Here is a 57,671-nt window from a genome sequence, read left to right as displayed (position 1 = left end):
GCGGGTGACCTGGAGATCGAGGTGGCGCGCCGTAGCGGGTACCTGATCCGGGTGCACGACCCCAAGGCCGAGGCGGTGCGGGCGTTCAGCGGGGTGCCGTCCTACGACCCGAACCCCGACTGGGTCCTGCGTGGCACGTACGAAGCCTTCGACGAGCCTCGGCCGACCACGGTCGGGGCGGTCGTGGCCGGGTTGACGCACGTGTACACCGCTCCGGGTCGGGTGCGGTTCAACCACGGCGGGGTCGAGCACACGCTGACCGCCTTCAACGGGAAGAAGTCCGGGTTCAGCGTCCTGTTCACCGACGAGACCAGCGGTGTGACGACGTACGCGGCGAACCGGTCGCTGGCCGTCGGTGAACCCGACGCCGACGGCAGCGTTGTCCTGGACTTCAACCGGGCGACCAACTTGCCGTGCGCGTTCACGGTTTACGCGACGTGCCCGCTGCCCCCCGAGGGAAACCACCTGCCCTTCGCCGTCGAGGCGGGCGAGCAGACTCCCTAAGGGGGCAGCGGAGGCCCGTCTAGACCGAGGTCAGTTCGCGCACCTCGACCGCTGCCACCTCCTGGTAGCGGTCGGGGCGCGAGCGGCGCACCCACAGCGCGAAGACGAGGCCGAACGCCGCGGTGAGGACCAGCAGCCACGGGAGTGCGGTCACGGCCACGGCGTCGGTGCCGGTCAGGATGGCGAAGTTGTCGACCAGCAGGACGGTGGCCGCGCCCAGCCCCACGGCGCCGAGCAGCGGCGCCACCCCGGTGCGCCACCAGTGCCGGTCGGGCCTGCCGCGGAAGAACGCGATGGTGGCGACCGCCGTGCCCGCCTGCAGGACGATGATCCCGAGGGTGCCCAGGGCGAGCATGCTGGTGGCCAGGTTCAGGTACGGGTCCAGTCCCGCCACCGCGAACGCGCCCACCACGACCACCGCGATCACCGTCTGCACCAGGCTCGCGCGGCTCGGGGACCCGTGGCGCGGGTGCACCCGGCCGAGCCCGTGCGGCAGGACGCGTTCGCGGCCGAGGGCGAAGACGTAGCGGTTGGCGGCGTTGTGCAGGGCGACCATCGCGGCGAACATGCTGGTGCACAACATGACCTGCATGGTGACGGTCAGCGCCTCGCCGACGTGGGCGGTGCTCAGGCCGAAGAACAGGTTGCCCAGCTCCTTGCCCGCGACGTCGCGGACCTGGTCCGGGCCGACCGCGCCGACCGCGGTCCACGCGGTGAAGGCGTAGAACACGGTGATCACCGCGACCGACAGGTAGGTCGCCAGCGGGACGCTGCGGCGCGGGTCGCGGGTCTCCTCGCCGTAGAGGGCGGCGGACTCGAAACCGATGTAGGAGATGAAGGCGAACATCAGCGACACCCCGACACCGCTGCCGAACACCACGCCCGGGTCGAACGAGGCCGCGGGCAGAGCGTCGGCGCCGCGGTCGGCGAGGATGCCGATGTCGAGCACCAGCAGCACGCCGATCTCGCCGATCATCAGCACCGAGAGCACCTTGGCGCTGAGGTCGACCTGCCGGTAGCCCAGCAGCGCGACACCGCCGATGCCGATCGCCGACCACACCGGCCACGGCAGGTCGAGCCCGAGACCCTGGCCGACCAGACCGGCGAAGTACCCGAAGGCACCCGCCATGCCGACCGCCACCGCGCTGTAGGCCACCGTCGCCACCAGGCCGCCCGCGACCGCGACCGGCTTGCCGAGCCCGGCGGAGAGGTAGGCGTAGAAGCCGCCCGCGTTGACGATGCGCCTGCTCATCGCGGCGTAGCCGACCGAGAAGCAGCCCAGCGTCAGGCCGGCGAGGACGAACATGGCCGGGAACCCGGCGCCGTCGCCGATGGCGAACGCGAGCGGCACGGTGCCGACCATCGCCCCCAGCGGCGCGGCGGCCGCGATCACCAGGAACACGATCCTCGGAGTGGTCAGGGTCTTGCGCAACCCGACTTGGGCACTGTCCATTTCATACTCCCGCCACCTGCCGACACACTGGTGGCGCAAGCGTGAGCGGGCGGGCTGACAACCCGTTGACCCGGGCCTGACCTGCGGGAATACCCGACAAAGGGGTCGAATCAGGGCGTGACGCCCTGGCGTTGGGCGGCCGCCTGCGCGGTACACGGCACGGTGGCGGCGGGTCGCCAGGTGCGGATGTCGGTGCGCAGCCGGGAACCCAGCAAGCACGTGCCGTCCGCGCCGTGGAAGGACACGCCGACCTCGTCCGGGGTAGCTACGACGTCCACCGCCGGGTCGCGCGGCACCGGGTTGTCGGTGTCGGCCTGCGGTTCGATGAGGTCGGCCCGGCTCAGCATCGCGATCACGGCCCGCTGGTCGGCGGGGACGGGAAGGGTGCGCAGCACGGTGTCGAGCGCGCGGTCGAAGACCTCCGGCCTCGACCACGCGGGGTACTCCGGCGGGATGATCGGGACGGCGTTCTCCGGGCAGTCGACCCGCTTCGGCTCGCCGATGGCGCCGTAGTAGTTGAAGTCCGCCGCGTAGCAGGCCGTGACCGGGTCGGTCTTGCTCCAACCGGACTCGACGCCGTCGTGGTGGATCCGGAACACCAGGTGCGCCAACGGGTCCTGCGGTGCCCGGGCGTCCAGCTCGCGCATCTCCAGGATCGCGCGCTCCGACGACGGCGCGGGCGGGGACCCGAGCACCGCCCGGGCGAACCCCGCCGCCGAGGACTGGCGCGGGTAGCTGACGGCGAGGGCGATGGTGTCGGCCTCGCGGTCGGTCTGGCTGGTGCCCTCGGCGCAGCCCGCGAGCGCCAACGCCAGCACCAAGGCCCCCACCAGCGGTGATCGGTTCACCCGGTCAGCCTAGCCGGCCGCCGGTGCGTCCCGCATGAGTAATTCCACCTACTCCGCAGGCGTTTACCACGGTGTCGTGGCCGACGTGGGCGATTCAGTATTCTGCGTCGAAAACTCGGGAAAATAGGTGTGCGATTCAGTAGTGATCGATTCTCCGGACGGTCGGGATTCACCGACTGGTACCGTGGATTGCGTGGCGGGGAACAACAGTGCCGTCTTGGAACGGCCGACTGACAAGAAAACCATTGTTCGAGATTCACTGGGGGTTGGGCTGGCGGTAGGCGCCCTGGGGCTTTCCTTCGGGGCGTTGGCGGTGGTCGCGGGCTTCTCCGTGGCGCAGGCCTGCGCATTGTCGCTGCTGATGTTCTCGGGGGCGTCGCAGTTCGCGATCATCGGTGTGGCGGGCGCGGGCGCGTCGCCGCTGGCGGGCGCGGCCACGGCGACGATGTTGGGCGCGCGCAACGGTTTGTACGGGCTGCACCTGTCGCCGTTGCTGGAGGTCAAGGGGCTGCGCAAGCTGCTGGCGGCGCACCTTGTGCTCGACGAGAGCGCCGCGATGTCCATGGGCCGCAAGTCGACCGGCGAGGCGCGGCTGGGCTTCTACGCGACCGGGATCTCGGTGTTCGTGCTGTGGAACATCGCGACGCTGATCGGCGCGCTGGCCACGAAGTCGCTGCCGGACCCGGCGGTGCTCGGGCTGGACGTGGCCGCGCCCGCGGCGTTCCTGGCGCTGCTCGCGCCGCGGATGAACTCGCGGGAACCGTGGATCGCCGCCCTGGCGGCCGTGGGCGTCGCACTGGCGGCGGTGCCGCTGCTGCCAGCGGGGGTGCCGGTGCTGGTCGCCGCGATCCCCGCGCTGCTGCTGGGGTTGTTACTGCGGGAACCCGTTGAGCGCCAAGAGGTGTCGGCCTGATGTGGACCGCGATCCTGCTCGGCTCACTCGGCTGCTACGCGCTCAAGCTGGCGGGGCTGTCGGTGCCGAAGACCTGGCTGGAGAACCCGAAGGTGCGGCGGATGTCGGCGCTGCTGCCGGTGGCGCTGCTCGCGGCGCTGGTGGCGATCCAGACCTTCGGGGACAAGGATAGTTTGACGGTGGACACTCGGACGGTGGGGCTCGCTGTGGCCTTGGGTGCGATCCTGCTGCGACTGCCGTTCTTGGCGGTGGTGGCACTGGCTGCCGCCGTCACCGCGGGGCTGCGGCTGATGATGGGCTGAGCCCGGACCGGCGGACCGCGGTCCGGATGCCGCCACCGAACCGGTGGGCGAAGGTGCCACCGGCGACCGCGGTGCCGGTCGTGGCCGCCGCCAGGGCCTTTGCGGAGCCGGTTCGGGCAGACTGGGCTGTGACGGTGTGGGGTGTGTCGGTGGCTGAGATGGGTGAGGTCTCCGGTGGTTGGTTCGTCGACCAAGCTGCATCCGGGGTGTGAGCAGGGGCAGAGGCCGTTGTCGCTCGTGCTGACCGCCGGGAGGCGCGGCGACAGCCCGCGGTCCGCTCCGGTCCTGACGGCCGCGCACTCGTCCTGATCGGGTGCGCACCGCAAGGCCAAAGGGGTCGAAGGACGGGCGGCCACCGGCCTCCGACCCCTGGGTCTACAAGCGGCGTCCTGCGGTGGAGTGCGGCGCCAACCGGTTCCAACGCCACCGCGCTGTGGCTGCGCGAGATGACAGGCTCGCCGTCCGCCACGAGACCACCGTCCACATCACCGCGATCGACGAATGGCTCTGGCCGACTTCGACACGGGCCCTAGTTGATCGCGATGCGACCGAGGTTGACGTCGACGTCGAGGTAGATGTCGTTGTCACCGGTGCCCACGGACACCGGGACGTCACCGGCAACCGCGGTGCCGGTGGCGGCGGTCGCGGTCAGGACCGGCAGGGCGAGCAGCGGGGCCAGCACGAGCGCCCTGACCAGACGAGCCTTGTTCATGGGAGTCCTTCCGCCCGCGCGCCGGCGCGGCGCGCGGATCTGTCTACTTGGGATTGGCGGGACCAGCCTCACCAAACCCCGCGCCCGCCGCAACATCAACACCGCCCTGACACCCGAACGTGTTCTCGTTGCGCGGGAGCCTAAGAAGCGCGTCCGGCGGCGACGACGTCGGCGCCGAACAGCGCTGCGACGCAGCGCTGGGCGTCGGCGGGTGGACGGGAGAAGGCGCCCGGTGAGGGGACCAGGTGGTTGTAGAACGTGCTGCCCTCGCACAGCGGGCCTAGCACTCGGATGCGCCGTTCTGTCGCGCCATCGGTTCGTATTGGGTGCTGGTCGCGGTCGACCGCGACCCCGGTGGCCCCCGGCACCGACCGCAGCAGCCCGGCCTCGCGGAGGGACACCAGCAGTGGGCTGGCCGACGACCCCACCGCCGGGTACGGCACATGGGCGCGGCAGAGCCAGTCCACGTCCCGCTCGAACGGGACGGCCAACCGGGTCGAGCTGATCCGCCAGCGGTCCGTCGGCAGCCACGTCACCTCGGGTGCTGGGCCAGCCGCCAGGGACACCACGCCCGCCTCCACCAGCGCCAACAGGTCGCGGTGTCGGTCGTGCTGCGGCCCCACGACCGCGCGGTTCATCCTCGGCACTGCCACGGCGAGGAACGACCGCAGGGAATCCGCTGTCAGGCCGCCGAAGTCGACCGCGTAGCGGATCGTGTCGCGCAGGTCGCGCAGGATGTCGATGCCCGCTTTTACCGGGCTGCCCTCGAATCCCAGCACGCCCTCGGCCAGGTCCGCTCGGATGAAGTCCACCGCCCAGTCCTGATAGGACTGTCCTGAAGTTAACGCCATGCCCTCGCTGCCGGTCCACGCGGCGTAGGCGTCGAATCCGCCGTGTGCGGTGTCCAGTGCGTTGAGCAGGACCTCGACCTCGCCTGGCGTGCGCACGTTGGCGAAGGGGTCGGGCTCGCCCGCCATCGTCGCCCGGCGCCGGTGGTAGGCGGCGCGCATTTCGGCTAGTACCAACGGAAGCAGGTCGGTGTCGAAGTCGAGTGGGCCGCGTTCGTGCCGCAGTCGGTCGATGGTCGGTTCGGTGAGGGCGACCGGGACGTAGCCGGGCAGTGGTCGGTTGACCAACGGTCGGGCCCGGAACGGCACGCCCGACGTGCAGAACATCAGCACGGACGGTTCGCGCCCACTGGGCCGGTAGCGCCGGTCGCCCGCGAACGTGCCGCCGCGGCCGACGGTGAGCGCAGCCAGCGCGTCCATCGCCGAGAGGCCCATCCCGCCGATCGCGACGGATTGGCCGGGCTCGACGCGGTCGAGGGTCGCGGGCAGCGGGTAGAGGGCATCGATCACGCGGCCGGGTGCCGCCGGGCGGGTGTTCGGGGTGTGCCCGGTGGTGAGGAACACCGAGTCGACCGATGCGACGGTGTCATCGGAGAGCCGGAAGGCCAAGCCGGGTCCCAGGTGGTCGACCAGCTCCACGACCTGCGCGCGGTGGAAGGTGACGCGCACGTTGGCGGGCGCGGACCGGACCAGTTCGCCGAGGAACCAGCGCAAGTACTCGCCGAGTACGCGGCGCGGCAGGAAGTCGGTGGGTCGGATCGGCCTGCCGACCTCGCCGACGGTCCAGCCGTCGGCGCCAACGCGCAGGTCCCGGCCGGTGGCCCACTCGTAGAGGCTCGGGCCCCGACGCTCCGGGCCCGCGCCGATCATCGCCCGGTCGGGGAACATGGTGACCTGGCCGCAGACGGTGTTGAGCAGCAGGTAGTCCGGCTGGGCCGGGGTGTGCAGGCCGGTGCCGTCGCAGGTCGGGTCGACGACCTGCACCCGGACCGGGGCGGGGTGCGCGGCGGCGATGGCGAGCAGGCGTTCCAGGACGCCCAGCCCGCGCGTGCCGAGTCCGATGATCAGTACCGAAAGCTCGTTCGCCATGCCGCTCCCACACCTGCCGTGTCAGTCCACGATTCGTACCCGGACCCTGCGGTTCTGCTTGCCCTTGTTGTCCACCTTCGTGATCTGCAGCCTGCCGATCTGCTTGGTGGAGGCCACGTGCGTGCCGCCGTCGGCCTGGACGTCGAGGCCGACGATGTCGACGACGCGCAATTCGGGGTCGTCGCCGGGCGGGGCGACATTCTGCGTGCGAATCAGCTCGGGGTCGGTGAGCACCTGCTCCCGCGCCACGAAACGGACGTCGATCGCGCGGTCGCGTTCGATCTCGGCATTCACCGCCTCCTCGAGGATCTGCTTGAAGTTCGGCGGGACGGTGGGCAGGTTGAAGTCCATCCGGGCCTCCCCCGGCTCCATGTTGCCGCCGGTGACCGAGGCGCCGAAGTCGCGGAAGACGGTGCCGCACAACACGTGCAGCCCGGAGTGGGTGCGCATGAGGCTGGACCGGCGGTCGTCGTCCAGCGCGCCCTGGACCACGGTGCCGACCGGCGGGACCGGGTCGCCGGGGGCGGGCAGGAGAAAGTGGTCGTCAGCCTTTCGGGTGCCCACAATTCGAGTGGTGACTCCCTGCCACAGCAACACGCCGTGGTCGGGCGGCTGGCCGCCGCCACCGGGGTAGAAAGCCGACCGGTCGAGCACGACGCCCGCTTCCGGATCCGCCGGGTCCGACCAGAGGACCGTGCACTCCCATTCCCGAATGGTGGAATCCGCCCAGTCGAGGCGATATGTGCGACCGTGATGTGTGATTCCCATTCGCCCACCCTACTGCGCCCCATTCCCGGCGAACCCCCAAGGCCCGGTCAGCCGCCAGCGCAGCAGGCCCGCCGCGCCGTCGGCGGTCGCGCGGGCCTCGGTCGGGTCGGCGCCGACGGCCACGACATAGCCGAGCCGGTCCTGGAACGAGTTCCGCACGCGCACCTCGGTGCCCGGTTGGGCCAGCACGCCGACCCGCTCGACGCCGGGGACGCCCTCGGCCTCCTCGACACCGTCGACGGCGGTGACCGTGCCGGGTCCGGGGGTCAGGACGAACCGGATGGCGGCGGACAGCGCGCGCCGGGGGGTGAGGTCGACCGGCTCGCCGAGCGCGCGCGCCACGACGGCGTCCACCAGGTCGATGCCCAGCGCACCGGAGATCGCGGCCGGGATCATCCCGCCCGCCAGCCGGGGGTTCACCTCCACGACGCGCGGGCCGGCCGCGGTGTCACGCAGCTCTACATGTGCCGCACCCCAACGCAACCCGAGTGCGGAGAGCGCCTCGGCCGCCGCCCGGCCCAGGGCGGACCGGGTCGCCGCGGGCACTGGCGCGGGCAGGTCGTGGCCGGTCTCGACGAAGTGCGGCCGCGGTCCGAGGTGCTTGGCGACCACGACGACCGGCGCGCCGTCGAAGGTCTCCACCGAGTACTCCGGACCATCCAAGTAGGACTCGACCAGCACGGGCCGCGGGTCCAGCTCGGCCGCGGCCGCCTTGACCTCGATCTGGTCGGTGCACAACCGGACGCCCGCGGATCCCGTTCCGTGCACGGGCTTCACCACCACCGGGAAGCCGATGTCCGCCGCCACCCGCACGGCCGCGTCCACCGAGTCGGCCTGCGCGAATCCCGGCCCCGGCAAACCGGCGGACCGCAGGGCGGCGCGCATCGCCGCCTTGTCCCGGGCCAGCGCGACGGCCTCCGGGTCGGGGTGGGGCAGGCCGAGTTCCCGCGCGATGCTCGCCGCTGGGCCGATGAACAGCTCCGAACTGCTGGTGACACCCCGGACGTGGTCGGGCAGCGCGGCCCGCACGGCGACAGCGTCGTTGGTGTCGACCACGACGTGGTCGATGTCGTCTTCGGCGAGATAGGGGTATCGCGCGGGATCGCGGGTCAGCACAACCGGCCGAAGACCGCGCGCGCGGGCTGAGGCGCAGAAAAGCCTTCCGGTACCGGTGGTGTTGCTTTCCAGCAGTACCAACACCTCTGTGCTCACGACCCGGCCGCCAGGGCAGCGGTGCGGGTGGCCTCGTCGAGGGCCGACGCTGCGTCGTCGAGGGCACTGTGCTTCGCGCGGCACCACTCGCGGTGGGCGGACCAGTCGGCGAGAGCTTGGTCGAACGGGAGGTCGAACGCCCCCGGGCCGCCACCGTAGCGCTGGGCCTCGACCAGTTCGGCGGGTGTGCGGCCCTCGTCGAGACCGGGCAGTTCGCTCGAGCCCGAGGCGACCGCCGCGCGGACGGCGTCGCCGACGACCTCGTGCGCGGTGCGGAAAGCCGTGCCCGAGCGGACGAGCCGGTTGGCGATCGAGGTGGCCGCGGTGAAACCGGTGGCGACCCGCTCGGCCATCCGACCGGGGACCGGGACAGCGCCGGCGAGCAGCACCTGGCAGAGCGCGACGGACTCGGCCGTGGCCGCCAAGCCCGCCCGGATCTCGGCCACCGACTCGGTGCCGACCTCGATGGAGTTGGTGAACGGCGCGGACTTCACCGTGGCGGCGGCACCCGCCCACGACCCGATCGCACGGCCCGCCTTGGCCCGCACGTGCTCGAGCAGGAACGCGTTGCGCTTCTGCGGCATGGCCGAACTGCCGCCCACCAAGCGGTCGGGGAAGGTGACGAACCCGAACTCCGCGCTGCTCCACAGTTGCAGGTCGGTTGCCGCGCGGCTGAGCACCACCGCCAGGCTCGCGGCCGCGGCCAGCAGGCGCAGCGGGGTGTCCCGGCTGGCCAACGAGTCCAGTGCGTGCGACGTGGTACCGGAGAAGCCCAGCAGGGCGGCGGTGCGGGCCGGGTCGATGGGCAGGTCGGTTCCGGCCACGGCGGCGGCTCCCAGCGGGCAAGTGTCCAATTCGGACACCGCGGCGCGGAAGGAGCGCAGCTCGCGGCCGACGGCGTGCGCGACGCCCAGCAGGTAGTAGCCGTAGGTGATCGGCATCGCGGCCTGGAAGTGCGTGTGCACCGGCATCACCACCGCGCGGTGGGCGCGGGCCCGGGAGAGCAGCACCCCCTGCAACCGGGCGACCTGCTCGACGAAGTCGAGCGACCAGGCGCGCAGGTCGAGGGCAGTGGTGGTGGCCTTGAGGTCGTTGCGGGAGCGGCCGGTGTGCAGGACCCCGCCGACGTCGGCACCGAGCCGCTCGATGAGGTAGCCCTCGTACATCAGGTACACGCCACGGGGAGCCGGTCGCCCGGCGAGCGCGGCGAACTCGGTCTCGGTCAGCTCGGTGATCAGCTTGAGCAGGGCGCGGGCGGCGTCGGGGTCGACCAGGCCGCGCTCGACGAGCATGACCAGGTGCGCACGGTCGACGCGGGCGGTGAAGGCCAGCTCGGCGGCGACCTCCTCGGGGGGCAGCGCGCCGTAGACGACCCGCCGGGTGCGCGGGCCGAGCCCGCTCAGCGCGGCCATCAGCGCACCGCCAGGCCGACGCCGGCCACGGCGTCGGCGTAGGTGCGCCTGCCCCAGTCGAACGCCGACCACACGGTGCCGGGGACGGTCGCGTCGGCGACCGGTGTCGGCGCGTCCGGCAGCTCGGCGCGGACGTGGCCCTCTGCCGCGAGCCAGGCGTCGTCGTAGACCGTGTCTAGGTAGCGGTATCCCTCGTCAGGTAGCAGGACCACGGTGAGGGCGTCGGGGTGTTCGCGCGCCCACCAGCGCGCGGACAGGTACGCCGCGCCCGAGGTCGGCCCCATGAACAGGGCGTGCCGCTGGTGCAGTTGCCGGGTGGCGAGGAACGCCTCGTCGGCGGTGCACCAGTGCACGCTGTCCAGGACGGTGTGGTCGAGGTTCGGGGGCATCAGGCTGTTCCCCAGGCCGCGCAGCGCCCTTGGACCGTCCGGGTGTCCGAAGAGGACACTGTCGTGCGAGTCGACACCGATCGCGTGGCAGTCGGGCAGCACCGAGCGCAGGAACCGGGTGGTGCCGCACAGCGAGCCGCCGGAGCCGACCGGCCCGACCACGCAGTCGACCTGGCCCAGCGCCTCCACCAGCAGCTCGGCCACCAGCGCGTACGAGCGCGGGTTGTCCGGGTTGCTGTACTGCTCCGGGCAGAACGTCGAGGGCAGCTCGCGGCGGATCTCGGCCAGCCGGGTCAGCCGGGCGGCCTGGTAGCCGCCGACCGCGGCCTTGGCGGCCACCCGCTCGACGACCGCGCCGAGGTCGGTGAGCCTGCGCAGCAGCCGCTCGTCCACGGCCGGGTCGCTGACCAGGATGAGCCGCCTGCCCGCCTGCGCGGTCTGCATCGCCAGCGCCAGGCCGAAGGTGCCGGAGGTGGTCTCCACGACCACCGTCTCCGGCTCCAGCAGCCCGTCGGCCTCGGCCCGGCGCAGGATGTGCCGCGCCGGGATCATCTTCATCAGGGTGAAGCAGACCCCGTAGAGGTTGGGCGCCAGGCGGATCAGCTTGGGGATCCGGTAGGCCTCGGTCGCCTCGCCGTAGGGCCGAGCGGGCATCACGCGCCCACCGGCACGTCGCGCACCAGCGACTCGCCCAGCACGCTGGTGACCGGCAGGCCCGCCGCGCCGATCCGGTCGACCGCGCGGTAGACCCCGTGCGCGGTGTCCGGCCGGGCCGGGTCGAAGATCACCCCGGCGACCGTGCCGCTGTGCGCCACCTGGACCCCGCAGGCCCCCTCCTCCTCGGCCAGCGCGAGCAGGAAGTCCAACGGCTGCTTGGGCAGGAAGCGCTGGTTGATCCGGGCGCTGGCGCTGGCGGCGCGGCCGAGCAGGCCGACGTCACCGGTGGTCAGCGAGCGGCGCAGGGCACTGCGCAGCACGCCGAAGGTGGCCAGCTCGGTGCTGCCGTAGCGCGGCTGCTCGTGCGCCAGGGTGTCGACCGAGACACCGGGGTCGGTGTCGCAGCCGACCACGACCATCGGCGGCAGCCGCGGCGCGAGGGTCTCCACGACGGCGCCCTCGCGCTGGGCGAAGAGCACCACCCGGTCGGCCACCATGATCGAGTCGCAGGCGCCCTCGGCGAGCGCGGCCAGCCGGGCCACCTCGTCGTCGGGCAGCGGCGCGCCGCGGCTGTCGGCCACCGCCCGGATCGCGGCGGTGACGTCGCTGGTGGACGAGCCCATGCCGACCCCGCGCGGGACGTCGCCGGTGACCTCGACCCGGCCGCCGGGCGGCTCGTCGAACAGCGCCCGCAGGGTCAGCTCGACCGCCCGGCCGACCTTCTCGTAGCCCGGACCGGGCAGCACGAGCGCGGCACCGGGCTCGGGGTGGAAGACCACCCGGCTGCCGATCCCGCGGTGCGGCAGGGTGAGCAGGGCGCGGACCAGCGCCCCGCCCGGTCTGCTGAACGCGCCCTGCACCAGCTCGCCGTGGTGGCCGTGCGCGGTGCCGATGCCGACCCGCGGCGCGCCGGGACCCCGGCGCCCCTGTGTCATCGAGATCAATGCTCCCCCAAGCTGGTCCACCGCAGGCCTGCCCGCGCGCCGCGTCTTGGTCAGGCGTTCTTGCGAATGGTGAAGATGAGGCTCTCGTGCTCGTGCTCGTAATCGCGGTAACCGGAGTGCGGCGGCTCCCACCAGCGCTGCGTCTCCACATTCTCCGCGACCATTCCGACCGATTCCAGCAACGCGTCGAGATCCGGGCGCTCGTAGAAGCGGCAGTAGAAGTCGAAGTGGTCGATGTAGATCTTCGGCTCGACCTCGCGGATGTTCGGGTCGGTGACCTGGCAGTCGTTCATGGTCCACATGTTCGCCACCAGGGCGCCGCCCGGGCGCAGGATCCGCCAGAACTCGCGCAGCGCGTCCTCGGGGACGGTGAGGTGGCCGAGCAGGTCCCAGCAGAAGATGCCGTCGACCGAGTTGTCCAGCAGACCGGTGTCGAAAGCGTTGAGCCGCAGGAAAACGGTCTTCGCGCGCACGCCCGCCCGGTCGACCACGGCCTCGGCGATGGCCATGCCGTTGACCGAGGTGTCACCGGCCAGCAGCACCGAGCCGCCCGCGGCCAGCGGGGGCAGGTTGCGGCCGTCGCCGCAGGGCAGGTCGAGCACCACGGCGGCGCCGCGCTCGGCGAACAGCTCGGCCGCGACCTGCGCGTAGGGCACCGGCGGGTCGCCCCAGAGGTTGGCGCCACCGGCCAGGCTGGAGGTGTCGTAGGCGTCGTTCCAGAGCGGGATAGCGGATTCGTCCCGTGCCGACATCGGCGTTACCACAATTTCCCCCGTTATTGTCAGTGCGCCCCGAATAAACCGGTCCTTGGGCGGATGGCAGCCAGGTCGCAAGGCTCGAAGTCGACTAAACGATCTAAGCACGCCGTCGCCTTCCCGCTCAATACTCCATCCCAGGGATCCCCATCCCCCAACCGATCCACCAGCTCCCACATTCAGAGACGACGGCTGTTAGGCGACCATTTCGGCGATCGAGATCACCCAGGCGAACGATGGTTGTCGCGGATTTCGGCCACCAATAGCGCCGAACCGGACCGGCTGGTCAGGGCCGCGTTCGACGGCCGGCCGGAGCGACTTCGGGCCGACCATGGCCGAAGTCCGCTAGATCGAGTGGTGAGCGCCACGTTCAGTCACCCAGCGTGACCGACCGGAATGGGCCATTCACCCCAGGACGACGAGCGCCGCGCACCGAGCCGCGGCGGATGAGGTGCACCGATATCACCCGGGTCGCATTAGCCAATTCGGGTCAATGTCGCTGTACGTGAATGGCACCGACCACCAAAGATTCCATTTGGGTCTGTGCGCCCCGGATAACATGACTCCCGTTGTTCCAGCATGACGTCAGCGAAGACCTCATTGACGACTGGAGATAATCATGTCGGTCCTTTCCCGTATCGCCGCGGTCACCATCGCGGGGGTCGCGGCACTTGGCCTGGGCACGCCCGCGCAGGCGATCCCGTCGGTGTACCTGTTCAACCTGCCCACCTCCGCCGAGTGCACCTCGGCGGGCACCAACGGCGTCAGCGGGGCGGTGTTCGTGACCTACTCGTGCCAGAGCGGGATCGCGGGCTACAGCCTCAGCGCGGACCCGACCTACGGCACCTTCACCGACGCCTACATCGCCACCTTCCCGACCCTGGCCAAGTGCAAGGCCGCGGGCGACGCAGGCATCGCGGCGGGCGCCTGGACCTCGTACAAGTGCCGCCCGGGCATCGCGGGCTGGGACCTGCTCGTCACCAAGTAGTCGCCCGGCGGGACCGGTACGCGAAGATCCACCCACGCGACCACTGCGACACGGGTACCACCGGTGACGGGGTGGTCGTGGAAAAGGACTACGCGGGCCCTGACGCACCAGCGCAGGCGCCGCGAGTACACCGCGCTGCAGCGCTTGTGGGGACGCGTGCCGGTTCCGCCCGTGCACAGGGTGCTTGAGGACGCCAACGGTCCGGTGCCCGCGGTGTGGTGCAGGGCCAGGCTGGCGCGGTTCTCGACGAAGATCGACGTCTGGAGCGTCCACGGCTGGGAACGGCGGTCTCGAAGGTAGCTAGGCCTTCGGCGTAGACACGCCGGACGACGGCCCAGTCGGTGGGCTTCAGCGCAGGGAACGCGATGTCGTCAGGAGTGTTGTCGGGCCGGGCGGCACGTGAGCAGTCTAGGTCGACGCCGAGCGTGGCCCGGCGTCCAGATCGGCCAGCAGTGCCTCGACGAGGGACCTGATCCGGTCGCGGATCCGGCGGACCGCGGCCAGGTCCTGTCCGGCGGGGTCGTCCAGCTCCCAGTCCAGGTAGCGCTTTCCGGGGAAGACCGGGCAGGCGTCACCGCAGCCCATGGTGACGCAGACGTCGGACTCGGTGAGCGCGGTGTGGGTGAGGAGCTTCGGGGTCTCGGTGGTGAGGTCGACTCCGACCTCGCGCATGGCCTCGATGACCGCCGGGTTCACCTGGTCGGCTGGGGCGGAACCGGCGGAGTGGACCTCCACCCGGTCGCCTGCCAGGTGGCGCAGCCAGCCCGCGGCCATCTGTGAGCGGCCGGCGTTGTGCACGCACACGAACAGCACCGATGTCATGGGTCCTCCGTGCTTGCGACAGGTGGGTAGAGGAAACGCAGCAGGGGCACGGAGAGTGCGCCGGCGGCGAGCTGGGCGAGGACGAACGCGGGGACCGAGGATGGGGCGATCCCGGCGAAGGTGTCGCTGAAGACGCGGCCGATGGTGATGGCCGGGTTGGCGAAACTCGTTGAGCTGGTGAAGAAGTAGGCAGCGCCGATGTAGGCACCCACGGCGGCGGGCACCCGTTGGGCGCGGTCGGTGCGGAGTAGCGAGAAGATCACCAGCAACAGCCCCAGGGCGGCCACCACCTCGGACACCCCGTGCGCCCAACTCGCGCGGTCGGTGGTGCTGATGCTGACCGGGGCGGCTTCGAACAGGACGTTGGCGAGGACCGCCCCGACTACGCAGCCGGCTACTTGAACGGGGGCATAGGCCAGGGCGCGGCGTCGGGGCAGGCCGCCGAGTGCGGAGTCTACAAAGGACACGATCGGGTTGAAGTGCGCGCCGCTGACGGGGCCGAAGACCAGGATCAGGGCGTAGAGACCCGCGGCCGTGGCGGCGGCGTTCTCCAACAGTTGGAGCCCCCGGTCGCCGGGCGAGAGGCGTTGGGCGGCGATGCCGGAACCGATCACCAGGGCCGTGAGCAGGAGGCTGCCGAGGAACTCGGCGAGCAGGGCCCGGGACAGTTGGCGGGTCATGGCCGACCACCGCGAGCGCGGGCGAGCGGGCAGAGCCGAACCGCAGGCAGAATCCGGGCGCGGCGACGCGGCGGGAGGTGGCCGATCGGGCTGTCACGTGGCAAGACAACCTGGGCGGCGTGGTCACCGCCGACCTGCTTGCCGTGCGCCGAGGCGAGGTGGGCCAACGGGTCGCCGCGCTCGTCGGCTCGCCGCAGGGCTACGCGGCTTGAGCGAGCGGGATCAGCGCCAGGACCATGAGCCGTCGGGCGCCCGGTCCGCCCTGGTAGGTGCATGGGCTGCTGGTCCGAGACCTGTCCGGCCGACGTCGAACGCGGCGATGTGCCGCCATCCGTTCCAGGTTCCAACCAGCGGGTCACGGCCCATCCCCCTGCGGGGTGCGGACAGCCGGGGCCAGCCGGTCGACTCGGTCGGCCAGGTCCAGGTAGGCATTGTTGAAGGCGGTCTCGGTGCCGGTGGCGGCCGGGTCTGGCACCGACCAGTGCAGGCGGTCGGTCGGGTCCATCTCCTCGTGCGCGTTGTCGCAGACCGCCACCACCAGGTCGTCCAGACGCAGTACCCGTGCCACGTGCTGGGGGTGCGTGAGCGTCAGCCCGTGGGCCCGCGCGGTGATCACCGCGAGCGGGTGCACCGACTCGGCGGGACGGGTGCCCGCGGAGGTCGTCGGGACGGGGCTGCGCTTGGCCCACAGCGCCGCCGCCAGCTGCGATCGGGCCGAGTTGTGACTGCACACGAACACCACGCGGTGGGCTTTTCGGGTTCTTGTGGGCATCAGGTCTGACAGTGCGGACGTGCGCAATCGGAGGTAGGTGCGCCGGTGGTCGCCCTCCGAGCGCGACCGCGTGACCAGGTCCGCGAGTTCGAGCTGCTTGACGTGGTGGGCCAGCAGGTTGCTGGACAGGCCCAGCTCAGCGCCCACCTCGCCCGGGGACGCGTCGCCGAGCAGCAGGCGGTCGACGATCGCCAACCGGGCGGGCTCGCCGAGTGCCGCGTGCACCCGGGCGCGGGCCGCTAGCTCGGCAGACCAGTCAGTACTCATTGAGTCAATGATGACTGAGGCAAGTGTCCGTCGTCAACGGCTGTGCCTGTCTCCCCCCTCAGGGGCATCATGTAACCCGTGGAGTCCTACCGCGTAGACCGCTGGCTGTGGGCGGTCCGACTGGCCAAGACCCGCCCGGACGCCGCGGCGGCCTGCCGGGGCGGCCACGTGCGGGTGAACGACCGACCCGCCAAGCCCGCCACCGTCCTCGTCCCCGGCGACCAGATCCGCGCCCGCGTCGGCGACACGACCAGGGTCGTCGAGGTGGTCCGGGTGATCCAGAAGCGCGTCGGCGCCCCGGAGGCGGCGATGTGCTTCATCGACCGCACGCCGAAGCCGCCGGTCGTCATCCCGATCGCGCACCGCGACCGCGGCACGGGCAGGCCGACGAAGCGGGACCGCCGGACGATCGACCGGCTGCGCGGCACAGAGGCGTAACGGGCGTGGGCGAACGGGCCAACCTGGTGTAGCCCTCGTTGGGAGCGCACTCGCCAAGCGGAGCGACGATCGCACGCAGACGGGCTACTCCGGGTTGACCTGGTGTACGGCCCAGGTGACCTGGTCGGCGAGGATGGCCCACTCGAGCACGGCCGTCGGGGTGCGCAGTTGGATCACTCTGGTGACCGGGCTGGCGGAGATGATCTCGCGGCCGCTCGGCTGCCGTGGGGTGTCCGCGTTGACGCCTTCGACGGTCAGGTGGATGGGTTGGCGCTTGAGGAAGCGGACGCCGCCGATGGTGGCGACGAAGGTGATGTGGTCTACCGCCAGGGTGGCCAGGCCGTGGCGCCAACCCGTGGTGAGTCCGTCCTGGTGGCCCTGCAGCACGCGGAAACCGCATTCGAGTTGGCCGCGTTCGGCGTAGCGGGTGGCTCGTCGGGTGGGCATGGGGCGAACCCTATCCGATCATGTCCGGCTGCCGGAGGGGCGCGGCGCGGGGGTTCACTGGTTGACGGGTCCGCCAAACCATTGCGTGCGAGGTCGTCGGCGAGGTTGTGGTGGCCGCGGTGGTGTGCGGGGTGGAGGGCTTGGTCGTTCGGCGCGCGGTGGTGGTGGCCGTCATGCTCGTCGTGCTTGCGGCAGTTGGTGCGGTGGTTCTCGAGGCCCGCGTTGTGCTTGCGGGGCCGGTGGTCGGGCCGGTGACCTCGTTTCGCACCACGGGGTGGTCCACCACGCGGACAGTGTAAGGCTGGTGATCAACCGAGTTCCAAGGTGGTGACGGCGTAGAGGCCCGCTTGGTCGATCTCGGGGGTGGGGCCGGTGTACATCCGGGCCGCCTCGAACGACGGGGTCAGGCCGAGTCGTTCGACCAGGGTGATCGCCGTCCTGTTGATGTCCGGCACGTCGACGGCGATGGGGAAACCGGGCCTGGTGGCCGAAAGCGCGGTGAGGAGCGACTGCGCGACCTCCTCGGACGCGGCGTACAGCGGGCCGACGCGGGACACCTGGCCCGCCAGGCGAAGGACGCCGAGACCGACGAGGGCGCCGCCCTGGACAGCGGCGAGGGCGGTGTGGCCGGGCAGACTCACCCACCCGGCGAGGAAGGACTCTCGGGGCGCTGGGAAGAAGCGGCGGTCGTAGGCGACCAGCTGGTCGAAGGGGACGGCACGGGCGTCGACGACGGTGACCGACACCGTGCCGCCCGCCGGGACGCCCTGGTACCGCACGTTGTTCCACGCCCGGCGGAAGCCGGACCTCCGGTAGTTGTCCTGCTGGTCGACCACGCCGTCCAAGCCGATGTTGCGGTCGACCAGGTGCGCCATCGCCCTGCGCCACAGCACGATCCCGTGGCCCTGGCCGCGCACGGCGGGGCGGGCGATGTAGAAGCCGATGAAGCCGAAGTCGGTGCCGTAGCGGATGGCGGAGACCGAGGCGACCGCTTGGCCGTTGAGCCTGCCGAAGAAGAAGCCGCCCGGGTCCGCCGGGAAGAACGCCAACGGATCGGAGTCGCCGGGGTTCCACCCCTCCTCGTCCGCCCAGTCCCGCAGTCGGCGCACGTCGGACGCCGACGCGACGGACACCGCGAGCTCGACCATGCGCAACCTCCCCGTGGACCAGAACGCCGCGATCCTCGCACCGCCCCCGGGTCGTGCGCTCGGTCAAGAGCCGGGATTGACCCCATCGAGCCTGCGGCGGATTCCTTCCAGCAGGGTGCGGGCCCGCAGCGAGAGCAGGCTGAACGATCCCGCGTCGCCGAGGCCGTGGGTGTTCTCGCAGAGTCCGTTGAGGAACAGCGCGGGTACCGGCGCGCCCTCGGCACGGGGTGGGACGAAATAGTCCCGTTCGACGGTCACGACGCCGGCGTCATCCCGAGCCAGGTCGTCCACAATGGACTCTAGGAGCCGGGGGAACCGCTCGTTGTGGGGCGCGGGGCCGAGGTCCCGGTAGCCGGTGCCCAGCACGACGGCGTCGGCGGCCAGCTCGGCGGAGACGCCGGTGTTGACCTCCCGCACCAGGAGTTCGACCCGGTCGTCGCCTGCCGTGGCGATGGTGACCTCGTGGTTTGCGTGCAGCACGAGTCGCTCGTCGCCGTCGATGGTGTCCTCGTAGCGGCGGACGTAGAGGTTTTCCAGCACGTCCTGGTCGACCGAGGAGTAGTTGCTCGAGCGCAGCTGCGCGTCCAGGCGCGCCTTCGCCTGCTTCGAACCGTCGAAGTAGTAGTCGGTGAACTCCGGGAAGTAGGACTCCTCGGAGAACGGGCTGGTGTCCTTGAGCCGGTAGCCGAACCCGCGCATCACGGCGAGCACTCGATCACCGGCGGAGTGCAGGTCGAGCGCGATCTCGGCGGCGCTCTGGCTCGCGCCGACGACGGCAACGGTAAGCGGACCCGTTGCGCCGGAACGGAGTTCGGCCAGCCGGAACCCGTATTCGCTGCTGTGGAACACCCGCGCGCCGGGGGTGAACTGTTCCGGCACATACGGCGTGCGACCGGTGCCGACGACCAGCACGCGGCCCCGGTGCTGCTCGCCGCGCGCGGTCTGCACGACGTAGTGCGGCTCGGCGCCCGCGTCGATCTCGACCTTGACGACCTGGCTGTCGTAGCGCACCAGGTGCGCCAGCTCGTCGGCGACCCAGCGCACGTAGCGGGCGTAGTCGCGGCGCAGCGGGAAGTGCGTCGGCACGTTGAGGAACGCCAGCAGCCTGCCGGTCTCGTGCAGGTAGTTGAGGAAGGTGAACCGGCTGCGCGGGTCGCGCAGCGTCGCCAGGTCGCGGCTGGGGTGGTGCTGGGTGTCCACCCCGCGCAGCAGCATGCCGGGTTGCCAGGCCGCCTCGGCGCGCGCCTCCAGGAACAGGCAGCTCAACTCGGGGGCTTCCTCGTGGCAGGCGGCGGCGAGCGCGATGCCACCCGGGCCGAAACCGATGCCCAGCACGTCGTGCACGGTCACCGCGGGTACCTCCATCTTGTCTCCGGACATCGTCTTCAGCTCACCGGGACCGGCACGGCCGAACCGACCGGACCGACCACGGTGCCAACCGCGGTGCCGATCGTGCCCGCCACGGTGGTCCAATCGGCGAGCGGCATCGTCAAGGGCGGCAACAACTTCAGCACCCGCCCGGCACCCGCGGTCTCGGTGATCACGCCCGCGGTGAGCAGCTCCCGCCGGACCTGTTCGGCGAGGTCGGCGGTGGCGAAGCGCAACCCGCTCATCGCACCTCGACCCACCACTTCGGACAGACCAGCGGGCAGCGCGGCCACGATGTCGGCGAGCGCGGCGGGAACGGCCTCGGCCAAAGCCGCGGCCTGCGCGACGAACCGCGGGTCCGCCCAGTGGTCCAGGGCCGCGGTCGCGGCGACGAAAGCGAGGTTGTGGCCGCGGAAGGTCCCGTTGTGCTCACCGGGCGCCCACTGGTCGTGCTCGCGCCGGATCAGCAGCGCGGCCATCGGCAACCCCATGCCGCTCAACGACTTCGACAGGCAGACCAGGTCGGGCCGCAGTTCCGGGAAGCCCTCGAAGCTCAGGAAGGTGCCGGTCCGCCCGCACCCCGCCTGGATGTCGTCGACGACCACCAGCGCGCCGAACGCGTCGGCCAGCCGCCGGACCTCGGCCAACCACCGGCGACTGGCCACCGCCAGGCCGCCCTCGCCCTGCACCGTCTCCAGCAGCACGGCGGCGACTCCCTTGCGCAGGGCCGCTTCCAGGAGGTCGAGCGCACCGTCGAAGGGCAAGATCGTGACATCTCGCAGCGGAACCCCGGCGCCACCGCGGAGCAGCGGCGAGGTGGTCGCGGCGAGCGAACCCAGTGACGCGCCGTGGAACCCACCCGTGAACGCGACGACCTCGGTGCGGCCGGTCACCTTCCGGGCGAGCTTGAGCGCGGCCTCCACGGCCAGCGTGCCCGCCGGTCCGGGGAACTGGAGCACGTGGTCGTCGAGACCACGCGGACCGAGCACGACCTCGGCGAACCGGGCGAGGAAGGCCGCTTTGGCGCTGGTGTGCAGGTCGAGAGACTGGACCGGCCCACCGGAGCGCAGGTAGTCGACAACCCGCTCGACCATCGCGGGCGGGTTGTGGCCGTAGTTGAGCGCGCCCGCGCCGCTGAGCAGGTCGACGTAGCGGCGGCCGTCGACGTCCCACAGGTGGTGGCCCGCGGCGCGCTCGAAGACGATCGGCACGCCACGGCAGTAGCTGCGCACGCCGGACTCCAGGCGCTCGAAGATGTCCACGGTGCTCACTTGGCCAGCACACTCCCGTCGCCGGGGCGGTGGTCGCGCGAGCGGCGCAGGTCGGTGAACGCGAAGGTGCGCTGCAGCCAGCGGTCTTCGCCGTCGTAGCGCGGGGTGAACGCGGACCGGCCGTGCAGGGTGACCCGGTTGTCGACGACCGCGAGGTCACCGGGGCGCAGCCGCACCGCGTCGTAGCGGCGGTGGGCCACGACCCGCAGTTCGGCGAGGGCATCGCGCGCCTGGTCGGTGAGCCCGGTGGTGGCGGCCTCGTCGAAGCACAGGTCGGGGTCCTCGGGATCGCCGGTCAACACGGCGTGCGCGCTGCCGGTGCCGCCCTCGGTGAACGACGGCGGGGCCGCGGTGGCGAACTCCCTGCGGTACAGCGCTTCCCGCGTCCGCTCGGTCAGGTCCGGCACGATCTTGCGGGCGCAGCAGGTCCGCAGCTCGCCGCCGTCATCGCGGTCACCGCGCAGGCACAGGAGCAGCACGTGGTCGGGTCGGTGGGGGTGGAAGGCGTTCTCGGTGTGGAAGGTCAACTCGACCGAACCGACGTTGCCCTGCACCTCCTCCTCACCCGGCACCGGCACGACGTCCTGCACCAGCGCACCGGACTTCTCCGCCGCGAACGCGCCGGGATCGCCTGGCCCGGAGGCGACGAGGAGCAGGAGGGCGGCGGGCAGCGTGGGTGTCAGCTGGGCCGAGCCGGTGACCGCCGGGGTTGGGGGCGGGTCACCGACCGGCAGGCCAGTGAGCAGCAGCCTGCCGTCGGGGCCGGAGTGCCTGCGGAACTCCCGCACCAGCGCGCGGACGCCGCCGGGCAGGTCCTCCCAAGACCGGCGCGCGGCGGCGACCCAGGCCGGGTCGTCGACGCGGGTACCCGCCCGGTCCACAAGGGACCGGGCGACCCAGCGCAGGCCGGTGCGGTCGTCCCCGGTGAGCACGGGTGTCTCGGTGGCCGGTCTCGTCATTCGCCCATCGCCTCGATCAGGCTCTTCGGCCGCAGGTCCGTCCACTCGCGCTCGACGTAGGCCAGGCACGCCGCCCGGTCACCCGGGCCGAACACCACGTCCCAACCGGCGGGGACGGCGACGAACTCGGGCCACAGCGAGTGCTGCCGCTCGGCGTTCGCCAGCACGAGGTACACGCCGTCGGGGTCCTCGAAGGGGTTGGTCATCACAGGCTCCTCTCCCGCGCGCGGAGCCGGTCGGCGATCAGCCGGCCGACGACGGCCGCCGGGGCGGCGGCCAGCACGCCGTTGTGCGTGGCGGGTACCGGGTGGACCTCGATCCGGCCGGTCACGTGCGGGCGCCACAGTTCGGGCGCGCGGCGGGACTCGCCCTCGTCGAGCAGCTCGGCCTGTCCGAAGAGGACATCGCCCCGGTAGACCCGCGGCACGTGGCGACCCGCGAGCACGTTGTTGTTGACGAACACCGCCGTGGCCGAGGTCAGCAGCGCGGGCCCGGCGTCGGCGAGCCCGTCGGGGATCTCCACTCCCGCGAGCAGCTCCGTCGCGGAGCGCTCACGCAGGGAGGGGTCACGCGGGTAGGCGTCGAGCAGGGCGAGCAAGTCGACCTCCTCCCCCGCGTCCTGGAGCCGGACCGCGATCTCGTGCGCCACCAACCCGCCGAAGGACCAGCCGACGAGCCGGTACGGGCCGTGCGGCTGGACCTCGCGGACGCGCTCGAGGTACCGCGCGGCCATCTCGGCCAGGCTCGCGGGCAGCGGCGCGGTCCCGTCGAGACCGGCCGCCTGGAGCGCGTAGACGGGATAGCGGTCGTCCAGGTGCTTGGCGAGCCCGGCGTAGGCCCAGCCCAGGCCACCGAGCGGGTGCGTGCAGAAGATCGGGGTGCCTTCGCCCCCGGTGCGCAGTGGGAGCAGCACCGCCAACGGGTCGGCCTCGGCGGCGTGCAGGCGCAGGGCGAGGGCCGCCGGTGTGGGCGCGTCGAACACGCTGCGCACGGTCACGGTGCCACCCAGCTCGGCGCGGACACGGCCGACCAGGCGGGTCACGGTCAGCGAATGCCCGCCCAGGGCGAAGAAGTCGTCATCCGGACCGACAGCGGGAAGACCGAGGACGTCGGCGAACAGCGCGCAGAGGGCCGCCTCCGCCTCGGACTCCGGCAGCCGGTCGGATACAGTCCACTGTGGAGCTGGGAGGGCCGAGCGGTCCAGTTTGCCTGTGGCAGTCCTCGGTAGCTCGGACAGGACGACGACCGACGACGGCGCCAGGTGGCCGGGCAGGCGAGCGGCGAGCCGGTCGCGCAGCAGCGCCGGGTCGGCGGAACCGGTGACGTAGGCGACGAGGGAGTCACCACGGGCGACGACCACCGCGTCGGCGACACCGGGCTCGGCCGACAGTGCGGACTCGACCTCGCCGGGCTCGACCCGGACACCGCGGATCTTGAGCTGCTGGTCGGCCCGGCCGACGAACTCCAACCGACCGCGCCGGTCCCACCGGGCCAGATCCCCCGTGCGGTACATCCGCGCGCCGGGCTGGAACGGGTCCGCGACGAACCGCTCGGCGGTCAACCCCGGCTGGTTGGCGTAGCCGCGGGCCACGGGCGCGCCCGCGACGTACAGCTCACCCGCGACGCCCGGGGGCACCGGGCGCAGCGCGGCGTCGAGGACGTAGGTCCTGGTGTTGTCGATCGGTCGCCCGATCGGCAGCAGCGGCCGACCGCCCGGGTCCTCCGCCGGGTGCCAGGCGGTGGCGTCACAGGTGATCTCGGTGGCGCCGTACTTGTAGTGCAGCGGGACGCCGAACGCGGCGGTGAACCGGTCGTGCAGGTCCCGGGTCAGGGCCTCGCCGCCGACGAAGACCCGGCGGAGACCGGCCAGGTCAGCGCGGCGGGCGCTCGCCAACAGCACGGCGAGCATGGATGGGACGAAGTGGACGGTGGTGACCGCGCGCCGAGCTATCAGCGCGGCGAGGTACTCGGGATCGCGGTGGCCGTCCGGCTCGGCGACCACCGTGGTCGCGCCCGCGAACGCGGGCCAGAACAGCTCCCACACCGAGACCGTGAAGCCGGTCGGGGTCTTCTGCAACACCCGGTCGTCGGGTGCGAGCGGGTAGGTCCGTTGCAGCCAGCGCAGGTGGTTGACCAGGGACGCGTGGGAGACGACCACGCCCTTCGGTCGGCCGGTGGAGCCGGAGGTGAACATGACGTACGCCGGGTGTTCCGGCCGCAGCGGCGCGGTTCGGTCGGCGTCCGTCGGCGCGTGGTCGGGTCCGACCGCGAGGCGTTCGACGATTCCCGGGTCAGCAAGGTCTACTGTGGACAGCTGATATCCGCCGCCACCAGCGGTGATGACGAGCTGGGCACCGGCGTCGGCGAGCATGGCGGCGGTTCGCCCAGCGGACGCCTCGGGGTCGACCGGGGTGTAGGCCGCTCCCGCCTTGGCGACCGCGTGCGCGGCGACGAGCAGGTCGAGGGAGCGCGGGAGCGCCAGCGTCACAACGGACTCCGGGCCGACCCCCAAGCCGATGAGCAGGTGTGCCAATCGGTTGGCGCGGCGGCCGAACTCCCCGAAGGCCAGCTCGACATCCCCGTCGATCACGGCGAGGGAGTCCGCTGCCCCGCCCTCGATCAGGTCGACGAGCGTCGTGCCGTCAGGGCGCCACGCGGGAGTCAGGTCAGCGTGCTCGTCGGGGAGCAGGACGTCGAATGCGCTGAGCGACGTGTCAGGTGCGGCACCGGCCTGCTCCAGCAGGCGCACCAGCCGAGCGGCGAGCCGGGCGACGGTCTCCCGGTCGAACAGGGCGGTGGCGTACTGGATCTCCCCGGTGATACCACCCGGCTCAGCGCCGGTGTGCCGCTCGGTGAGGCTGACCGACAGGTCGAAGCGGGCTGTCGGCGGCCCGGCCGGGAGCGCCTCGACGGACAGCCCAGGCAGGTCGAGGGCGATGCCGTCGTCGGTGCGGAAGGAGAGCATGACCTGGAACAGCGGGTGCCGTCCGGTCGACCGAGTCGGGTTCAGCGCCTCCACCAGCCACTCGAACGGCGTCTCCTGGTGCGCGTACGCGGCGAGGTCCCCTTGGCGGACGCGGGCGAGCAGGTCGGTGAAGCTGGGGTCGCCGGTGGTGTCGGTGCGCAGCACCAGGGTGTTGAGGAAGAAGCCGACCAGCCGGTCGAGCGCCGCGTCGACCCGACCCGCGACCGGGGTTCCGATCGGGATGTCTTGGCCGGCGCCGAGCCGGGTCAGCAGCGCGGCGAGGCCGGCTTGCACCACCATGAAGACCGTCGTGCCGGACCGCTCGGCGAGATGTGCCAGCAGCCGGTGCGAGGATGCCCCGATCTCCAGCGGCACCGCGGCTCCCGTGCCCGTGGGAGTGGTGGGACGTGGCCGGTCGGTGGGCAGGTCGAGCTCCTGCGGCAGGCCTTCCAGGGCGGTTCGCCAGTGCGCCAGCTGATCGGTGCCGACGTCCGAGGCGAGGAGTTGGTCCTGCCAGGAGGCGAAGTCCGCGTACTGGACGGACAGATCAGTCCACAAGGGACGTTCTCCGCGCAGTCGCGCCCGGTAGGCGGTGGCGAGGTCGTCGGCGAGGGTCGCCATCGACTCGCCGTCGCAGGCGATGTGGTGGACGAGCACGACGAGCACGTGGTCACGCGGGTCCCGGCGGAGCACCCAGGCGCGCACCGGGATCTCGGCGGCGAGGTCGAACGGGTACGCCGAGGCGACCGCGACGTTGTCGGCCAACCGGTCCTCGGTGACGTCGGCGACCTCGACCACGGGCGCGGCGTCCGGAAGCACGACCTGGCGCACGCCCGCGTCGTCCTCGGCGAACACCGTGCGCAGCACCTCGTGCCGCTCGACCACGTCGGCCAGCGCGACGGTCAACGCGTCGGTGTCGAGGTCGCCGCGCAACCGCAGTGCCAGCGGGATGTTGTAGGCGGGCGAGGGTCCGGTGAAGCGGTGCAGGAACCACAGCCGCCGTTGACCGAAGGACAACGGCACCCGGTCGGGCCTGGGCGACGGTTCGACACCGGGCCGGGCGGGTGCCGCGTCGGCGAGCCAGGCCGCCAGGCCCGCGGGGGTCGGCGACTCGAACACCGCGCGCACCGGCAGCTCCACGCCCAACTCCGCCCGCACGCGGCCGACGAGCTTGGTGACGAGCAGGGAATGCCCGCCCAGTGCGAAGAACCCGTCGTCAGCGCCGACCGATGCCCGGCCCAGCACAGCGGCGAACAACGCGCACAGGACCGCCTCGGCACGGTTGCGCGGCGCTCGCCCGGTGGACACGGCACCTGCCGGAGCCGGGAGGGCGTGCTTGTCTACCTTGCCATTGGGAGTCAACGGGAGCGCATCGAGCACGACGAACCGTTGCGGCACCATGTATTCCGGCAAGCGCTTGCTCGCGGCCGTGCGGACGGCTTCCTCAGTCACCTCACCGGCGACGTAGCCGATCAAGCCGTCCGCGTGGACCACCGCAGCCGCGGTGACACCGGGGCACGCCGCCAGCACCGCCTCGACCTCGCCGGTCTCCACCCGCATGCCGCGCACCCGGACCTGTCCGTCGACGCGGCCGATGAAGTCCAGCACGCCCGCCCGGGTCCAGCGCACCAGGTCACCGGTGCGGTACATCCGTTGACCAGTTTCGAAAGGACTCGCGACGAACCGCTCAGCGGTGGCGGCGGGGGCGTTGAGGTAGCCACGGGCGAGCCCGGGCCCCGACAGGTACAGCTCGCCGACCACACCCGGGGCGACGGGGTTGAGCTCGGCGTCGAGCACGTGGGTGCCGGTGTTGTCGATCCCGCGCCCGAGCACCGGGTCCGGGTGGTCGGCGACCCAGGCCAGCGTCGAATCCACTGTGGACTCGGTTGGTCCGTACAGGTTCACCGCCCGCAGTCCCGGGGTCGTGGCCAGGGTGTGCCAGAGCGGGGCGTCGACAGCCTCGCCACCGAGCGCGAGCAGGGCGGGGTGGGTTCGGTCGAGCAGGCCGGCGGCGAGCAGCTGCCGGACGTGCGACGGCGTGGTCTCCACGACGTCGATCCGCTGGTCGGCGAGGTAGCGGACCAGGGCTTGCGGGTCGCGGCGGGTGTCGTCGTCGAGCACGTGCAGCTCGTGTCCGGCGACCAGCCAGAGCACCGGGTCCCAGGACGCGTCGAACGACAGCGGCGCGGTGAGGGCGACCCGCTGCGGGCGCCCGGTGTCGAAAAGCGCGCGCCGGTGGCTGTGGAACAGGTTGGCCAGCGCGCGGTGCTCGACCGCAACGCCCTTGGGCCGCCCGGTGGAGCCCGAGGTGTACAGCACGTAGGCGAGGTCACCCAGCGTCGGGAGCGCGGGCGTGCCCGGTTCGTGAGGCGGCAGACCGTCGAGTACGAGGGTCGGGCGGGCGTCGTCAAGGATGTCGGCCCGGCGGACCGGCGGGGTGCCGGGGTCGATCGGCAGGTAGGCCGCGCCTGTGGTGAGCACCGCCAGGAGTGCGACGATCGCGTCAGCCGAGCGGGGCAGGACCACCGCGACGACATCGCCCCGGCCGATCCCGCGCCCAGCGAGCGTCCCGGTGAGCCGGTCGACTCGGTCGGCTAGTTCGGCGAAGGTCAGGCGCTCATCGCCCGCGACCACGGCAGTCCGAAGTGGACTAATGGCGACCTGGACAGCGAACAGCCCGGGCAGTGTCACCGCGGGCACGGGACGCCGTTCGCCGTGCCACCCGCGCACGAGGTCGTGGCGCAGATCGGCCGACAGGGCGCTCACCAGCCGCACCGGGCTCTCGGGCGCGGCGACCACGCCGGCGAGCAGGCGGGTGAAGGCGGCCGCGAAATCCTCGGCTGTGGCGCGGTCGAACAGGTCGGTGGCGAACTCCAGCGCGCCGCTGATCCCGTCCGCGTGCTCGGCGAGATCCAGCAGGAGATCGAACTTGGCGGCGCCGGTGGCGCTCGGTTCGGTGCGCACGGTGAGCCCGTCGAGCTCGACCGACGGCTCGGCGCCCGCCCGGACGGCGAGCAGCACCTGGAACAGCGGGTTGCGACCGGGCACCCGCACCGGGGCCAACTCCTCGACGAGCTGGTCGACCGGCAGGTCGACGTGCTCGAAGGCGGCCAGGTCAGCGGCGCGGACCCGGGCGAGGACGTCGGCGAAGGTCGGGTCGCCGGACAGGTCGACGCGCAGGACCAGGGTGTTGACGAAGTAGCCGACCAGCTCGGCCAGCCGCTCGTCGCCGCGACCCGCGACCGGCGCGCCGATCACGATGTCGCGCCCACCGCCGAGCTTGCCCAGCAGTACGGCGAGACCGGCGTGCAGCACCATGAACACGCTGGTCCCGGTCCGCTTGGCGACCGCACGCAGGTCGACAGCGAGTTCGACCGGGAGCTCCACCGGTACCCGGTCGGCACGCCCGGTGGGGGCGGCGGGGCGGGGGCGGTCGGTGGGGAGGGTCTGCTCGGCCGGAGCGTCGGCGAGCGTCCGTCGGAAGAACTCCAACTGTGCGCTGACCAGACTGTTCGGGTCGCTCGGCGAGCCGAGGGTGTCCCGTTGCCAGAGCGCGTAGTCGGCGTACTGCACCGGCAGGGGCGGCAGGGCGGGTGCGACCCCGTCGACCCGGGCGCGGTACGCGGCGCCCAGATCGCGGGCCAGCGGACCCAGCGACCAGCCGTCACCGGCGATGTGGTGCAGGACGAGCACGAGCACCCCACCATCCGGAGTGGACTTGAAGCGGGCCCGCAGCGGGGTCTCCCGGGTGAGGTCGAAACCGGTCGCGGTGTCGATGTCCTCGACAAGCTCCAGCCCGGCGCCCGCGGGCAGAACATGCTGGAAGGGTTCGCCGTCGTGCTCGGGGAAGACGGTGCGCAGGATCTCGTGGCGCGTCACCAGGTCGTCGACGGCAGCGCGCAACGCGGGAACGTCGACCGCGCCGGTCAGGCGCAGGACCACGGGCACGGTGTAGTCCGTCGAGTCCGGGTTGAGGCGGTTGAGGAACCACAATCCGCGCTGTGCCAACGACAACGGCACCCGCTCGGGACGCGACCGTGGAGCGAGTACCGGGCGATTTCCCAGGGCGGCGGTGGCGAGCACGTCAGCAAGGCGCGCCGGTGTCGGTGCGTCGAAGAGGGCGGCGACACCGATCTCGGCGCTGGTCGTGGTCCGCACGCGGTTGACCACCTGGGCGGCGAGCAGCGAATGCCCGCCCAGCTCGAAGAAGTCGTCGTCGGCCCCCACCTCGGCCACGCCCAGCGCCTCGGCGAAGAGCCCGCAGACTAGACGCTCACGCTCGTCGGCGGGCGGGCGCGGGACGGCGGAGGTCTGCGACACCGGTGCGGCGAGCCGCGCGCGATCGACCTTCCCGTTGGCGGTCAACGGGATCTCGGACAGCTCGACAAAGGCTGAAGGGACCAGGTGCGCGGGCAACACGGCTGTCAAGCGCTTGCGGGCCAGCTCGACGGAAGCGGTCCCGACCAGGTAGGCGACCAGCCTGCGGTCACCGGGTCGGTCCTCGCGGGCGATCACCACCGCCTGCCGCACCTCGTCCACAGTGGACAGGACAGCCTCGACCTCGCCCGGCTCGACCCGGAAGCCGCGGATCTTGACCTGGTCGTCCACCCGGCCTGCGAACTCCAGCACGCCCGCCGGGGTCCAGCGCGCCCGGTCACCAACCCGGAACATCCGCGTGCCGGGCGGACCGAACGGGTCGGCGACGAACCGGCCGGCGGTCTGCCCCGGCCTGCCGAGGTACCCGCGCGCCAGGCCCGCGCCCGCGAGGTACAGCTCGCCCCACACGCCGTCGGGTACCGGGCGCAGCCGCTCGTCGAGGACGTGGGTCCGGGCGTTGGCGATCGGGCGGCCAATCGGGACAGGTCCGGCGGGCACCTCGGCGCCCGGCTCGACCCGGTGCACCACGCAGCCCACGGTCGCCTCGGTGGGCCCGTACTCGTTGACCACGGTCGCCCGCGGGTTCGCCGCGCGCCAGGCGCTCAGGGCCGAACCGTCGAGGGCCTCCCCGCCGACGACGAGATCGCGCACACCCTGCGGCTCAAGCAGCGCCACGTGGCTCGGGGTGACCTTGAGCAGGTCAGCGGGCCCGTCAAGATCACCCAGCCGGACCCGGCCGCCCGCCACCAGCGGTGCGAACAGCACGGTGATCGGCAGGTCGAAGGCGAGCGAGGAGTGCACCAGCGACTCCCCCGCCGCCGACGGGTACAGCCGCACAGCCTCGTTCAGGTAGGCGGCCAGGGCCGCGTGCTCGACCACCACGCCCTTCGGACCGCCGGTCGAGCCGGAGGTGTAGATCACGTACGCCGCCGAGCGCGGGTGCGCCCGCACACCGAGCCGGTCGGCCGAGTGCTCGTCCAGATCGGCGAAGGTGTCGCCGGTGATCGTCAGCAGGACACCCGCGTCGGCGCGCAGTTGGTCGATCCGGGCCTGGGGGAACGACTCGTCGAGCGGCAGGTATGCCGCGCCGGCCTTCAGCACGGCCAAGGTGGCGGCGAGGAACTCGACCGACCGCGGGAGCAGCAGAGCGACCACGGTCCCCGGGCCGGCACCGCGCCCGACCAGCTGCCGGGCGAGGCGGTTGGCCAGCGCGTCCAACTCCGCATAGGTCAGTGCCCGTTCGGCCGAGACGACCGCGACGGCGTCCGGCGTCCGGTCCACTTGGGACTCGAAGAGGTCGGGCAGCGAAGCGGACGGCAGGGCACGAGCCGTGTCGTTGCGGACGACCAACTGCTCGTGCTCGGCGGTCGTGAGCAACGGGAGGTCGCCGATGGCGCGTCCGGGATCGGCGACAGCCTCGCTGAGCACCCGCAGGAACCGATGGGCGAACGCGTCGGCGGTGGCGCGGTCGAACAGGTCGGTGGCGTACTCCACGGTGCCCGACCAACCGCCCGCGTGCTCGGTGAGCAGGACGGACAGATCGAACTTGGCGAGATCACCCGCGACCGCTCCCAGCGTGACGGCCAAGCCAGGCAGCACAGGGGGCGCGACCTCGGCGTTGACCGCCAGCAGCACCTGGAACAACGGGTGGCGGGCCCGCGAGCGCACCGGGTTGAGCACCTCGACCAGCTGCTCGAACGGGACCCCGGCGTGGGCGTGCGCGGCCACGTCTCCCGCGCGCACCCTCGACAGGACCTCCGCGAAAGTCGGCTCACCGGACAGGTCGACCCGCAGCGCGAGCGTGTTGGCGAACAGGCCGACCAGATCCTCCACCGCGGTGTCCGGACGACCCTCCACCGGCGCGCCGACGACGACGTCCGTGCCTGCGCCCAGCCGGTGCAGCAGGGTGGACAGGGCGGCGCGCAGCACCATGAACTCGCTCGCGCCGTGGTCACGGCCCAGGTCGGCGACGGCGGACCGGAGGCCCTCAGGGACGGTGAACTCGACCGTGTCGCCGCGGTAGGACAGGACCGCGGGGCGCGGCCGGTCGGTGGGCAGGTCGATCTGCTCGGGGATGCCCGCCAGCGCGTCGGTCCAGAACGCCAGGTCGTCAGGGAGGTCTCGTTGCCACAGGGCGTAGTCCGCGTACTGCACGGGCAGCGGCAACCAGGCGGGGGCGGAGCCGTCGCGGCGGGCGGCGTAGGCGGTGGCGAGGTCGGCGGCGAGCGGGCGCATGGAGGTGCCATCGCCCGCGATGTGGTGCAGCAGCACCAGCAGGACGTGCTCGTGCTCGGCCACGGCGAACAACGTCGCCCGAACCGGGAGCTGCGCCTCCAGCCTGAACGGCTCGCGCGCCGCACCGGCCACCAGTTCATCCACTTCGGACTGTCCGCAGTGGACTATCGAGAAGGGCGCCGGGCGGTCCGTCACGACCTGGTGCGGCCCCTGGTCGTCCTCGCGGATGACCGTGCGCAGCACCTCGTGCCGGGCCACCACGTCGGCGAAGGCGGCTCGCAGGGCGGCCACGTCGAGCGGACCGGACAGCCGGAGCGCGATCGGGATCGTGTAGGTCGCCGACGGACCGTCGAGCCGGTCGAGGAACCACAGCCTGCGCTGCGCCGCCGAGAGCGGGATCCACTCGGGCCGCACGCCCGCGACGAGCGGGGCGGCCGCGGGGGCGGCGGTGCCGAGCAGTCCGGCGACGCCCGCGGCGGTCGGGTGCTCGAAGACGTCGCGCAGGGACAGCTCGGCGCCGAAGCCGTCGCGCAGCCGGTTGACCAGCCGCGCGACCAGCAGCGAGTGCCCGCCGAGCCGGAAGAAGTCCTGGTCGGCGCCGACCTCGGCCACCCCGAGCAACTCTGCGAACAGCGCCGTGACCCGGCTCTCCAGCGCCGAGGACGCCGCGCGGCCCGCGGTGTCGACCTCGGGCGCGGGCAGCGACTTGCGGTCGAGCTTGCCGTTCACCGTGCGCGGCAGGACCTCGAGCAGCACGAACGCCGAGGGCACCATGTAGTCCGGCAACGCACGCTCGGCCGCGGCCCGCAGCGCGGCCACGTCAGCGGCCAGATCCGGCCGGTCGGCCGCGGGGACGAGGTAGGCGACCAGCCGCTTGTCCCCGGGCTGGTCCTCGCGCACCACCACGGCCGCCTGGGTGACACCGGGCGCGGCCGAGAGCACGGCCTCGACCTCGCCCAGCTCGATCCGGAAGCCGCGGATCTTGACCTGGTCGTCGACCCGGCCGACGAACTCCAGCCTGCCCGAGCCGGTCCAGCGCGCCAGGTCGCCGGTGCGGTACATCCGCGAACCGGCCGGGCCGTGCGGGTTGGCCACGAACCGACCGGCGGTCAGCCCCGGCCTGCCGTGGTAGCCCCGGGTGACCAGCGCGCCCGCCACGTAGAGCTCACCCGCGGTGCCGACCGGGGCGGGCCGGAGCCGGGCGTCGAGCACGTGGATCTCGGTGTTCCACACCGGGGTGCCGATGGTGATCACGCCGGACGGGAGCGCGTCGCCGGGCTCGACGCGGAAGACAGTGCAACCGACCGTCGTCTCGGTCGGGCCGTACTCGTTGAGCACGGTCGCGCCCGGGTACCGGGCCCGCCACTCGTCGAGCGCGTCGCCGAGCAGGGACTCGCCGCCGAGCACCAACTGGCCGCTCGGGGAGAACTCCTCGGGCACGGCGGCGAGCAGCTGCAGGTGGCTGGGGGTCGCCTTGACGAAGTCCGGGCGGGTGACGGCCGCGCCCGGCTCGGGGCCGGACCCGGTCCAGCCGACCAGCTCGACGCGGCCGCCGGAGATCAGCGGCCCGAACAGCCCGGTGGCGGTGAGGTCGAAGGCGATCGGCGAGTGGACCAGCACGCGGCCCGCGAGGCTCGCGTACTCGTGGCGCGCCCAGGACAGGTAAGCCACCAGCGAGCGGTGTTCGACCAGGACGGCCTTCGGTGTGCCGGTGGAGCCCGAGGTGAAGATCACGAACGCCGCGTTGCCGGGGGTCGCGATCGCGTCGAGCCCGGTGTCGGGCTGCTCGGCGATGGCCGGATCGTCCAGCAGGACCACGGGAACACGGCCGACACCGGCGGCACGGTCGGGGGTGGTGACCACGGCGACCGGGGCGATGTCGGCGAGCATGAAGGCGAGCCGGTCGGCCGGGTGGGCCGGGTCCAGGGGCAGGTAACCCGCGCCCGACTTGAGCACCGCCAGCAGGGTGACCAACACGTGCTCGGAGATCGGGAGCAGCACGGCCACGAACCGCTCGGGGCCCGCGCCGAGGCTGATCAGGTGGCGCGCCAACCGGTTCGCGCGGGCGTCGAGCTCGGCGTAGCTGAGCGTCGAATGTCCATACGCGACCGCGGGCGCGGTGGGAGTCCGGGCGACCTGGGCCTCGATGAGCGTGGTCAAGGTGCCCTCGGGCAGCTCGTGCGCGGTGGCGTTCCACGCGGCGAGCCTGCGCCGCTCGTCCGGGCCGACGACGTCCAGCGCGCCGACTGGCACGTCCGGCTCGGCGACCACGGCGGCGAGCAGGTCGACGAAGCGCGCGGCGATCCGCTCGGCGGTGGCGCGGTCGAACAGGTCGGTGGCGAACTCCAGCAGCCCGGACACCTCGCCCCCGAAGTGCGCGGCGAGGAAGAACGACAGGTCGAACTTGGCGGTCGGCGCGGTCAGCTCCAGCACCCGGCCCGCGACCCCGGGCAGCTCGGCGACCAGCTCGACCACCGCGCGCTGGTCGGCGTCGACCCAGTTCAGGTTGGTCTGGAACAGCGGGTGCCGGGCCGTGGAGCGCACCGGGTTCACCGCCTCGACGACGCGCTCGAACGGCACGTCCTGGTGGGCGTAGGCGGTCAGGTCAGCAGCCCGCACCCGGGCCAGCACCTCGGTGAAGGTCGGGTCGCCGGACAGGTCGGTGCGCAGCACCAGGTTGTTGACGAAGAACCCGACCAGGTCGGCCACCGCCTCGTCGACCCGGTTGGCGACCGGGGAGCCGATCACGATGTCGTCCCCGGCGCCGAGCCGGTGCAGCAGGGTCACCAGGGCGGCCTGCACCACCATGAACATGGTCGCGTGCCGTGCCCGGGCCAGCTCGACAAGTCCATTGTGGACTTCGGCTGGGACGGTGAACGGCACCATCTCGCCGCGGTAGGAGGCCACCGCGGGGCGGGCCCGGTCCACCGGCAGGTCGAGCTGCTCGGGCAACCCCGCCAGCGCGGTGGTCCAGTGGTCGAGCTGGCGGGACAGCTCGCTGCCGGGGTCGTCCGCGGTGCCCAACAGCGCGCGCTGCCACACGGCGTAGTCGGCGTACTGGACCTCCAGCGGTGCCCAGTCCGGCGCCGCCCCGGCGCACCGCGCGGCGTAGGCGCGGGTGATGTCCTGGGCGAGCGGGACCATCGACACGGCGTCGCCCGCGATGTGGTGCAGCACGACCAGCAGGACGTACTCGCCGCCCCCGAGGTCGAACAGGCTGGGCCGCATCGGCGCCTCGACAGCCAGGTCGAACGGCACCCGCACCGCCTCCGCGAGCGCGGCGTCCACATCGGCGGTCTCGATCACGCGCAAGGCGGGGACCGACGGCAGGAGCATCTGGTGCGGACCGTGCTCGTCCTCGGCGAAGATCGTGCGCAGCGCCTCGTGCCGGGTGGCCAAGTCGTCGAGCGCGGCGGCGAGCGCGGGGACGTCGAGGTCGCCGGACAGCCGCAGCGCCACCGGCAGGTTGTAGGTCGCGGACGGTCCCTCGAAGCGGTAGAGGAACCACAGGCGTTCCTGCGCGTAGGACAGCGGCACGCGGTCCATCGGCGGACGCGGCAGCACACCGGCTCGACGCGGGCGAGCACCGTCCAACAGGGACACCACGCGCGCGGGTGTGGTCGCCTCGAACAGCGCGGCCAGTTCGATCTCCACGCCGAGCACCGTGCGGATCCGGTTGGCCAGGCGGGCCACGGACAGCGAGTGCCCGCCCAGGGCGAAGAAGTCGTCGTCGAGGAACACCTCCGGGACACCGGTCACCTCGGCGAAGAGTCCGCAGAGGAGCTTCTCGCGCTCGTCGCGCGGTGCCCGGCCGGACACCGGGGCGAAGTCCGGCACCGGCAGCGCCGCGGTGTCGAGCTTCCCGCTGGGGGTCAACGGGAACACGTCGAGCTCCAGCACCACCGGCGGCACCATGTACTCCGGGAGCCGCGCGGCCAGCCGGGCCCGCAGCGCGTCGTGGTCGATCGGGCCGGCGGCCACGACGTAGCCCACCAACCGCTGGTCGTGCACCGCGGCGGCGGCCCGGACCACGCCCGGGAACTCGGCCATGGCGGAGGAGACCTCGCCCAGCTCGACCCGCTGACCGCGCAGCTTGACCTGCCCGTCGGCCCGGCCGAAGTACTCCAGCTCGCCGTCCGCGCTCCACCGCACCAGGTCGCCGGTGCGGTACAGGCGGCTGCCGGGCGGGCCGTAGGGGTTGGCCACGAACCGGTCGGCGGTCAGCCCGGCGCGGTCGAGGTAGCCGCGGGCGAGCTGGATCCCGCCGAGGTACAGCTCGCCGCGCACACCCGGGGGCACCGGTGCGAGCCGCGCGTCGAGCACGTAGGCGGTCGTGTTGAGCACCGGGCCGCCGATGAGCACCACACCCGGGTCGGGCGGGGTCATCCAGCGGGTGACGTCGACGGCGGCTTCCGTCGGGCCATAGGCGTTGGTCAGGACCGCGCCGGGGTTGCGCCGGTGGAAGCGGCGGATCAGGTCGGCGGGCATCACCTCGTCGCCGGACTCGACGTGCCGCACCGTCGGCGGCAGGTCGGCCTCGGCGAGGTAGGCCGCCAGCCGGGACGCGCCCAGGTGCAGCACGGTGACGGACTCGGCGTGCATGAGCCGCGACAGGTAGGCCGGGTCGCGGTGCCCGCCCGGCTTCGGCGCCACCAGGGTGGCCCCCCGGGACAGGGTCCAGAACACCTCCCACACCGAGACGTCGAACCCGGTCGGTGTCGCCTGCAGGACCCGGTCGCCGGGGCCGAGTGGGTAGTCGAGCTGCATCCAGTAGAACCGGTTCGCCATCGCGGCGTAGGTGTTGATCGTCCCCTTCGGACGGCCGGTGGAGCCGGAGGTGTAGATGACGTACGACCCGTTGTCGCCGTGCGCGAGCACGCCCAGGCCCTCGGCCGAGACCGACTCGTCGTGCTGCACCGACATGTCTACCCGCTCAAAACCGTCCACATCGGACTCACCAAGCAGCAGCGCGGCGCCGGAGTCGGACAGGATGTAAGCGATCCGCTCGGCCGGGTAGCCGGTGTCGACCGGCACGTACGACGCGCCCGCCTTGATCACCGCCCAGAGCCCCACCACCAGGTCGACCGAGTACGGCAGCATCACCGCCACCCGCGACTCCGGCCCGACGCCGCGGGCCCGCAGCGCCCGCGCCAGCCGGTTCACCCGGGTGTTGAACTCGCCGTAGGTGACCCGCTCCCCCTCGAAGACCACGGCCTCGAGCGACGGGTCCTGCGCCTCCAGCATCGGCACGACGGACCAGCCGTCCAGCTCGCCCGCGGTCTCGTTCCACGCCTCGAGCACCAGCTTGCGCTCGACCTCGCCCATGACGTCCACTTGGGACAGTCGCAGGTCCGGATCGGCGGTGACCGCGGTGAGCACCCGCAGGAACCGCTCGACGACGCTCTCCGCGGTGCGCCGGTCGTAGAGGTCGGTGGCGTACTCCAGGCGGCAGCGGAGGCCGCCGTCCTCGACGACGCAGTCGAAGTGGGCGTCGAACTTGGCCGTGCCGTTGGTGACCGGCGCGGCGTGCGCACGCAGACCGGTGAGGTCGACCTCGGCGTCGGTGAAGTCCAGCCAGGCCACCATGACCTGGAAGAACGCGTGCCTGGAGCGGGACCGCTCCGGGCGCAGCCGCTCGACGAGCCGCTCGAACGGCACGTCCTGGTTGGCGTAGGCGGCCAGCCCGGTCTCGCGCACCCGGGCCACCAGCTCGGTGAACGTGGGGTCGCCTGCGGTGTAGAACCGGTAGACCAGGGTGTTGATGAAGACGCCGACGACCCGGTCGAGCACCGAGTCCGACCGCGCCGCGACGGCACCGCCGATCGGGATGTCCTCGCCCGCGCCCAGCGCGGTCATCAGCAGCGCCACCGAGGCCTGCAACACCATGAACGGCGTACCCCGGGTGCGGCCCGCGACGTCGAGCACCCGTGCGTAGAGCGCAGGCGGGACGGTGAACTCGACGTGGTCGCCACCGTAGGTGGGAACAGCGGAGCGCGGCCGGTCGGCCGGGAAGCTGACCTCCTGCGGGAGCCCGGCCAGGGCGGCGGTCCAGTACTCGACCTGGCGGGCCAGCTCGTCGGTCAACGCGCCCCGCTGCCAGAGCGCGAAGTCCGCGTACTGCAGGGGAAGCGGCGAGTAGTCCGGTGTGGACCCGGCGAGCCGGGCGGCGTAGGCAGCGGAGAGGTCGTCGGCCAGCGGGCGCATCGACGAGCCGTCGGCGGCGATGTGGTGGACCACCAGCAGCAGGACGTGCTCACCCGTGCCGAGGTCGAACAGCGTGGCGCGGACCGGGCGTTCGGTGGTCAGGTCGAACGGGCGCGCGGCCAGGGCCGCCAGGTCGGGCTCGGGATCGCGCACCACGTCGAGCCGGAGACCGCCGGGCGGGAGGACGACCTGGCGGGGGCCGTCGTCGTCCTCGGGGTAGACGGTGCGCAGGGGCTCGTGCCGGTCGACGACGTCGCCGAGCGCCGCGGTCAGCGCCGGGACGTTCAGCTCGCCCGTCAGCCGGATCTCGAGCGGGATGTTGTAGGTCCCGGACGCGCCCTGCAACCGCTGCAGGAACCACATCCGCTCCTGGGTGAACGACAGGGGCAACCGCGCGGGCCGCTCCCCCGCCACGACGGCGGCCGCGCCCGGGGCCAGGTCGGCCAGCCGGGCGGCGAGACCGGCGACGGTGGGCGCGGCGAACACCTCGCGCAGGGTCAGGTGGACGCCGAACTCGTCGCGCACCCGGTGCACCAGGCGGATCATCAGGATGGAGGTGCCGCCGAGGGCGAAGAACTCGTCGTCGACACCGAGCTCGGCGACCTCGAGGACCTCGGCCACGATGGCGAGCAGCCGCCGCTCGTCCGGTGTCGCGGGCGCCCGGCCACCGGGGTGGACCACGACCGCCCGGCTCGTGACCACAGTGGACACCCGGTCGCGGACGACCAGGTCACCGACCGGCGTGTCCAGACCGCTCGCGGCCCGGCGCAGCGACTCGACCAGCCGCTCCGCGAGCGCCTCGACGGCGGGCTGGTCGAGCCGCCCGGTGAGCCAGGCGAACCGCAGCCGCAGCTCGGGGCCGGGGAAGACCGACAGCACCAGCGGGTAGTGCGCCCGCTCCACCAGCTCGGCCGCGGCCACGCGCAGGCCGCCGACGGTCCGGCCGGGGCGCATCGGGTAGTTCTCGAAGGCGACCACGGTGTCGAACAGCTCGCCCAGCCCGGTGGCGCGGGTCAGGTCGGCCAGCCCGACGTGCTGGTGCGCGGCGAGCGCGGCCTGGCGCGCGCGCAGGTCTGACAGCAGCGCGGCCAGCGGCTCGGCCGGGTCCAGCCGGACCCGTACCGGGAGGGTGTTGATGAACAGCCCGATCATCGACTCCACGCCGGGCAGCTCCGGCGGCCTGCCCGCCACCGTGGCGCCGAAGACGACATCGTCGCGGCCGGTGGCACCGGCCAGCAGCACCGCCCAGAGACCCTGGACGACGGTGTTCAGCGTCAGCCCGCGAGCCCGCGCCGCCGCCGTGAGGGCGGAGGTGGTCGCTTCCGGCAACACGGTCTCGTGCACGGCGTGGCCGTCGGGCTTGCCTGTTGGGGCGAGCAGTGTGGGCTCGGCCAGCCCGTCGAGCTCGGTTCGCCACACCCCCAGGGCGTGCTGGGTGTCCTGGGCGATCAGCCAGGCGAGGTAGTCGCGGTAGGGCGTCGGAGGCGGCAGCCGATCGCCGCCGTAGAGCGCGAACAGCTCGTCGACCAGCAGCGGGAGGGACCAGCCGTCGACCAGGAGGTGGTGGTGGGTGATCACCAGCCGGTCGCCGACCGCGCTGAACCGCAGCAGTGGCGGGCGCACGACGCTGAAGCCGCGGGCTCGGTCCTTGGCCAGGAACGACGCCAGGTCGCCCGGCTCGCGCTCGGCCCAGGGGGTCGTGACCTGGGCCGGGATCACCTGCACCGGCTCGCCCGCCGACCGGCCGCGGAAACCCGCCCGCAGGTTCGGGTGCCTGCGCAGCAGCTCGGTGGCGGCCGCCCGCATCCGCTCGCGGTCGAAGCCGCCGTCGACCCGGAGCACGAGCTGGCCGACGTAGGGGTCCTCGGCCTCGTAGAGCGCGAGGAACAGCAAACCCTGCTGGAGCGGGGAAAGCGGGAGGACATCGACGGCACCGGGCAGCTTGTCCAGCTCGTCCTGTCCGATGTGGACCAGGGGGACGTCCGACGGCGCGAGGCCACCGGACTCGGCGTGGACCAGGTCGGCGAGCGCGGCCAGCCAGGAGTCGGCCAGGGCGCTGACCTCGTCGGCGGTCAGGACCTCGCCCGCGAAGGTCCAGACGGCGGTGAGCTGGCCGTCGCGGACGTAGGCGTCGATGTCCAGGGTGTGCGCGAGAGCCAGGTCCGGGTCGGCGAGCGGGTGGAACGCCTCGACCGCCCAGCCGTCGAGGCTGCCCAGGTAGGTGAAACCGATCTGGGGACGTGCGCCCTCGACGCGGTCCGCGAGGAGGCCGTACCCGAGGCCGCCGGACGGGAGGGTGCGCAGGCTCTCGCGGACGTGGCGGATCTGCCGCGGTTCCGGGTCGAGCCGGACGGGGTGCAGCCTGGTCAGCCAGCCGACCGTGGTGGCCAGGTCGAGGTCCGGGAGGTGATCGCGGCCGTGCCGCTCCAGGTCCACCAGTACCGGCCTGCCGACGGCGGTCACCAGCGCGGCCAGCAGCACCTCGTCGACGGTGGCGCGGTGCGCGGCGGGTAACTCGCCCAACAATGTCGCGGTCAGTTCGCGCGGGACGGTGACGGTGACCGAGCGCGTGGTGCGCACGTGGTCGACGGCCGGATCACGTGGCCGAGCGCCGAGTACCGGCTCCGTCGTGGACAAGATCTCCGTCCACAACGGAATCTCTTTGTCCAGCAGTGGGTTCTGTGCGAGTTCTGCGAGGTGCGCGGCCCAGCGGCGGACCGATGTTCCCGGCTCGGACAGGATCGGCTCGCGGTCGTCGGCGACGGCAGCCAACGCCTCGGCCAGGTCGGGCAGCAGAACACGCCAGGACACGCCGTCGACGACGAGGTGGTGCGACACGAGTAGAAGCCGCGCCGGGTTCGCGAACCACACGGCCTGGACGACGATCCCGTCGGCCGGGGACAACCTGCGACGGGCGGCTTCTCGCTCGTGTTCGACATCGGTTCCGATGACCACGCAGTCCGCGGCTCGGACGGCACCGACCGGCTGGATGCTCGTGCCACGCAGGCGCAGGACGTCGTGCCGGTCGAGCACCAGTTGGAGGGCGGGGGCCAGGTGCTCGAACCGGGTAGCAGGGTCGAGCGCGATCAGGACGGCTTGACCAAAACCCGTGGTCGGCCCACCGCGCCCGGCGAGCCATCGCGCCATCGGCGTCTCGGTGACCTCGCCGACCGGGTCGTCCGAAGTGGATTCCGGGACGGCTTCGCGCGCCACCTCGGTCAGTCCGGCGATCGTGGGGTGGTCGAAGACGTCCTGGGTGGTGAGGCGGATCCCGGCCCGGCGGGCCCGGCCGACCAGCTGGATGGCGTGGATGCTGTCGGCGCCGAGGACGAAAAGATCGTCGTCCGGGCCAGGGCCGGGCAGGCCGAGCACCTCGGCGACCAAGTCGCGCAGGATCGTCTCGACACCCGCGCGGGGCGCCCGGTCGGCAGTCTCTCGGGCGGGGGCCGGAAGGGCCGCGCGGTCGAGCTTTCCGTTAGGTGTCAACGGCATCGCGGGTAGCGTCAGCACGACCGCGGGTACCAGGAAAGCGGGCAGCCGGTCGGCCAGCCATCGGCGTGGATCTTCGGTGGGCGCGCCGGTGACGTACCCGACGAGCTGCCGGGTCCCCGCGGCCGTCGCGCGGGCGAGGACCACCGCCAGGTCGACGCCGGGCACGCGGGCCAGCGCGGCCTCGACCTCGCCCGGCTCGACCCGCTGACCGTTGATCTTGACCTGGTCGTCGGCCCGGCCCGCGTACTCCAGCACGCCGTCCGGCCGCCGCCGCGCGAGGTCGCCGGTGCGGTACATGCGCGACCCGGGCCCGCTGTACGGGTCGGCCACGAACCGCTCGGCGGTCAGCGCCGCGCGGTCGAGGTACCCGCGGGCGAGCTGGACGCCGGTGAGGTAGAGCTCCCCCACCAGACCGGGCGGGAGCGGGGACAGGGCGCTGTCGAGCACGTACGCTCCGCCGTTGGACACCGGCGTACCGATGGGGACGACCGGATCGGTCGGGTCGACCGGCCAGGTGGTGGCGTCGATCGCCACTTCGGTTGGGCCGTAGTAGTTGTACAGCCTCGGCCCGGCGGGAAGGCGGCGGACGAGGTCCGCGGGCAGCGCCTCACCGCTGCACACCACCAACCGCAGCGAGTCGGGCACCGATCCGTCGGCCAGGAACGCCGCGAGCATCGACGGGACAAAGTGGACAGTCGTGATCCGCTCCGCGCGCAGCACCTCGGTGAGGTAGGCCGGGTCGCGGTGGCCGTCGGGCCGGGCGACGACGAGCGCCGCGCCCTGGGTGAGCGGCCAGAGCAGCTCCCACACCGACACGTCGAAGCCCACCGGGGTCTTGTGCAGCACGCGGTCCGCGGGCGTGAGCAGGTGTTCCCGCTGCATCCCCCACAGCCGGTTGCCGATGCCCGCGTGCGTGATGACGGTGCCCTTGGGCGTGCCGGTCGACCCGGAGGTGTACACGACATAGGCCGCGTTGTCCCCGCGCACGGCCACATCGGGGTTGTCGGTGCGCCCGCCGTCGAGGGTGTGCACGTTGTCCGTCGAGATCACGAAGGCCGCGCCCGAGTCCTCGAGCACGTGCGCGACCCGCTCGGCGGGGTACCCGGTCTCGACCGGCACGTACACCGCGCCGGCCTTCAGCACCGCCCACACCGCGACGACCAGGTCGATCGAACGCGGCAACAGCACCGCGACCCGCGACTCCACGCCGATCCCGTTGTCGCGCAACGCCCACGCCAACAGGTTCACGCGCTCGTGCAGCTCGCCGTAGGTCAGCCGGGCACCCTCGAACACGACGGCCTCAGCGGCCGGGTCCTGCGCCTCGAACCGCTCGACCAACGAGCCGGTGGGCCGCTCGGCCGCGGTGTCGCCCCACGTGACGAACTCGGTCAGCTCCAGCGCCCCGATGGGAAGCCGCGGCTGGGCGACGGCGGCGGTGAGCAGCCGGGTGTAGCGGTCCAGGTGTGCGGCGGCGGTGGCCGGGGTGAACCGGCCGGGATGGGCGTGCAGGGTCAACCCGACGCCCTCGGTCGCGTCCCGGTCGGCGGCGGCGTCGAGGATCACGTCGCGCACCGGCCCGGACGCGAGGTGGCGAACCACCGCTTCGACTGCGCCCACCCGCAACCGCGGAGTAGCGAACGACAGCACGTTGACCGTCGGACCGGTCGCGACCTCGGCGGTGGCGGGCGCGGGCAGTGCGCGGCGCAGTCGCGAGGCCGGGAACCGTTGGTGGCGCGTCGCTTCCGCCAGCCTGGCGGTGACCTGCTCGACCACCTCGGCGAATACAGTGGCAGGCCGGACCCGCACGCGCAGCGGCACGTCGTTGACCAGCATCGCCGGCGTGGCCAGCGCGGCCGGGCTCTGCCGGGCGGCCATCAGCACCCGCACGACGACGTCCGTGGCGCCGGTCGAGCGGTGTGCGTACGCGGCCATGGCGGCGATCACCGGTATCGCCCAGCGGCCCGTGGACGCGCCCAGTACCTCGCCCGCGAGCACACGGCTCACGGTGGGCAGGCTGGACGAGAGCCCGGAGGCCCCGGAGCCGAGGTCGGTCGCGGCCGGGACGTCGGCGAACTCGCCCAGCCAGTAGGCACTGTCCCGCTCGTACCGGGGCGACGCGGTGTAGGTGGCCTCCTCGGCGAGCACCTCGTCCAGGGTCGCGAACCGCGCGGCGCCGGGCTGCTCCCCCTTGGTCAGGGCGGTGTAGACCTCCAGCAGACGCGTGCAGTAGAGCGACAGCCCGTAGGCGTCCAGCAGGATGTGGTGGTAGCCGAAGTAGAGCTGGTGCTCATCGGGACCGAGCCTGAGCAACAGGTGCCGGAACAGCGGGTCCCGCAGCGGCCGGGCCAGCTCATCGTCCACAACGGACTCGGCGGTGCCGGGGGGTGCACCGGTCAGGTCGTGGAACCCCAGCTCGCCGACGACTCCCGGGTCGACGATCTGCTCGACCGAGGTGTCCGTCGCGGAGAACCGGACCCGCAGCGCCTCGGTCTCGGCCACCGCCAGCCGGACCGCCTCGGCCATCAGGTCGCGGTCGACCGGGCCGGGGATGTCGAGGCAGACCGCGCAGGTGAACAGGGCGCTGTCCGGGTCGAGCTGCTGGGCGACCCAGACCCCGTGCTGCGCCGCGGTCAGCGCGCGGCCGCTCATGCCCGCTCCTTCGCCTCGATGAGGCCGGTCAGCACGGCCGTGAGCGCGTCGATCGTCGGGTGGTCCCAGGCCAGCGCCGGGTCCAGGACCAGGTCGTACTCGTCCTCGATGTCGGTCGAGATGGCCAGCGCGGTCAGCGAGTCCAGCCCGTACTCGGCCAACGGGACGGCGGGGTCGACGTCCTGCGGCGAGCGCCGCAGGTAGGTGGCCACGCGTGCCACCAGCCAGTCGCGGAGGTCTCGGGTCTGCGCGGACATCGGGGTCCCTTCGGTGGTCACGACGCGAGTGGGCGGGCGGTGCCGCCGAACGAACGGTTGCCGCCGTGGCGGTCGAGCAGCTCGGTGACGAGGGCGTCCTCGACCGGGCCCGGCAGCGGCGTGGTCCGGCCGGGCGCGCACCGGTGCAGGGCGGCGAGCGGCCAGGCCGGGTCGGCCAGGAAGTCGCCGGGGGGCGCGTGCCGCCACACCCCGAGGCAGGCGGTGCGGACCAGGAGTAGGACGTAGCGGGTCACCAGGTCGTAGTGCGCGGGCCGCGCGTCCGCGCCCAGCTCGGCGACCGGGAGTCCGGCGCAGACCCGGGCGAGTTCGGCCAGTTCGGCGCGATCCGCCGCGGCGGCGGCGCGCACCGGTCCGGGCGGCAGCGAGTCCAGGAGCGCGCCGTGCCCGGCGGTGAGCGGGTCCCGGCCGGAGGCGTGCAGCGCGAGTCGGTCGTAGCGCAGCGGCGGCAGGTCGGCGTCCAGGTCGAGCAGGTCGACCGGGACGGGGCCGGGGACCGCCCAGGAACGGCGGGCGAGGGTGGGCAGCTGGGGCAGCAGGCTCAGCTGCGCGGTCGCGCGGGCGATGTGCCCGAAACCGACCGGCGCGAGGTCGCGCAGCAGCTTCTGGAACAGCCCGCTGGGGCCTTCGCGCAGGTAGGAGTGCGCACCGAGCAGTTCGGCGAGCCGGTCCATGGCGTCGAGCAGCAGCCGGGACACCTCGATCTTCACCGCCGCCGAGTACACGCTCGCCGAGCCGGGTACCAGGTGCAGCGCCCGCGCGGCCACGGTGGCGAACGCCTCGGCGCGCAGCAGGTCGGCGAACGCGGCGGCCAGCACCGAGCGGACGTGCGGGAGGTCGATGGCCGCGCCGCCGTAGAGGCGCCGGGTCGAGAGGTGGTCGACCGCGATGCGCAGACCGGTGTCGAGCACACCGGTGGCCATGGCGGGCAACGCGGTCCGGGTGACCTGGAACGCCTTGAGCACCGTCTCCAGCCCACCGCCCACTCGGCCGAGCACGGCGGACTCGGGCACAGGGTGTCGGTCAACCGCGACGCCACCGAGCCATACCCCGCGAACCCCGGCCGTGGTGAACCGCGGCAACGGTTCCCCTGGCACCGGCTCGACGAGCAACAGCGAGTGGCTGCGCGGTCCCGGGGATGGGTCAGTGCGCGCGAAGATCACCGCAGCCGATGCGCGCCCAATACCGGCGATGACCTCCTTGCGGCCGCTGAGCAGGAAACCCCCATCAGACGGGGTGGCGGTGAACTCCGCCGCCGCGATGTCGTTGCCGTGCGCCAGCTCGTGGAACGCCGCCGCGATCCGGCCACCGCCCAGGAGCAGCCGCGCGGCGCGGGCCGCCTGCTCGGTGTCGGCGGCCGTCCACACGGCGACACCGGCGATGAGCGACCCGACGGCGTACCCGAGACCGAGTGCCGGGTCGCGTCGGTAGACCGAGCGCAGCACCTCGACCAGGTGGTCCACCCGGTCGAACCGGCCGCCGTGCTCGGGCGGGACCAGTTCGGCGTTGAGGTCGAACGCGGCCAGCACGGCCTCACCCGCGACAAGCGGCTCGGCGCGCTCGTCGGCGTCGAGGATGGCCGCCGAACCCACCGGATTGTCCACATCAGACAGCGAGCCGAGGAGGGCCTCGAGGTGGTCGGCGCGCTTCGGTGTGGCGCTCATGCGCCTGCCCCCGGAAGAGAGAACGCCTGCCCGGACCAGGTGAGCAAGACCTGGGCCATGGCTTCGAACGCGGCGTCGTCCGGCTCGTCGAGCAGGACCGCCAGGCAGGCGCGCAACCACGTGTGGTCCCGGTGGTGGTTCGCCTGCCACAGCAGGACGCAGGCCGCCGCCGCGTAGGTGCGTTCGTAGCGCTCGGCGAGGTCGAACGCGCTGCTCGGCAGGCCGCCCGCGACGGGGACAAACCCCGCCAACTCGGCCTCGAGTGCGGCCAGTCGTGCGGTGAGCGCGTCCGCGAGCGGGGCTATGGCAGCGGGGAGTCGCTTCACCGCCGCGGGGAGTGCTTGCACGAGACTGCTCCCCGTCGCCGACACCAACGCGAGTCTGGAGCGGTCGAACGGGGGCGTTTCGGTACCCAGGTCGACGGCGGCGGCCAGTCCGGGGGCGCTGAGACCCTTGCCGAGCAGGCGGCCGAGCCTGGGCAGCTGACCGGCCAGGGCCACCCGGTTGACCACGGTGCTGCCGTCGAAGATCCCGCAGACCCGGTGGTCGCGCTCCAGCTTGGCGAAGCCCACGCCCGGTGGTGAGGTGAGGAAACCACGTGCTCCCAACAGTTCCGCGAGTTCACTGAGCAACTCCCCCACCACTGCGGGCACGAACGCCTTGGCGATCGCGGACGTCACGCTCAGCTCCCCCGGCAGCGCGCGCACCGACCGGGCGGCCACGGTGCTCACCGCTTCCGCGGCCAGCGCACGCGCCGCCGCGCGGCCGAGGATCCGACGCACGTGCGGCACCTCGGCGAGCGCCCGGCCGTACAGCTCGCGGGTGGTGACGAAGTCGCGGGCCAGCCGCAGCGCGTGGTCGGCCGCACCGAGGGACAGCGCGACGCACGCGATCCTGGTCAGCTGCAACGCCTTGAGCGCCACGGTCAAGCCATCGCCGACCGCGCCGACCAGCGCGTCCTCCCCCACCTCCGCGCCGTGCAGCACGAACCCGCTGATGTCCGCGCCCCGGATGCCGTGGGTGCGGACCTTGGGGAGCGTCTCCCACGCGGTGCTGTGCAGGCGTCGCCGGTCGACCAGGAAGAAGCTGAACCCGCGGCCGCCGCCTGCTGGATCGGTGCGAGCCAGCACGCAGGCCAACCCGGCGCGTGCCGCGTTGTTGATCAGCCACTTCTCGCCGTCCAACCGCCAGCCGGTGTCGAGCGCGGTCGCGGCCAGTTCGCCCGCCAAGAGGTCTGCGCCATGGTTTCGCTCGGTGAGCGCCAGGCACACCGGCTCACCCGCGCGGACCCGGTCGGCGAGCCGGTCGCACTGGGCGGGTGTCCCGGCGACCCAGACGGCGGCGGAACCGAGGAAGGTCTTGCCGTGCGCGATCGCGACGGTCAGATCGCGACGGGCGACCGCGCGCACCAGCGACACCATCTCGTGGAAGTCACTGTCCGGGGTCAGCACGTAGTGCGCCTGCAGCCCAGCCGCGTCGAGGGAGTCCACGGCACCGGCCGGGAACGCGTCCCGCTCGTCGAGGTCGGCGAGCAGGGCCGGCGACCAGGCGTCGCCCACCATCAGCGCTTCCACGGCGTCCACAGGGGTCACACGGACACCTCGCGGAGCGGGCCGAGCGCGGCGGCGACCAGCGGGTCCTCGCTGAGCAGCAGCACGTCCAACTGCCCGGACAGGTACAGGTGGCGCGTCGCCGAGCGCTCGACCTTCCCGCTCGTGGTGCGGCGGACCGCGCCGGGTCGCACGAGCGCGACCGCGCCGACCGGCACGCCGAACTCCCTGGCCACGGTCTGCTTCATCGCGGCGGCGACCGCGGCCAGGTGGTCCGGGCCCCAGTGGCCGCGGATCTCGTGGACCAGGACGACCACCTCGCCGGTGTCCGGGCCGGTGGCGCCGTCGTGGCCGCCGACGGTGAACACCGCGCCGTGCAGGCCGTCGAGCTCGGTGTGCCGCTCGCGCAGCTCGCCCTCGATGTCCTGCGGGTGCAGGTTCCGCCCGTGCAGCACCAGGGTGTCCTTGCGCCTGCCGGTCACGTACAGGTCGCCGTCGAGCAGCCCGCCGAGGTCGCCGGTGCGCAGGAACGGCCCGCGCCCGTCGGCCAGCCGGGCGCCGAAGGTCCGCGCGGTGGCCTCCGGGTCGTCCCAGTACCCGCCCGCGACGCCGGGCCCCCGCAGCCAGATCTCGCCGATTCGCCCCTGCGGCAACGGTTCCGCGTTGTCCGGGTCGACGATGAGGAGTTCCCCGGCGCGCGGGGCGCCGCAGCCGACGAGGTCGCGCGCGGCGCCGCTCGCGGCAGGCCGCAGCTCCCGCTGTTCGAGCGCGGCCCGGTCCAGCGCTGTGCGCACCGGCGCCCGCCGCGCGGTACCGGTGACCATCAACGTCGCCTCGGCCAGGCCGTACATCGGGACCAGGACCTCCGGCCGCAGCCCGGCGGGGGCGAAGCGGGCGAGGAACCGGGCGACGGTGTCGGCGCGCACGGGTTCGGCGCCGCTGACCGCGCCGTGCAGGCGGGACAGGTCGAGCCCGGCGACCTGCTCGTCGGTGACCCGACGGGCGCACAGGTCGTAGCCGAAGTCCGGCGCGGCGGTCGCGTTGACGTCGAAGCGGTCCAGCAGCAGCGGCCAGTGGTGCGGGCGGCGCAGGAACGCGACCGGGTCCATCTGCACGTACCCGCGCCCGCGCAGGACCCCCGGCAGCAGCATGCCGATCAGCCCCATGTCGTGGTGCAGCGGGATCCAGCTGCCGTAGCGCTGCGCCCGGCCGAAGCCGAACGCCGCGCAGATGGCGTCCACATTGGACAGCAGGTTGCGGTGCCGGACCCGCACGCCCCGGGGCCTGCCGGTCGAGCCGGAGGTGTACTGCAGCAGTGCCACCGACTCCGGGGTCACCGCGGGTTCGCGCCAGGCCGCCGGGTCGCCCGCCGCGGAGTCGGACGGGTGGCACACCGCGCTCACGCCCTCCTCGGCCGCCCAGGCCGACACCGCCGCGACCGCGTCTTCGCTGGTCAGCAGCACGCACACGCGGGCGTCGGCGGCGATCCCGGCGAGCCTGCGGCGCTCGTGCCGGTAGCGGCCGGGCACCGGGGCGGGCACCGCGACCAGTCCGGCGTAGACGCAGGCGAAGAAGCCGACGGCGAACTCCACGCCGGGCGGGTAGAGCAGCAGCGCCCGCTCGCCGGGGGCGAACCGCTCGGCCAGCCAGGAGGCGACCCGGCGCGCGCGGGAGTCGAGTTCGGAATAGCTCAGCGCGGAATAGTCCGGCGAATCCACCAGATCGGACACGAATGTCACGGCGGGATCATCCGGGTTGTCGACCACGCGCTTTCGGAAAGTACTGAACAATTGTTCCGCCGAGCCCGATCCGGCCATGACGAATCACCTCCCGCCCTCTGGACCGTACCCGAGGAATTCAGGGCGAGCCGAGTAACGCGGATCACAGCGCATGAATCGGCCACCACCCGGACACCACGTGGCCAGACGCAGTTTTGAAGATCTTTCATATTTTAGGCCATTCGGGCACCGGTTACCACATTCGGCTCAGCCAAGCCGGGCCCGACAACCCGGCGGTACTCGGGAGCCCGATCGGACCGATTCGTCAACCCCTTGTGCCACAGCGGGAAGTTGCTACGGTTCTGCCAGTGCGCGCAGCGAGTGGATCAGCGATCGTCGCCCGGGGACTGGTGAAGCGGTTCGCCAACACCCCCGCATTGCGCGGTATCGACCTCGATATCCCGACCGGTTCCGTGTTCGCGTTGCTCGGACCCAATGGCGCCGGGAAAACAACCATCGTGCGAGTCCTGACCACGCTGCTGCGACCCGATTCCGGCCGCGCTTGGGTGAACGGCTGGGAGGTAGGTGACGAACCGGAGAAAGTGCGCGCCTCGGTCGGCGTCGCCGGCCAGTATTCCACCGTGGACCGCGTGCTCACCGGACATGAGAATGTCCTCCTCATCGCCAAGCTGCGCGGTATCCGCGGCCGCGCGGGCCGCGCGGCCACGGCGGCGCTGCTGAGTCGGTTCCGGCTCACCGACGCCGCGCACCGTCCGGTGGGCACCTACTCCGGCGGCATGCGGCGCAGGCTCGACCTGGCCGCCGCCCTGGTCGGCGCCCCGCCGCTGGTGGTCCTCGACGAGCCGACCACCGGGCTGGACCCGGAGAGCAGGCTCGACACCTGGGACGCGATCGCCGAGCTCACCGCGAGCGGGGCCACCGTGCTGCTGACCACGCAGTACCTGGAGGAGGCCGACCGGCTGGCCGACCTGATCACGGTGATCGACGGCGGCCTGGTCGTCGCGGCGGGCACGGCCGACGAGCTCAAGGCCGCCGCGGGCCGCAGCAGGCTGGTGCTGTGCGTGGCCACCGACGCCGACATCGCCCCGGCCGTGCGCGCGGCCGCCCGCGCCGCCGACGCCACGCCGACGGTCGACCGCCGGGTCCGCCGCGTCGAGGTCGCGGTCGCCGACGGGCAGGACGCGGTCGGCCGCGCGCTGGTCGCGCTGGCCGCGGAGGGCGTGCGGGTGCTGGAGATCGGCCTGACCCGGCCCACCCTCGACGACGTCTTCCTCGGCCTCACCGCGGGCGACCGCCGGGCGGTGGCCGGATGACCACCCGGGCACCGCTCGCGCCGACCGCGGGCGCCCCACCCCGCCGCGCGGGCGCGGGTGGCGCGCTGGTCCGGGTCGCGCGGGAGAGCGCCGACTTCACCTGGCGCAACCTGATCCACCTGCGCCGCACGCCCACCACCCTCGCCTCCAGCCTGCTGGAACCGATCCTGTTCGCGGGCCTGATCGGCTACGTCTTCGGCGGCAGCCTCGGCGGACCGGCCTACCGCGAGTACCTGGTGGCCGGGCTGCTCGGCCAGGCCGTCACCTTCACCGCGTCGTTCACCGCGATCGGGATCGCCCGCGACCTGCAGGAGGGCACCGTCGAGCGGTTCAGCGCGCTGCCCATCGCGCGGGTCTCGCTGCTGCTCGGCCGCACGACCGCCGACCTGGCGACCTGCCTGGCCAGCACCACCGTGACCACCGGGTGCGGCCTGGTCCTGGGCTGGCGCCCGCACACCGGCCCGGCGCAGGTCCTCGGCGGCTACCTGGTGGTGCTGCTGTTCGCCTTCGCGCTGTCCTGGATCGGCGCGTTCATCGGCATCATCGCGCCGAACGTGCAGGTGGCGGCCAGCCTGGGGCTGATCTGGCTGTTCCCGGTCACCTTCGTCTCCTCCGGGTTCATCGCCACCGCCTCGCTGCCCGAACCGCTGGCCACGATCGCCGCCTGGAACCCGATCACCGCGCTGGCGAACGCGCTGCGGGCGCTGTTCGGCAACGCCGCCCCACCGGGTTTCCCGCCGCAGCACGGCTGGGCGACCGCGCACCCGGTGCCCTACGCGGTGGGGTGCGCGGTGCTGCTGGTCATCGTGTTCATCCCGCTGTCCACCTGGCGCTACCGCGTCCGGACCAGTCGCTGACCAGAGAGGGAAGACCCGGATGGATGACGACCCCGCGATCACCCTGGTGTGCCTGCCGTTCGCCGGTGCCGGGGCCTCGTTCTTCCGACCGTGGTCGGACTACACCGACCTGCGGGTGCTGCCGCTGCAGCTGCCCGGCCGGGAGCGGCGCGTGGACGAGGAGCCGCACCGCGACGTGCACGCCGCCGTCGACGGCCTGCGCGCCGACCTCGTGGCCGCGCTCGACCCCGGCACGCCGGTGGCGCTGTTCGGCCACAGCCTGGGCGCGGTGCTGGCCTACGAGCTGGCCCACCGGCTGGTCGACGGGCAGGCGGTCGAGGTGGTGCGGCTGTTCGCCAGCGGGTCGCCGGAACCGCGCGCACCCCGCCGGGAACGGGCCACCGGGCTCTCCGACGCGGACTTCCTGAACCGGGTCAGCGAGTTCGCCGGGTACAACCACACCGCGCTGGACGACCCGGAGATGCGCGAGATGTTCCTACCCGCGCTGCGCGCCGACGTCGAGATGCACGAGAACTACCGGCCCAGCACCGACCAGCCGCTCGCGGTGCCGATCACCGCGCTGCGCGGCGAGGACGACGAGCTGGTCGGGTACCGCGAGTCCGCGTCCTGGTCGGCGGTCGCGGCGGTCGACTTCGAGCACGTCGAGCTACCTGGCGGCCACATGTACCTGACCGAGGCGGCGCCCGCGCTGCTCCGGTTGATCAGCTCGACCGTGCGCTGAGGTGGATGGGGTGCGGCTGACCGGGAAGGTCGTGCTGGTCACCGGCGCGGCCCGGGGGCTGGGCCGGGCGAGCGCCACGGCGTGCGCCGAGCAGGGCGCCGACCTGGTGCTGCTCGACGTGTGCGCGGACCTGCCCGGGGTGCCGTACCCGCTGGGCACGGCGAGCCAGCTCGACCACACCGCCGCGCTGTGCCGGGAGGCGGGCGCGGCGGTGCTCACCACCCACGCGGACGTGCGCGACGCGGACTCGGTGCGCGCGGCGCTGGCCCGGGCGCGGGACCGGTTCGGCGAGCTCGACGTCGTGGTCAACAACGCCGGGATCGCCGCGCCCGCCGGGAAACCGGTGCACGAGATCGACGAGGACGAGTGGTCGCTGATGATCGACGTCGACCTCTCCGGCGCGTGGCGGGTGATCCGCGAGGTGGGCGCGGCGATGTGCGCGCGGCGCTCGGGCAGCATCGTGAACATCGCCTCCACGGCGGGACTGGTCGGCTACCGGCACTTCGCCGGGTACGTCGCCGCCAAGCACGGGATCATCGGGCTCACCAAGGCCGCCGCGCTGGACTTCGCGGGCGCGCGGGTGCGGGTGAACGCCGTGTGCCCGGGTTCGGTGCGCGACGACGAGGCCGCCGAGGGCCGGATGCTCGCCGAGATCGCCCGGGCGTTGGCGGTGCCGGTGGGTGAGCACGAGCAGGCCTTCCTGGCGGGGCAGCCGATGAACGCGCTGGTGGAGCCCGCCGACGTGGCGGCGGCCGTGGTGTACCTGGCCTCGGACGAGTCGCGGCAGGTGACCGGGTCCGTGGTGACCGTCGACGGGGGTTTCAGTGCGCGGTGAGCAGACGCGGTGCCACGGGGTGCGGGTGCGCGGACCGGTGGCGGTACCGCCGAGGTCGGTGGAGGATCTGCCGTACAACGCCGACGACCCGCGCGCGGATCGGTTGCGCGCCCGGGAATTGGCCAGGCCGACCGACGACGTCCGCAGAGTCCTGCTGCGCTACGCGGACGGCACCCAAGACCTGATCGTGGTCGCGGCGCGAGACCGGTACGACGCCGCGGCCCTGCGAGAACTGGCTGCCGGAGCGGGAGTCGCCGCGGTACCGGTGGTTCCGGCCCCGGCCAACCTGTCCATAGTGGACTGGGGGCTCGCCGACGGCGGCGCGCCGGGCACGCACGTGGTGGCGCTGGACGACCTGGGCGAGGAGTCCGACTGGCAAGCCGCGCTGGCGACGACCCTGGACCGCTACCCGCCCGACTCCGGGATCAGGCTGATCTTCGACGGTGCCGAGTTCCCCGGCGAGTACCTTCCCGCGCCGGTGTTCCCGTTGGCATTCCACGTCTTCCGCGACGTACGAGGCGCGATTCTGCGCTGCGACTACCTGCGCACGCACTTCTCCCCCGCCATCGCCGAACAACTCACCCGGCACCTGGTACGGGCGCGGCGGACCGGTGCACCGATCGACGACGCCGAGGTCCTCGCCCTCGGTCGATCCCACGCCCCGGAGCCGAGGCCGGACACCATCCACGCCGCCGTGCGGGTGGTCGCCACCGCCCAGCCGCACGCGGTCGCGATCACCGACGGGGACGACACCCTGACCTACCGCGAACTCGACGAGCGGGCAACCGCACTGGCACAAGGACTTCGCGCGAACGGTGTGGTGGACGGCGACCGCGTCGGGGTGTGCCTGGACCGCTCGGCGGGGCTCGTGGTCGCGCTGCTCGCGGTGCTCAAGGCCGGTGCCGCCTACGTCCCGATCGACCCGACCCACCCGCGTGAACGACTGGCCCGCACCGCCGAGGACGCCGCGCCGCGCGTCGTGCTCACCAATCGGCCGGACTTCCCGTACCCCACCGTTCTGCACCCCGACAACCTCGCCGTTGGGTCCATAAGCGACAGTCTAATCGGACCAGGTGATCCCGCCTACGTCATCTACACCTCCGGTTCGACCGGTCGCCCCAAGGGGGTGGTCGTACCGCACCGCAACGTGATCGGGCTGGTCGAGGCCACTCGCGCGGACTTCGGCCTGGGCGCCGACGACGTGTGGACCTGGTTCCACTCCAGCGCCTTCGACTACTCGGTGTGGGAGATCTGGGGCTGCCTGCTCACCGGCGGGCGGCTCGTGGTGGTGCCGCACTTCGTCGCGCGCGAGCCGGACCGGTTCCGCGACCTGCTGGTGGCCGAGCGGGTCACGGTGCTCAGCCAGACACCGTCGGCCTTCGCCCAGCTGCTCGAGGTCGACCACACCGCCGCCGCGCCCCGGCTGGTGGTCTTCGGCGGCGAACCGCTCGACGCGCGGGCGCTGGTGCCGTGGTTCGACCGGCACCCGGAGTCGGCGTGCCGGGTGGTGAACATGTTCGGCATCACCGAGACCACGGTGCACGTCACCACCCGCACCGTCACCCGGCGCGACGCGCTCAGCGGGTCGCGCTCGGTCGGCAGGCCGTTGCCGGGCTGGCACGTGCGCGTGCTCGACCCGGCCGGGCGGCTCGCGCCGCCGGGGGTGGCGGGCGAGATCGTGGTCGGCGGTGTCGGCGTCGCCCGGGGTTACCTCGGCCGTGAAGAGCTGACCGCGCAACGGTTCCGGCCGGACCCGTTCGGGCCGGGCACCGTCTACCACAGCGGCGACCTGGGCAGGCTCCGGCCCGACGGCGAACTGGAGCACCTGGGCCGGATCGACGACCAGGTCAAGATCCGCGGCTTCCGGATCGAGCCCGGCGAGGTCCGCGCGGTGCTGCTGGCCGACCCGGACGTCCGGGCCGCCGCGGTCGTGGTGGCAGGCGACTCCCCCGCGACGGCTCGGCTCGAGGCCTACGTCGTGCCCGCGACGGCCGACACCGCACAGGTCCGCGCCCGCGCGGCGGCCGTGTTGCCGGAGCACATGGTCCCGGCCCGGGTCGTCGCAGTCGCGACACTTCCGTTGACCAGCAACGGGAAGCTAGACACTGCCGCGCTGCTGGCCACCCCGGCCGCGCCCGAGGAGCCCGTCGGCGACGACCTGGCGGGCGAGCTGCGCGCCGTCTGGAGCGAGGTCCTCGGCACGCCGGTCGACCTCGACGACGACTTCTTCGAGCTGGGCGGCAACTCGCTGCTCGCGGTGCGCATCGGTGCCGCGCTGCGCGCCCGGGGCCTACCGCCGATCCGGCTGCGCGACCTCTACCGGCACCCCACCATCAGGGAGGTCCTCGCCACCCTCGGCGGCTGAGCCGCGCAGCGAGGTGGCCAGACTGGGCGCGATCAGGCCCGCCACCTCGCTGGCCGCGGCCAGGATCTCCTCGTCGGTCAGGTCGAGGCCGTGCGCGGCCATCACCGCCAGGTTGACGCTGATCATGGCCATCCGGATCCGCAGCTGCTCGCTCGGCGGCGCCCCGGCGTCGGCCAGCAGGGCCGAGATCTTCTGCACCCGGTCCAGCGCGCCGTTGCCGCGGTGCGGGGCGAGGTCGCGCAGCGCGGCCTGGTTGGCGATGGCGAAGCGGGCGAACTCCAGGCCGTCGGCGACCAGCAGCCGGAACCAGCCCGCGGCGATCGCCGCCGAGCGCTCGGGCGTGCGCGGCTGCCCCTCGGCCCACTCGACCAGGCCGTCGAGGGCGGCGAGCCGCTCCTCGAAGAGGCTGCGAACGATCGCCTCTTTGCTGTCGAAGTGGTAGTACACCCCCGCCTTGGTGATCCCCAGCTCCTCGGCGATCTCCCGCAGCGAGGTCGTCTCGTAGCCGTGCCGGGTGAACAGGCCGAGCGCCACCCGCTGGATCTCGGCGCGCCGATCGTCGGCGGCCTTGCGCACCCGTGCCATGCCGCGGCTCCCTTCCGGACCTGAATGTCCGGTTCAGCATAGCCGCTTGCTTACCTGCCGTACGGTAGGTAGCGTACTGACCGACCGGCAAGTAAGTAGTGTCTCCCCGCGAAGGACCCGCGAGATGTCAACAGAGACCCCGACCGCCACCGCGGAACCGACCGCGCCCGCGCCGTTCACCCACCGGCAGATCCTGGTCACGATGAGCGGCCTGGTCATCGCGATGCTGCTGGCCATGCTGGACAACATGATCGTGGCCCCGGCGCTGCCCACCATCGTCGGCGACCTCGGCGGGCTGAGCATGCTGGCCTGGGTGACCACCGGCTACATCCTGGCCTCGACGGTGTCCACGCCGATCTGGGGCAAGCTCGGCGACCTGTTCGGCAGGCGGGCCACGTTCCTGAGCTCGGTCGGCGTCTTCCTGGTGGGCTCGGTGCTGGCCGGGCTGTCGCAGAACATGACCGAGCTGATCGCCTTCCGCGCCGTGCAGGGCCTGGGCTCCGGCGGCCTGATGGTCGGCGTCCTGGCCATCATCGGCGAGATGATCCCGCCCCGGGAACGCAGCCGCTACATGGGCCTGATGATGGCGGTCATGCCGGTAGCGATGATCGGCGGCCCGCTCGCCGGCGGCTTCATCACCGACCACCTGTCCTGGCGGTGGGCCTTCTACGTCAACCTCCCGCTCGGCGTGGTCACCATGGTCCTGTGCTGGTTCACCCTGGCCGCCCTCCCCCGCGGCACCGGCAAGGCCAAGATCGACTGGTCCGGCGCAGCACTGCTCACGGTCTGGATCACGGCACTGGTGCTGATCACCAGCTGGGGCGGCACCAAGTACGCCTGGGCCTCACCGCAGATCCTCGGCCTGGCCGCGGTGGTGGTCGCCGGCTTCATCGCCTTCGTCGCCGTCCAGCGCAGGACAGCCGAACCGATCATGCCACTGCGCGTCTTCGGCAACCTGAACTTCACCCTCGCGGGCACCCTGGCCTTCATCTCCGGCTTCGCCCTGTTCGGCGCCGTGACGTTCCTGCCGCAGTACCAGCAGTTCGTCCAGGGCTCCTCGGCCACCAACAGCGGCCTGCTGCTGATGCCGATGATGATCGCGGCCATGGTCGTCTCGCTGGCCAGCGGCACCCTCATCAGCCGAACCGGCAACTACAAGCCGTTCCCCATCATCGGCGGCACCCTGATGGCGGCCGCACTGGCCCTGTTCGCCACCGTCGACGTCGACACCAGCAAGACGGCGACCGCGCTGTACATGGTCCTGCTCGGCATCGGCATGGGCTGCCTCATGCAAACCTCCACCCTGATCGCCCAGAACAGCCTCGAACCCCGCGACATCGGCGCGGGAACGGGCGCTTCGATGTTCCTGCGCAACATGGGCAGCTCACTCGGCGTATCACTGCTGGGCGCGATCTACACGAACTCCCTGGCCGGCTCCCTGTCCGGATTCGGCACGGGACAGGGCACGCAGATGACCCCGGCAGCACTCAAGACCCTCCCGGAAACCGCACGCCAGACCTTCCAACACGCGGTCACCGACGGCGTAGGCACCCTATTCGCGGTAGCGGCCGCAGTGGCGGCGATTGGAGTTGTGGTGGCGGTATTCATCAAGAAGGTCCCACTGCGCGGAGGACCGCAGGCAACGACTGCGACCAGCAACAACACACCCCAGACCCAGGCAGCCCAGGCAGCCCAGACCCACTGAACCGCACCACGTCCCTGCCCCCACCAACCGCAGCGGATAGGCCGACCCCGCTGGAACGCAAGTCCCGCTACGGATGCTCGATCTAGTGGACTCGCTTCGTGTGGGGGGAGAGTGCCGCTAAACTTGCCGTGGGTGGGGATGCCCTTACCCTGCCCTTTTCTCTCCACCGCGGTG

At 72.6% G+C, this 57,671-nt stretch carries 37 protein-coding genes (1 of these 37 running past the window's edge); 12 read left to right on the top strand and 25 right to left on the bottom strand.

The features are described from left to right. Nucleotides 1-504, top strand: the 3' portion of a protein-coding gene (locus QSK30_RS23270; protein WP_285505785.1) for a DUF1684 domain-containing protein. Its footprint begins 264 nt before the window's first position; only the last 504 of its 768 coding nucleotides appear in the window; its start codon lies off the left edge, out of view; its stop codon occupies nt 502-504. Nucleotides 505-523: 19 nt separating this feature from the next. Here QSK30_RS23270 and QSK30_RS23265 read toward each other — a convergent pair whose 3' ends face one another. Both QSK30_RS23265 and QSK30_RS23260 read right to left on the bottom strand, forming a co-directional pair. Continuing rightward, on the bottom strand, nt 524-1,957 hold the full coding sequence (locus tag QSK30_RS23265; protein ID WP_285505784.1) for an APC family permease: 1,434 nt from the start codon (nt 1,955-1,957) through the stop codon (nt 524-526). A 110-nt stretch (nt 1,958-2,067) separates the two neighbouring features. Further along, nucleotides 2,068-2,805: a hypothetical protein gene (locus QSK30_RS23260; protein ID WP_285505783.1), complete on the bottom strand. Its 738-nt coding sequence runs from the start codon at nt 2,803-2,805 to the stop codon at nt 2,068-2,070. A 193-nt stretch (nt 2,806-2,998) separates the two neighbouring features. Between QSK30_RS23260 and QSK30_RS23255 the strand changes: the two genes are divergently transcribed. Continuing rightward, nucleotides 2,999-3,718, top strand: a complete 720-nt coding sequence (locus tag QSK30_RS23255) for an AzlC family ABC transporter permease (RefSeq protein ID WP_285505782.1) — start codon at nt 2,999-3,001, stop codon at nt 3,716-3,718. Next, nucleotides 3,718-4,020: an AzlD domain-containing protein gene (locus QSK30_RS23250; protein WP_285505780.1), complete on the top strand. Its 303-nt coding sequence runs from the start codon at nt 3,718-3,720 to the stop codon at nt 4,018-4,020. Before QSK30_RS23255 ends, QSK30_RS23250 begins: the two co-directional genes overlap by 1 nt. A gap of 529 nt (nt 4,021-4,549) precedes the next feature. On the opposite strand, the gene QSK30_RS23245 is transcribed toward QSK30_RS23250, so the two are convergent. The 8 genes from QSK30_RS23245 to QSK30_RS23210 form a co-directional block, all read right to left on the bottom strand. Further along, a complete protein-coding gene (locus QSK30_RS23245) occupies nt 4,550-4,732 on the bottom strand; it encodes a hypothetical protein (RefSeq protein ID WP_285505778.1) in 183 nt (60 codons plus the stop codon). A 140-nt stretch (nt 4,733-4,872) separates the two neighbouring features. Then, nucleotides 4,873-6,669 carry an FAD/NAD(P)-binding protein gene (locus QSK30_RS23240; RefSeq protein ID WP_285505777.1) on the bottom strand — a complete coding sequence of 599 codons (1,797 nt, stop codon included), beginning with the start codon at nt 6,667-6,669 and terminating at the stop codon, nt 4,873-4,875. Nucleotides 6,670-6,690: 21 nt separating this feature from the next. Then, nucleotides 6,691-7,437: an alanyl-tRNA editing protein gene (locus tag QSK30_RS23235; protein WP_285505776.1), complete on the bottom strand. Its 747-nt coding sequence runs from the start codon at nt 7,435-7,437 to the stop codon at nt 6,691-6,693. Nucleotides 7,438-7,446: 9 nt separating this feature from the next. Beyond that, nucleotides 7,447-8,649 (bottom strand): ATP-grasp domain-containing protein, encoded by a 1,203-nt coding sequence (locus QSK30_RS23230; protein ID WP_285505775.1) that lies wholly within the window; start codon nt 8,647-8,649, stop codon nt 7,447-7,449. Then, on the bottom strand, nt 8,646-10,061 hold the full coding sequence (locus QSK30_RS23225) for a lyase family protein (protein ID WP_285505774.1): 1,416 nt from the start codon (nt 10,059-10,061) through the stop codon (nt 8,646-8,648). Before QSK30_RS23225 ends, QSK30_RS23230 begins: the two co-directional genes overlap by 4 nt. Beyond that, on the bottom strand, nt 10,061-11,104 hold the full coding sequence (locus QSK30_RS23220; RefSeq protein WP_285505773.1) for a cysteine synthase family protein: 1,044 nt from the start codon (nt 11,102-11,104) through the stop codon (nt 10,061-10,063). The genes QSK30_RS23225 and QSK30_RS23220 overlap by 1 nt, the downstream gene beginning before the upstream one ends. After that, nucleotides 11,104-12,042, bottom strand: a complete 939-nt coding sequence (locus tag QSK30_RS23215; protein WP_285505772.1) for a GHMP family kinase ATP-binding protein — start codon at nt 12,040-12,042, stop codon at nt 11,104-11,106. Before QSK30_RS23215 ends, QSK30_RS23220 begins: the two co-directional genes overlap by 1 nt. A gap of 59 nt (nt 12,043-12,101) precedes the next feature. After that, complete coding sequence (locus QSK30_RS23210; protein ID WP_285505771.1) at nt 12,102-12,803, bottom strand: class I SAM-dependent methyltransferase; 702 nt, start codon at nt 12,801-12,803, stop codon at nt 12,102-12,104. A 622-nt stretch (nt 12,804-13,425) separates the two neighbouring features. Between QSK30_RS23210 and QSK30_RS23205 the strand changes: the two genes are divergently transcribed. Then, nucleotides 13,426-13,794, top strand: a complete 369-nt coding sequence (locus QSK30_RS23205) for a hypothetical protein (protein WP_285505770.1) — start codon at nt 13,426-13,428, stop codon at nt 13,792-13,794. A 408-nt stretch (nt 13,795-14,202) separates the two neighbouring features. Here QSK30_RS23205 and QSK30_RS23195 read toward each other — a convergent pair whose 3' ends face one another. Together QSK30_RS23195 and QSK30_RS23190 are read right to left on the bottom strand one after the other, a co-directional pair. Further along, nucleotides 14,203-14,616 carry an arsenate reductase ArsC gene (locus QSK30_RS23195; RefSeq protein WP_285505769.1) on the bottom strand — a complete coding sequence of 138 codons (414 nt, stop codon included), beginning with the start codon at nt 14,614-14,616 and terminating at the stop codon, nt 14,203-14,205. Next, nucleotides 14,613-15,296, bottom strand: coding sequence for an aquaporin (locus QSK30_RS23190; RefSeq protein ID WP_285505767.1), 684 nt, complete (start codon nt 15,294-15,296; stop codon nt 14,613-14,615). Before QSK30_RS23190 ends, QSK30_RS23195 begins: the two co-directional genes overlap by 4 nt. A gap of 77 nt (nt 15,297-15,373) precedes the next feature. On the opposite strand from QSK30_RS23190, the gene QSK30_RS23185 reads away from it, so the two are divergent. After that, a complete protein-coding gene (locus QSK30_RS23185; protein WP_285505765.1) occupies nt 15,374-15,508 on the top strand; it encodes a hypothetical protein in 135 nt (44 codons plus the stop codon). Between the two features lie 143 nt (nt 15,509-15,651). Here QSK30_RS23185 and QSK30_RS23180 read toward each other — a convergent pair whose 3' ends face one another. After that, nucleotides 15,652-16,335 (bottom strand): arsenate reductase/protein-tyrosine-phosphatase family protein, encoded by a 684-nt coding sequence (locus QSK30_RS23180; RefSeq protein ID WP_285505763.1) that lies wholly within the window; start codon nt 16,333-16,335, stop codon nt 15,652-15,654. Between the two features lie 78 nt (nt 16,336-16,413). On the opposite strand from QSK30_RS23180, the gene QSK30_RS23175 reads away from it, so the two are divergent. Continuing rightward, entirely contained in the window at nt 16,414-16,773 is a 360-nt protein-coding gene (locus QSK30_RS23175; RefSeq protein WP_285505762.1) for an RNA-binding S4 domain-containing protein, read from the top strand. A gap of 84 nt (nt 16,774-16,857) precedes the next feature. Here the strand turns inward: QSK30_RS23175 and QSK30_RS23170 are convergent, their stop codons facing one another. From QSK30_RS23170 to QSK30_RS23120, 11 genes are all read right to left on the bottom strand, one after another. Beyond that, nucleotides 16,858-17,220, bottom strand: a complete 363-nt coding sequence (locus QSK30_RS23170; RefSeq protein ID WP_285505761.1) for a hypothetical protein — start codon at nt 17,218-17,220, stop codon at nt 16,858-16,860. A 308-nt stretch (nt 17,221-17,528) separates the two neighbouring features. After that, the gene (locus QSK30_RS23165; protein WP_285505759.1) at nt 17,529-18,368 is read right to left on the bottom strand and encodes a GNAT family N-acetyltransferase; all 840 of its coding nucleotides are present in this window, start codon (nt 18,366-18,368) and stop codon (nt 17,529-17,531) included. Nucleotides 18,369-18,431: 63 nt separating this feature from the next. Beyond that, on the bottom strand, nt 18,432-19,748 hold the full coding sequence (locus QSK30_RS23160) for a lysine N(6)-hydroxylase/L-ornithine N(5)-oxygenase family protein (protein WP_285505757.1): 1,317 nt from the start codon (nt 19,746-19,748) through the stop codon (nt 18,432-18,434). Between the two features lie 5 nt (nt 19,749-19,753). Further along, nucleotides 19,754-21,007 (bottom strand): diaminobutyrate--2-oxoglutarate transaminase, encoded by a 1,254-nt coding sequence (locus QSK30_RS23155; RefSeq protein WP_285505756.1) that lies wholly within the window; start codon nt 21,005-21,007, stop codon nt 19,754-19,756. Beyond that, nucleotides 21,004-21,966, bottom strand: a complete 963-nt coding sequence (locus QSK30_RS23150; protein WP_285505755.1) for a TauD/TfdA family dioxygenase — start codon at nt 21,964-21,966, stop codon at nt 21,004-21,006. The genes QSK30_RS23155 and QSK30_RS23150 overlap by 4 nt, the downstream gene beginning before the upstream one ends. Next, on the bottom strand, nt 21,963-22,172 hold the full coding sequence (locus tag QSK30_RS23145) for an MbtH family protein (protein WP_285505753.1): 210 nt from the start codon (nt 22,170-22,172) through the stop codon (nt 21,963-21,965). Before QSK30_RS23145 ends, QSK30_RS23150 begins: the two co-directional genes overlap by 4 nt. Continuing rightward, nucleotides 22,172-43,888 (bottom strand): non-ribosomal peptide synthase/polyketide synthase, encoded by a 21,717-nt coding sequence (locus QSK30_RS23140; RefSeq protein ID WP_285505751.1) that lies wholly within the window; start codon nt 43,886-43,888, stop codon nt 22,172-22,174. The genes QSK30_RS23145 and QSK30_RS23140 overlap by 1 nt, the downstream gene beginning before the upstream one ends. Continuing rightward, nucleotides 43,885-44,166, bottom strand: coding sequence for an acyl carrier protein (locus QSK30_RS23135; RefSeq protein WP_285505750.1), 282 nt, complete (start codon nt 44,164-44,166; stop codon nt 43,885-43,887). Before QSK30_RS23135 ends, QSK30_RS23140 begins: the two co-directional genes overlap by 4 nt. After that, nucleotides 44,163-45,827: an acyl-CoA dehydrogenase family protein gene (locus QSK30_RS23130; RefSeq protein WP_285505748.1), complete on the bottom strand. Its 1,665-nt coding sequence runs from the start codon at nt 45,825-45,827 to the stop codon at nt 44,163-44,165. The genes QSK30_RS23135 and QSK30_RS23130 overlap by 4 nt, the downstream gene beginning before the upstream one ends. Next, the gene (locus QSK30_RS23125) at nt 45,824-47,419 is read right to left on the bottom strand and encodes an acyl-CoA dehydrogenase family protein (RefSeq protein WP_285505747.1); all 1,596 of its coding nucleotides are present in this window, start codon (nt 47,417-47,419) and stop codon (nt 45,824-45,826) included. The genes QSK30_RS23130 and QSK30_RS23125 overlap by 4 nt, the downstream gene beginning before the upstream one ends. After that, a complete protein-coding gene (locus tag QSK30_RS23120) occupies nt 47,416-49,194 on the bottom strand; it encodes a fatty acyl-AMP ligase (RefSeq protein WP_285505746.1) in 1,779 nt (592 codons plus the stop codon). Before QSK30_RS23120 ends, QSK30_RS23125 begins: the two co-directional genes overlap by 4 nt. Before the next feature lie 269 nt (nt 49,195-49,463). Between QSK30_RS23120 and QSK30_RS23115 the strand changes: the two genes are divergently transcribed. The 5 genes from QSK30_RS23115 to QSK30_RS23095 are packed head-to-tail and all read left to right on the top strand — an operon-like array spanning nt 49,464 to nt 55,207. Continuing rightward, nucleotides 49,464-50,429 (top strand): ATP-binding cassette domain-containing protein, encoded by a 966-nt coding sequence (locus QSK30_RS23115; protein ID WP_285505745.1) that lies wholly within the window; start codon nt 49,464-49,466, stop codon nt 50,427-50,429. Further along, on the top strand, nt 50,426-51,286 hold the full coding sequence (locus tag QSK30_RS23110; RefSeq protein ID WP_285505743.1) for an ABC transporter permease: 861 nt from the start codon (nt 50,426-50,428) through the stop codon (nt 51,284-51,286). Before QSK30_RS23115 ends, QSK30_RS23110 begins: the two co-directional genes overlap by 4 nt. 19 nt (nt 51,287-51,305) lie before the next feature. Further along, nucleotides 51,306-52,007, top strand: a complete 702-nt coding sequence (locus tag QSK30_RS23105) for a thioesterase II family protein (protein WP_285505742.1) — start codon at nt 51,306-51,308, stop codon at nt 52,005-52,007. A 10-nt stretch (nt 52,008-52,017) separates the two neighbouring features. Continuing rightward, nucleotides 52,018-52,842: an SDR family oxidoreductase gene (locus tag QSK30_RS23100; protein ID WP_285505740.1), complete on the top strand. Its 825-nt coding sequence runs from the start codon at nt 52,018-52,020 to the stop codon at nt 52,840-52,842. A gap of 58 nt (nt 52,843-52,900) precedes the next feature. Continuing rightward, nucleotides 52,901-55,207, top strand: a complete 2,307-nt coding sequence (locus tag QSK30_RS23095) for a non-ribosomal peptide synthetase (protein ID WP_285505738.1) — start codon at nt 52,901-52,903, stop codon at nt 55,205-55,207. Here QSK30_RS23095 and QSK30_RS23090 read toward each other — a convergent pair. Next, nucleotides 55,133-55,792: a TetR/AcrR family transcriptional regulator gene (locus QSK30_RS23090; RefSeq protein WP_285505736.1), complete on the bottom strand. Its 660-nt coding sequence runs from the start codon at nt 55,790-55,792 to the stop codon at nt 55,133-55,135. The two genes, QSK30_RS23095 and QSK30_RS23090, sit on opposite strands and share 75 nt — an antisense overlap. A gap of 124 nt (nt 55,793-55,916) precedes the next feature. Between QSK30_RS23090 and QSK30_RS23085 the strand changes: the two genes are divergently transcribed. After that, a complete protein-coding gene (locus QSK30_RS23085) occupies nt 55,917-57,497 on the top strand; it encodes an MDR family MFS transporter (RefSeq protein WP_285505734.1) in 1,581 nt (526 codons plus the stop codon). Nucleotides 57,498-57,671: the final 174 nt, after the last annotated feature.

Origin of the sequence: Actinokineospora sp. NBRC 105648, from assembly GCF_030269645.1 — a bacterium.
In the GTDB taxonomy this organism is placed as follows: domain Bacteria; phylum Actinomycetota; class Actinomycetes; order Mycobacteriales; family Pseudonocardiaceae; genus Actinokineospora.
This window is presented reverse-complemented; position numbering and strand designations above follow the sequence as displayed.

What these genes read in the sequence shown, in the direction of transcription:
- QSK30_RS23105 (WP_285505742.1), top strand. Translation starts at nt 51,306, where the DNA reads ATGGATGACGACCCCGCGATCACCCTGGTGTGCCTGCCGTTCGCCGGT.
- QSK30_RS23180 (WP_285505763.1), bottom strand. Translation starts at nt 16,335, where the DNA reads ATGAGTACTGACTGGTCTGCCGAGCTAGCGGCCCGCGCCCGGGTGCAC.
- QSK30_RS23245 (WP_285505778.1), bottom strand. Translation starts at nt 4,732, where the DNA reads ATGAACAAGGCTCGTCTGGTCAGGGCGCTCGTGCTGGCCCCGCTGCTC.
- QSK30_RS23160 (WP_285505757.1), bottom strand. Translation starts at nt 19,748, where the DNA reads ATGTCCGGAGACAAGATGGAGGTACCCGCGGTGACCGTGCACGACGTG.
- QSK30_RS23210 (WP_285505771.1), bottom strand. Translation starts at nt 12,803, where the DNA reads ATGTCGGCACGGGACGAATCCGCTATCCCGCTCTGGAACGACGCCTAC.
- QSK30_RS23165 (WP_285505759.1), bottom strand. Translation starts at nt 18,368, where the DNA reads ATGGTCGAGCTCGCGGTGTCCGTCGCGTCGGCGTCCGACGTGCGCCGA.
- QSK30_RS23120 (WP_285505746.1), bottom strand. Translation starts at nt 49,194, where the DNA reads ATGGCCGGATCGGGCTCGGCGGAACAATTGTTCAGTACTTTCCGAAAG.
- QSK30_RS23170 (WP_285505761.1), bottom strand. Translation starts at nt 17,220, where the DNA reads ATGCCCACCCGACGAGCCACCCGCTACGCCGAACGCGGCCAACTCGAA.
- QSK30_RS23145 (WP_285505753.1), bottom strand. Translation starts at nt 22,172, where the DNA reads ATGACCAACCCCTTCGAGGACCCCGACGGCGTGTACCTCGTGCTGGCG.
- QSK30_RS23235 (WP_285505776.1), bottom strand. Translation starts at nt 7,437, where the DNA reads ATGGGAATCACACATCACGGTCGCACATATCGCCTCGACTGGGCGGAT.
- QSK30_RS23220 (WP_285505773.1), bottom strand. Translation starts at nt 11,104, where the DNA reads ATGCCCGCTCGGCCCTACGGCGAGGCGACCGAGGCCTACCGGATCCCC.
- QSK30_RS23150 (WP_285505755.1), bottom strand. Translation starts at nt 21,966, where the DNA reads ATGACGAGACCGGCCACCGAGACACCCGTGCTCACCGGGGACGACCGC.
- QSK30_RS23250 (WP_285505780.1), top strand. Translation starts at nt 3,718, where the DNA reads ATGTGGACCGCGATCCTGCTCGGCTCACTCGGCTGCTACGCGCTCAAG.
- QSK30_RS23195 (WP_285505769.1), bottom strand. Translation starts at nt 14,616, where the DNA reads ATGACATCGGTGCTGTTCGTGTGCGTGCACAACGCCGGCCGCTCACAG.
- QSK30_RS23240 (WP_285505777.1), bottom strand. Translation starts at nt 6,669, where the DNA reads ATGGCGAACGAGCTTTCGGTACTGATCATCGGACTCGGCACGCGCGGG.
- QSK30_RS23190 (WP_285505767.1), bottom strand. Translation starts at nt 15,296, where the DNA reads ATGACCCGCCAACTGTCCCGGGCCCTGCTCGCCGAGTTCCTCGGCAGC.
- QSK30_RS23090 (WP_285505736.1), bottom strand. Translation starts at nt 55,792, where the DNA reads ATGGCACGGGTGCGCAAGGCCGCCGACGATCGGCGCGCCGAGATCCAG.
- QSK30_RS23130 (WP_285505748.1), bottom strand. Translation starts at nt 45,827, where the DNA reads ATGAGCGCCACACCGAAGCGCGCCGACCACCTCGAGGCCCTCCTCGGC.
- QSK30_RS23085 (WP_285505734.1), top strand. Translation starts at nt 55,917, where the DNA reads ATGTCAACAGAGACCCCGACCGCCACCGCGGAACCGACCGCGCCCGCG.
- QSK30_RS23110 (WP_285505743.1), top strand. Translation starts at nt 50,426, where the DNA reads ATGACCACCCGGGCACCGCTCGCGCCGACCGCGGGCGCCCCACCCCGC.
- QSK30_RS23205 (WP_285505770.1), top strand. Translation starts at nt 13,426, where the DNA reads ATGTCGGTCCTTTCCCGTATCGCCGCGGTCACCATCGCGGGGGTCGCG.
- QSK30_RS23225 (WP_285505774.1), bottom strand. Translation starts at nt 10,061, where the DNA reads ATGGCCGCGCTGAGCGGGCTCGGCCCGCGCACCCGGCGGGTCGTCTAC.
- QSK30_RS23265 (WP_285505784.1), bottom strand. Translation starts at nt 1,957, where the DNA reads ATGGACAGTGCCCAAGTCGGGTTGCGCAAGACCCTGACCACTCCGAGG.
- QSK30_RS23215 (WP_285505772.1), bottom strand. Translation starts at nt 12,042, where the DNA reads ATGACACAGGGGCGCCGGGGTCCCGGCGCGCCGCGGGTCGGCATCGGC.
- QSK30_RS23140 (WP_285505751.1), bottom strand. Translation starts at nt 43,888, where the DNA reads ATGAGCGGCCGCGCGCTGACCGCGGCGCAGCACGGGGTCTGGGTCGCC.